This window comes from Novosphingobium sp. RL4 (genome assembly GCF_035658495.1).
Taxonomy (GTDB): domain Bacteria; phylum Pseudomonadota; class Alphaproteobacteria; order Sphingomonadales; family Sphingomonadaceae; genus Novosphingobium.
The window spans coordinates 2,493,007-2,550,181 of the sequence record NZ_CP141944.1 but is presented as its reverse complement, the minus strand read 5'-3'; the positions used below and the strand labels follow the sequence as shown (position 1 = coordinate 2,550,181).

At 63.3% G+C, this 57,175-nt stretch carries 48 protein-coding genes and 4 tRNA genes (2 of these 52 running past the window's edge); 31 read left to right on the top strand and 21 right to left on the bottom strand.

The annotated features are described in order from the left end of the window. On the bottom strand, positions 1-2,116 hold the 5' portion of the coding sequence (locus U9J33_RS12480) for a ribonuclease E/G (RefSeq protein ID WP_324695685.1). It extends 782 nt beyond the left edge of the window; only the first 2,116 of its 2,898 coding nucleotides appear in the window; its start codon is at positions 2,114-2,116; the stop codon falls past the left edge of the window. A gap of 656 nt (positions 2,117-2,772) precedes the next feature. Between U9J33_RS12480 and U9J33_RS12475 the strand changes: the two genes are divergently transcribed. The 3 genes from U9J33_RS12475 (at position 2,773) to U9J33_RS12465 (ending at position 7,441) form a co-directional block, all read left to right on the top strand. Next, positions 2,773-3,642 (top strand): N-acetylmuramoyl-L-alanine amidase family protein, encoded by an 870-nt coding sequence (locus U9J33_RS12475; protein WP_132468996.1) that lies wholly within the window; start codon positions 2,773-2,775, stop codon positions 3,640-3,642. Between the two features lie 90 nt (positions 3,643-3,732). Continuing rightward, on the top strand, positions 3,733-6,279 hold the full coding sequence (locus U9J33_RS12470; RefSeq protein ID WP_324695683.1) for a penicillin-binding protein 1A: 2,547 nt from the start codon (positions 3,733-3,735) through the stop codon (positions 6,277-6,279). Further along, entirely contained in the window at positions 6,251-7,441 is a 1,191-nt protein-coding gene (locus tag U9J33_RS12465; RefSeq protein ID WP_324695681.1) for an alpha/beta hydrolase, read from the top strand. Before U9J33_RS12470 ends, U9J33_RS12465 begins: the two co-directional genes overlap by 29 nt. Positions 7,442-7,488: 47 nt before the next feature. Here the strand turns inward: U9J33_RS12465 and U9J33_RS12460 are convergent, their stop codons facing one another. Further along, complete coding sequence (locus U9J33_RS12460) at positions 7,489-8,544, bottom strand: AraC family transcriptional regulator (RefSeq protein WP_324695679.1); 1,056 nt, start codon at positions 8,542-8,544, stop codon at positions 7,489-7,491. A gap of 178 nt (positions 8,545-8,722) precedes the next feature. Between U9J33_RS12460 and U9J33_RS12455 the strand changes: the two genes are divergently transcribed. The 3 genes from U9J33_RS12455 to U9J33_RS12445 all read left to right on the top strand — a co-directional run bounded on the left by U9J33_RS12455 (position 8,723) and on the right by U9J33_RS12445 (position 11,387). Continuing rightward, positions 8,723-9,694, top strand: coding sequence for an enoyl-CoA hydratase/isomerase family protein (locus U9J33_RS12455; protein WP_324695677.1), 972 nt, complete (start codon positions 8,723-8,725; stop codon positions 9,692-9,694). 177 nt (positions 9,695-9,871) lie between these two features. Continuing rightward, positions 9,872-10,924 (top strand): helix-turn-helix domain-containing protein, encoded by a 1,053-nt coding sequence (locus U9J33_RS12450; RefSeq protein WP_324695675.1) that lies wholly within the window; start codon positions 9,872-9,874, stop codon positions 10,922-10,924. Between the two features lie 124 nt (positions 10,925-11,048). Then, complete coding sequence (locus U9J33_RS12445; RefSeq protein ID WP_054438751.1) at positions 11,049-11,387, top strand: DUF4286 family protein; 339 nt, start codon at positions 11,049-11,051, stop codon at positions 11,385-11,387. 86 nt (positions 11,388-11,473) lie between these two features. Here U9J33_RS12445 and U9J33_RS12440 read toward each other — a convergent pair whose 3' ends face one another. Further along, entirely contained in the window at positions 11,474-12,280 is an 807-nt protein-coding gene (locus tag U9J33_RS12440; protein WP_324695670.1) for an enoyl-CoA hydratase/isomerase family protein, read from the bottom strand. A gap of 219 nt (positions 12,281-12,499) precedes the next feature. Between U9J33_RS12440 and U9J33_RS12435 the strand changes: the two genes are divergently transcribed. From U9J33_RS12435 to U9J33_RS12410, 6 genes are all read left to right on the top strand, one after another. Next, positions 12,500-14,188 carry an FAD-binding protein gene (locus tag U9J33_RS12435; RefSeq protein WP_185997183.1) on the top strand — a complete coding sequence of 563 codons (1,689 nt, stop codon included), beginning with the start codon at positions 12,500-12,502 and terminating at the stop codon, positions 14,186-14,188. Between the two features lie 280 nt (positions 14,189-14,468). Next, positions 14,469-16,199: a class I adenylate-forming enzyme family protein gene (locus U9J33_RS12430; RefSeq protein ID WP_324695665.1), complete on the top strand. Its 1,731-nt coding sequence runs from the start codon at positions 14,469-14,471 to the stop codon at positions 16,197-16,199. A gap of 85 nt (positions 16,200-16,284) precedes the next feature. Further along, positions 16,285-17,283 (top strand): thiamine pyrophosphate-dependent dehydrogenase E1 component subunit alpha, encoded by a 999-nt coding sequence (locus tag U9J33_RS12425; protein WP_132468999.1) that lies wholly within the window; start codon positions 16,285-16,287, stop codon positions 17,281-17,283. Beyond that, positions 17,280-18,302 (top strand): alpha-ketoacid dehydrogenase subunit beta, encoded by a 1,023-nt coding sequence (locus tag U9J33_RS12420; RefSeq protein WP_054438747.1) that lies wholly within the window; start codon positions 17,280-17,282, stop codon positions 18,300-18,302. The genes U9J33_RS12425 and U9J33_RS12420 overlap by 4 nt, the downstream gene beginning before the upstream one ends. A gap of 259 nt (positions 18,303-18,561) precedes the next feature. After that, positions 18,562-20,820, top strand: coding sequence for a catalase/peroxidase HPI (gene katG / locus U9J33_RS12415; RefSeq protein WP_420719842.1), 2,259 nt, complete (start codon positions 18,562-18,564; stop codon positions 20,818-20,820). Between the two features lie 109 nt (positions 20,821-20,929). Continuing rightward, positions 20,930-21,301: a c-type cytochrome gene (locus U9J33_RS12410; RefSeq protein WP_324695659.1), complete on the top strand. Its 372-nt coding sequence runs from the start codon at positions 20,930-20,932 to the stop codon at positions 21,299-21,301. Positions 21,302-21,431: 130 nt separating this feature from the next. Here U9J33_RS12410 and U9J33_RS12405 read toward each other — a convergent pair whose 3' ends face one another. The 4 genes from U9J33_RS12405 to U9J33_RS12390 all read right to left on the bottom strand — a co-directional run bounded on the left by U9J33_RS12405 (position 21,432) and on the right by U9J33_RS12390 (position 25,044). After that, entirely contained in the window at positions 21,432-22,376 is a 945-nt protein-coding gene (locus tag U9J33_RS12405; RefSeq protein ID WP_185997188.1) for a cation diffusion facilitator family transporter, read from the bottom strand. Between the two features lie 77 nt (positions 22,377-22,453). Continuing rightward, on the bottom strand, positions 22,454-23,470 hold the full coding sequence (locus U9J33_RS12400; RefSeq protein WP_324695656.1) for an acyl-CoA dehydrogenase family protein: 1,017 nt from the start codon (positions 23,468-23,470) through the stop codon (positions 22,454-22,456). A gap of 1 nt (position 23,471) precedes the next feature. After that, entirely contained in the window at positions 23,472-24,668 is a 1,197-nt protein-coding gene (locus U9J33_RS12395; protein ID WP_054438739.1) for an acyl-CoA dehydrogenase family protein, read from the bottom strand. A 61-nt stretch (positions 24,669-24,729) separates the two neighbouring features. Continuing rightward, positions 24,730-25,044, bottom strand: coding sequence for a Rieske (2Fe-2S) protein (locus tag U9J33_RS12390; protein WP_054438736.1), 315 nt, complete (start codon positions 25,042-25,044; stop codon positions 24,730-24,732). Between the two features lie 209 nt (positions 25,045-25,253). Here U9J33_RS12390 and U9J33_RS12385 point away from each other — a divergent pair, with 209 nt between their 5' ends. Both U9J33_RS12385 and U9J33_RS12380 read left to right on the top strand, forming a co-directional pair. Further along, positions 25,254-27,017: an FAD-dependent oxidoreductase gene (locus U9J33_RS12385; protein ID WP_324695651.1), complete on the top strand. Its 1,764-nt coding sequence runs from the start codon at positions 25,254-25,256 to the stop codon at positions 27,015-27,017. Further along, positions 27,002-27,775: an SDR family oxidoreductase gene (locus U9J33_RS12380; protein WP_324695649.1), complete on the top strand. Its 774-nt coding sequence runs from the start codon at positions 27,002-27,004 to the stop codon at positions 27,773-27,775. The genes U9J33_RS12385 and U9J33_RS12380 overlap by 16 nt, the downstream gene beginning before the upstream one ends. Positions 27,776-27,779: 4 nt before the next feature. Here the strand turns inward: U9J33_RS12380 and U9J33_RS12375 are convergent, their stop codons facing one another. Then, entirely contained in the window at positions 27,780-28,307 is a 528-nt protein-coding gene (locus U9J33_RS12375; RefSeq protein WP_324695647.1) for a hypothetical protein, read from the bottom strand. A gap of 178 nt (positions 28,308-28,485) precedes the next feature. On the opposite strand from U9J33_RS12375, the gene U9J33_RS12370 reads away from it, so the two are divergent. From U9J33_RS12370 to U9J33_RS12360, 3 genes are all read left to right on the top strand, one after another. Then, positions 28,486-29,631 (top strand): acyl-CoA dehydrogenase family protein, encoded by a 1,146-nt coding sequence (locus U9J33_RS12370; protein ID WP_324695645.1) that lies wholly within the window; start codon positions 28,486-28,488, stop codon positions 29,629-29,631. Beyond that, positions 29,631-30,551, top strand: coding sequence for an acyl-CoA dehydrogenase family protein (locus U9J33_RS12365; protein ID WP_185997195.1), 921 nt, complete (start codon positions 29,631-29,633; stop codon positions 30,549-30,551). Before U9J33_RS12370 ends, U9J33_RS12365 begins: the two co-directional genes overlap by 1 nt. Before the next feature lie 109 nt (positions 30,552-30,660). Then, the gene (locus tag U9J33_RS12360; RefSeq protein WP_054438725.1) at positions 30,661-31,464 is read left to right on the top strand and encodes an SDR family NAD(P)-dependent oxidoreductase; all 804 of its coding nucleotides are present in this window, start codon (positions 30,661-30,663) and stop codon (positions 31,462-31,464) included. Between the two features lie 57 nt (positions 31,465-31,521). Here the strand turns inward: U9J33_RS12360 and U9J33_RS12355 are convergent, their stop codons facing one another. The 3 genes from U9J33_RS12355 to U9J33_RS12345 all read right to left on the bottom strand — a co-directional run bounded on the left by U9J33_RS12355 (position 31,522) and on the right by U9J33_RS12345 (position 33,398). Further along, positions 31,522-32,049 carry a nuclear transport factor 2 family protein gene (locus U9J33_RS12355; protein ID WP_324695642.1) on the bottom strand — a complete coding sequence of 176 codons (528 nt, stop codon included), beginning with the start codon at positions 32,047-32,049 and terminating at the stop codon, positions 31,522-31,524. Positions 32,050-32,074: 25 nt separating this feature from the next. Continuing rightward, positions 32,075-32,887, bottom strand: coding sequence for an SDR family NAD(P)-dependent oxidoreductase (locus U9J33_RS12350; protein ID WP_185997197.1), 813 nt, complete (start codon positions 32,885-32,887; stop codon positions 32,075-32,077). A 73-nt stretch (positions 32,888-32,960) separates the two neighbouring features. Beyond that, a complete protein-coding gene (locus U9J33_RS12345; protein ID WP_185997198.1) occupies positions 32,961-33,398 on the bottom strand; it encodes a hypothetical protein in 438 nt (145 codons plus the stop codon). Between the two features lie 105 nt (positions 33,399-33,503). Here U9J33_RS12345 and efp point away from each other — a divergent pair, with 105 nt between their 5' ends. From efp to prsR, 9 genes are all read left to right on the top strand, one after another. Continuing rightward, positions 33,504-34,067: an elongation factor P gene (gene efp / locus U9J33_RS12340; protein ID WP_054438718.1), complete on the top strand. Its 564-nt coding sequence runs from the start codon at positions 33,504-33,506 to the stop codon at positions 34,065-34,067. Continuing rightward, positions 34,067-34,471 carry a hypothetical protein gene (locus U9J33_RS12335; RefSeq protein WP_324695638.1) on the top strand — a complete coding sequence of 135 codons (405 nt, stop codon included), beginning with the start codon at positions 34,067-34,069 and terminating at the stop codon, positions 34,469-34,471. Before efp ends, U9J33_RS12335 begins: the two co-directional genes overlap by 1 nt. 45 nt (positions 34,472-34,516) lie before the next feature. Further along, positions 34,517-35,332, top strand: a complete 816-nt coding sequence (locus U9J33_RS12330; RefSeq protein ID WP_054438714.1) for an inositol monophosphatase family protein — start codon at positions 34,517-34,519, stop codon at positions 35,330-35,332. A gap of 76 nt (positions 35,333-35,408) precedes the next feature. Continuing rightward, positions 35,409-35,492: transfer RNA gene (locus U9J33_RS12325), tRNA-Leu, on the top strand. Between the two features lie 398 nt (positions 35,493-35,890). After that, positions 35,891-37,798 carry a tetratricopeptide repeat protein gene (locus U9J33_RS12320; RefSeq protein ID WP_324695635.1) on the top strand — a complete coding sequence of 636 codons (1,908 nt, stop codon included), beginning with the start codon at positions 35,891-35,893 and terminating at the stop codon, positions 37,796-37,798. Between the two features lie 44 nt (positions 37,799-37,842). Further along, positions 37,843-39,162 carry an amidohydrolase gene (locus tag U9J33_RS12315; protein ID WP_185997200.1) on the top strand — a complete coding sequence of 440 codons (1,320 nt, stop codon included), beginning with the start codon at positions 37,843-37,845 and terminating at the stop codon, positions 39,160-39,162. A gap of 193 nt (positions 39,163-39,355) precedes the next feature. Beyond that, positions 39,356-40,741, top strand: coding sequence for a TIGR03013 family XrtA/PEP-CTERM system glycosyltransferase (locus tag U9J33_RS12310; RefSeq protein ID WP_185997201.1), 1,386 nt, complete (start codon positions 39,356-39,358; stop codon positions 40,739-40,741). Then, positions 40,738-42,867, top strand: coding sequence for an XrtA/PEP-CTERM system histidine kinase PrsK (prsK, locus tag U9J33_RS12305; RefSeq protein ID WP_324695630.1), 2,130 nt, complete (start codon positions 40,738-40,740; stop codon positions 42,865-42,867). The genes U9J33_RS12310 and prsK overlap by 4 nt, the downstream gene beginning before the upstream one ends. A gap of 1 nt (position 42,868) precedes the next feature. After that, positions 42,869-44,245 carry a PEP-CTERM-box response regulator transcription factor gene (gene prsR / locus U9J33_RS12300; RefSeq protein WP_185997203.1) on the top strand — a complete coding sequence of 459 codons (1,377 nt, stop codon included), beginning with the start codon at positions 42,869-42,871 and terminating at the stop codon, positions 44,243-44,245. Between the two features lie 60 nt (positions 44,246-44,305). Here the strand turns inward: prsR and panB are convergent, their stop codons facing one another. Then, complete coding sequence (gene panB, locus U9J33_RS12295) at positions 44,306-45,175, bottom strand: 3-methyl-2-oxobutanoate hydroxymethyltransferase (RefSeq protein WP_324695626.1); 870 nt, start codon at positions 45,173-45,175, stop codon at positions 44,306-44,308. Positions 45,176-45,377: 202 nt separating this feature from the next. On the opposite strand from panB, the gene U9J33_RS12290 reads away from it, so the two are divergent. The 4 genes from U9J33_RS12290 (at position 45,378) to U9J33_RS12275 (ending at position 49,100) form a co-directional block, all read left to right on the top strand. Beyond that, entirely contained in the window at positions 45,378-46,940 is a 1,563-nt protein-coding gene (locus U9J33_RS12290) for an amino acid permease (RefSeq protein ID WP_054438703.1), read from the top strand. 199 nt (positions 46,941-47,139) lie between these two features. Further along, on the top strand, positions 47,140-47,337 hold the full coding sequence (locus tag U9J33_RS12285) for a hypothetical protein (RefSeq protein ID WP_054438701.1): 198 nt from the start codon (positions 47,140-47,142) through the stop codon (positions 47,335-47,337). A gap of 40 nt (positions 47,338-47,377) precedes the next feature. Continuing rightward, complete coding sequence (locus U9J33_RS12280) at positions 47,378-48,097, top strand: extensin family protein (RefSeq protein WP_324695621.1); 720 nt, start codon at positions 47,378-47,380, stop codon at positions 48,095-48,097. Positions 48,098-48,188: 91 nt separating this feature from the next. Continuing rightward, positions 48,189-49,100, top strand: coding sequence for a LysR family transcriptional regulator (locus U9J33_RS12275; RefSeq protein ID WP_324695620.1), 912 nt, complete (start codon positions 48,189-48,191; stop codon positions 49,098-49,100). A gap of 62 nt (positions 49,101-49,162) precedes the next feature. Here U9J33_RS12275 and U9J33_RS12270 read toward each other — a convergent pair whose 3' ends face one another. From U9J33_RS12270 to U9J33_RS12250, 5 genes are all read right to left on the bottom strand, one after another. Next, the gene (locus U9J33_RS12270) at positions 49,163-49,996 is read right to left on the bottom strand and encodes an SDR family oxidoreductase (protein ID WP_324695618.1); all 834 of its coding nucleotides are present in this window, start codon (positions 49,994-49,996) and stop codon (positions 49,163-49,165) included. A gap of 202 nt (positions 49,997-50,198) precedes the next feature. After that, complete coding sequence (locus tag U9J33_RS12265) at positions 50,199-51,029, bottom strand: SDR family oxidoreductase (RefSeq protein ID WP_324695616.1); 831 nt, start codon at positions 51,027-51,029, stop codon at positions 50,199-50,201. 179 nt (positions 51,030-51,208) lie between these two features. Beyond that, positions 51,209-52,435, bottom strand: coding sequence for a multidrug effflux MFS transporter (locus U9J33_RS12260; protein WP_324695613.1), 1,227 nt, complete (start codon positions 52,433-52,435; stop codon positions 51,209-51,211). A 9-nt stretch (positions 52,436-52,444) separates the two neighbouring features. Further along, the gene (locus U9J33_RS12255; RefSeq protein WP_054438696.1) at positions 52,445-52,855 is read right to left on the bottom strand and encodes a cupin domain-containing protein; all 411 of its coding nucleotides are present in this window, start codon (positions 52,853-52,855) and stop codon (positions 52,445-52,447) included. 22 nt (positions 52,856-52,877) lie between these two features. Continuing rightward, positions 52,878-53,861, bottom strand: a complete 984-nt coding sequence (locus U9J33_RS12250; RefSeq protein ID WP_054438815.1) for an aldo/keto reductase — start codon at positions 53,859-53,861, stop codon at positions 52,878-52,880. Between the two features lie 136 nt (positions 53,862-53,997). Here U9J33_RS12250 and U9J33_RS12245 point away from each other — a divergent pair, with 136 nt between their 5' ends. After that, complete coding sequence (locus U9J33_RS12245; protein WP_324695609.1) at positions 53,998-54,891, top strand: LysR family transcriptional regulator; 894 nt, start codon at positions 53,998-54,000, stop codon at positions 54,889-54,891. Between the two features lie 283 nt (positions 54,892-55,174). On the opposite strand, the gene U9J33_RS12240 is transcribed toward U9J33_RS12245, so the two are convergent. From U9J33_RS12240 to recJ, 4 genes are all read right to left on the bottom strand, one after another. Beyond that, positions 55,175-55,249 (bottom strand) — tRNA-Glu (locus tag U9J33_RS12240). 37 nt (positions 55,250-55,286) lie between these two features. Continuing rightward, positions 55,287-55,361: transfer RNA gene (locus U9J33_RS12235), tRNA-Glu, on the bottom strand. 37 nt (positions 55,362-55,398) lie between these two features. Continuing rightward, a tRNA-Glu gene (locus U9J33_RS12230) sits at positions 55,399-55,473 on the bottom strand. A 128-nt stretch (positions 55,474-55,601) separates the two neighbouring features. Next, on the bottom strand, positions 55,602-57,175 hold the 3' portion of the coding sequence (recJ, locus tag U9J33_RS12225) for a single-stranded-DNA-specific exonuclease RecJ (RefSeq protein WP_324695606.1). The gene runs 229 nt beyond the window's last position; only the last 1,574 of its 1,803 coding nucleotides appear in the window; its start codon lies beyond the right edge, outside the window; its stop codon occupies positions 55,602-55,604.

Here is a 57,175-nt window from a genome sequence, read left to right as displayed (position 1 = left end):
CTGCCGGCGCAGCGCCTTCCTCGGTTGCGTCGGCATCGGCGTCGCTCTCGGCTTCGCCTTCTTCGGTCTCTGCCTCGGCATCGTCCTCGGAGGTTTCGTCCGAACCCTGCTCGTCGCGGCGATCGCGGCCACGGCCACGGCGGCGCTTGCGGCGCTTGCGGCGCGAACCGCCTTCACCGTCGTCACCACGCTCGCGCGCTTCCTCGCGCTCGTTCTCTTCCTCGAGCTCTTCCTCTTCCTCGTCGATGAAATCATCCTCGACGTCTTCGGCGATCGGATCGAAGCGGGGCACGAACTCGTTGCGCGGACCCGACGAGATGACGCGCATCTTCGCACCTTCGTTCTCGCCCTCGGGGATCACTTCGACGTTGACGCCGTAGCGGTCCTCGATGTCGGCCAGGTCGGTGCGCTTGGCGTTGAGCAGGTAGATGGCCGCTTCGGTCGACGCGAAGAGCGAAACCACGATGCCCTTGCCCTTGGCGGCTTCGTCCTCGATGAGGCGCAGCGCCGAGAGGCCTGCCGAGCTGGCGGTGCGGACGAGACCGGTGCCGTCGCAGTGGGGGCAGGAGCGGGTGGTCGCTTCCAGAACGCCGGTACGCAGGCGCTGGCGGCTCATTTCCATCAGGCCGAAGCTGGAAATGCGGCCGACCTGGATGCGAGCGCGATCGTTCTTGAGCGCTTCCTTGACCGCCTTCTCGACCTTGCGGACGTTGGAGCCGTACTCCATGTCGATGAAGTCGATGACGACGAGGCCGGCCATGTCGCGCAGGCGAAGCTGGCGCGCGATTTCCTGCGCGGCTTCGAGGTTGGTGGCGACCGCCGTCTGCTCGATGCCGTGCTCCTTGGTGGCGCGGCCCGAGTTGATGTCGATCGAAACCAGAGCTTCGGTCGGGTTGATGACGATGTAGCCGCCCGAGCGAAGCTGCACGACCGGATCGTACATCGCGGTCAGCTGGTCCTCGGCGCCGAAGCGCTGGAACAGCGGCACCGGATCGGCATAGGGCTTAACCTTGCGGCCATGGCTCGGCATCAGGAGCTTCATGAAGTCCTTCGCCGCGCGATAGCCTTCCTCGCCCTCGACGATCACTTCCTCGATGTCGCGGTTGTAGATGTCGCGGATCGCGCGCTTGATGAGATCGCTGTCCGAGTGGATCAGCGCCGGCGCGGCGGAGCGCATCGTCATTTCGCGCAGCTCGTCCCAGAGGCGGGCGAGATAGTCGAAGTCACGCTTGATTTCGGTCTTGGTGCGCTGGAGCCCGGCGGTGCGGACGATGCAGCCCATCGAGCGCGGCAGGTCGAGCTCGGCGATGATCGACTTCAGGCGCTTGCGGTCCGAGGCCGAGCTGATCTTGCGGCTGATGCCGCCGCCATGGCTCGAATTCGGCATGAGCACGCAGTAGCGGCCCGCGAGGCTGAGGTAAGTGGTGAGGGCCGCGCCCTTGTTGCCGCGCTCCTCCTTGACGACCTGCACCAGCAGCACCTGGCGGCGGTGGATGACGTCCTGGATCTTGTAGCGGCGACGCAGCGCCATGCGGCGGGCACGCAGGTCATCGGCTTCCTTCGAACGGCCCGAGTTGCGGCCGCCCTGGCGGCGACCACGGCCGCGGCGACCACGGCCCGATGCCTCACCGTTGCTTTCGTCGGCGGATTCTTCCTCGCCGTCCTCGGCATTGTCGAAGCCGTTCTCGACGTTGCCGTCCTCGATCGTGGCGACATGGTCCTTCTCGGACGTGTCTACCTCGGTCAGGCCGCCGTCGTCGTAGCCTTCGCCGCCTTCCTCGTCCTCGTCATCGCCTTCGGAAGCGCGCAGGGCGGCTTCTTCCTCGGCATGGGCGGCTTCTTCCGCCAGCAGGGCCTCGCGGTCCTCCTTGGGGATCTGGTAATAGTCGGGATGAATTTCGCTGAAGGCGAGGAATCCGTGACGATTGCCGCCGAAATCGACGAAGGCCGCCTGAAGCGAAGGTTCCACGCGGGTGACCTTCGCCAGGTAGATGTTGCCCTTTATCTGCTTCTTGTCGGCTGATTCGAAATCGAACTCTTCAATGCGATTTCCCTTGAGTACCGCCACCCGCGTTTCTTCCGGGTGGCGCGCATCGATGAGCATGCGCGTTGCCATTGTGTATTCTCCAGACGCGCTCTGCTCCGGCCGGATCAGCCGAAGTGGCGCGAGTTTGTTCGATGATGCCCGCTGCGAAAGCCTTGGGTCTGCCGGATGCGGCAGGACGCGTCTCGACGCGGGCGGGGGTAAGTGTGGAAACGGAGCAATCCAGCGCTCCGAGTGCGACTGTTTTCGTGTCTGCCGCCGTCAGGGCGGCGGAGGGGCCGGCAACCTTGCGGATGGCCGGCGTGTCTGCGAGCGGAAGTGCGCGTGGCGAATTCGGACACGCGGAAAATTGCTGCGATACCGCCCACGCCCTTTCGGGGACTGGCTGGCATAGCGGCAATTGGCTTCTCATCTCTCGCGTCAACCTGTTGGTTCCGGAACGGATTTTCCGGCTTTGACGGCCGGGTTCTGGCTTGACCGATCCTGTCCGGCACCATCCAGTGTGGTGTCTGTCCGGCATGTGAGGACCGAAAGCTTCCGAGCCCCGGGTCGAATTGGCCTAGCATCCATGGCCCGGCACGGCAAGTTCCCATGGTCCCGCAGGGCAAGTTCATTGCCGAACGCCATGCAGGATCACTGCCGGGATTGCGGTGCGAGGCGTAAAAATGGGGGAAAAGGGCAGATCGGCAGTATTGCGGGGGCGATCATGCGATCCTAGTCAAAACTCCATGTCGCGCAGCATCCAGCTGGTCATGATCCTTTCCGCGCCCCTGGCGCTGGCGATCGCTTTGGCGGTTGTGGGACCGCGTTTCTTCGTTTCTCCGCGCGATCTCGATTACGTCGTTCGTTTCGACATGCCCGCGGCAGGCACGCCGGTCGACCTGCCGCGCGTCGACGGTCCTGCGGATTCGAGCCGGCCGCTGGTCGTTATCGATGCAGGGCACGGCGGCTTCGATCCCGGAGCCGGGCAGGGCGAGGTCAAGGAAAAGGCGGTTGCGCTGCGGATCGCGCTGATGCTGCGCAATCGTTTGGTCGAGGGCGGCGGGGTGAGGGTAGCGCTGACGCGCGATACCGACCGCTTCATTTCCCTGCCGGACCGGCCCGATATGGCGCGCCGACTTGGAGCGGATCTTTTCGTTTCGATCCATGCGGATAGCGCGGACAGCGATTCGGCGCGCGGCGCGAGCATCTATGTATTGTCGGAAAAAGGGTCGAGCGAGGCGGCCGAGCGTTTTGCCGCGCGGGAGAACGAGGCCGGACGAGTGAACGGCGTCGCTCTTTCGCAGACCAGCCAGAGCGTCGGCGCGATCCTGCTCGACCTGTCGCAGCGCGGAACCCAGGCGGGGTCCACGCAGGCGGGCGAACTGGTGCTGCGCGAACTGCGCGCGGCAGGTCTCGGGCTCCACCGGGAACAGGTGGAGACGGCGGCTCTGGCCGTGCTCAAGGCGCCGGACATCCCCTCGATCCTGTTCGAAACGGGATACATCAACAATCAGGGGGATGCTCAGGTTCTGACTTCGCGGGCCGGTCAACAGGCGCTCGCCGATGCCGCTGCCCGCGCGATCCGCGCGTACTTCGCAAGGAACGGTGGTGGCTGAGCCGCGGGCGCAGGCAGGACGGGCACTGCGACGAAAAGAGCGCGGCGCGTCTGGCCTTGCGCGAAAGGGGCGTGCTAGAGGGCACTCGCAATGACCGACGAGATCATCGAGAACGGCTCCGAACAGCCGCCCGAGGACGCCCATTACCGCATCCGTCGTGGAGCTGGCGGGCGATTTGCAGGCCGTTTTTCAGGCTTGGGCAGGGCTTGGCGCGAACGCAAGGGGCTGCGGCGCCTAAGCTACGTCGCAGGTGCCGGTCTGGTCGTTCTAGGTGGCCTTTGGGTAAGTTTCACGCACGACCTTCCCGACGCCAACAAGCTGCTCGAATACCAGCCGCCGCTGCCGACCATGGTTCGCGGGATCGATGGCGAGATCGTCTACAGTTATGCCCGTGAGCGGCGCGTTCAGCTGCGATATGTCGATTTTCCCAGGCCGCTGGTGGATGCTTTCCTCTCGGCCGAGGACAAGACCTTCTGGACGCACGGCGGTGTCGATGTGACCGGTCTGGCTGGGGCGGTGGTGGACTATGCCTCCAAGCTCGGCACCGGCGGACGGGCCCGGGGCGGTTCGACGATCACCCAGCAGGTCGCCAAGAACATCCTGATCGGTGACGAATATTCGGTCACCCGCAAGCTCAAGGAAATGGTCGTCGCCCGCCGCATCGAAGGCGTGTTGACCAAGCAGCAGATCCTCGAACTCTACCTTAACGAGATTCCCCTCGGGCGGCAGAGCTTCGGCGTTCAGGCTGCGGCACGCGCCTACTTCGGCAAGGACGTAGATCAGCTCCAGCTTCACGAAGTGGCATTCCTGGCGATCCTGCCCAAGGCGCCGGAGCGCTACGGTCGCAAGCAATATGAAGGCATGGCGATCGAGCGCCGCAACTGGGTGCTCGGCCAGATGGTCGAGAATGGCTGGGCCAGCCGCGCCGATGCCGAAGCCGCCAAGTCTCAGCCGCTCGGCCTCATTCCTCGGCGCGCGGAAACCTATCCGACCGGCAATGGCTACTTCATCGAGGAAGTCCGCCGCCGTCTGATCGACCAGTATGGCGAAAAGGCCGAGGATGGGCCGAACAGCGTCTATGCGGGCGGGCTCTGGGTTCGCACCTCCCTTGATACGCAGATGCAGGACGCGGTGCGGGACGGCCTTCGTGCCGGTCTCCTGCGCTATCAGGGCAACCGCGCCTGGGCGCACCCGATTGCCCATATCAACGACCTGGACTCGTGGCAGACCCAGCTGATCGTCTCCAACAAGACGATCGACTACAAGGATTGGCGCATCGGCGTGATCCTCGATCGCAGCGGTTCGACCGGGCGCATCGGGTTCTCGGACGGTAACATCGCCGCGCTCACCAATGTGCCGGACCTTGCCAAGACAGGGGATCTCGTGGCGGCTGCACCTGTTTCTGCAGGCACTTATGCGGTTCGCACTATTCCTGAAGTGTCCGGCGGGATGGTTATCGAACAGCCGGCGACCGGCCGCGTGATGGCGATGCAGGGCGGTTTCGATTCGGGGCTCGATGCCTTCAACCGCGCCATCCAGGCCGAGCGCCAGCCGGGTTCGACGATCAAGCCTTTCGTCTATGCGACCGGTCTCCAATACGGGATGACGCCCGCCACGCAGGTCCTTGATGGAACATTCTGTGTCTATCAGGGTGCGGGACTGGGTGACAAATGCTTCCGCAACTTTGGCGGAGCAGGCGGAAGCGGCAGCCACACGATGCGCTGGGGCCTTGAGCAGTCGCGAAACCTGATGACGGTACGCATTGCCAACGACACCGGGATGTCGCGCGTGGTCAAGACTTTCAAGACGGTGGGTATCGGCGAATACAAGCCGTACCTTTCGTTCGCGCTGGGCGCTGGCGAGACAACTGTGTCACGCATGGTCAACGCTTATTCGGCGCTCGCCAACAACGGTGTCCAGTTCGGTTCCTCGGTGGTCGACTATGTGCAGGATCGCAACGGCAAGGTGATCTGGAAGGCCGACAACCGGCGCTGCGATACCTGCAATATGGCCGAGTGGGACGGCAAACCGATGCCGCGCATAGACCGCAAGGGCAAGCAGGTGATCGATGCGGGCACTGCCTATCAGGTGGTCCACATGCTCGAAGGTGTCGTTACCCGCGGCACGGCCGTTACCCTGCGCGATCTCAACATGCCGATGTTCGGCAAGACCGGTACGACCAACGGCCCGACGGACGTGTGGTTCGTGGGCGGGACGCAGGACTATGTCGGCGGCGTCTATCTCGGCTACGATTCCCCGCGTTCGCTTGGCGGATACGCGCAAGGCGGACGGATTGCGGCGCCGATCTTCAAGCAGGTCGTCCAGGCCACGAGGGCAAGGTGGGGCGTGCAGCCTTTCGTCGCTCCGGCGGGGATCAGGATGGTGCGCATCGATCGGGTGACCGGCAAGCAGGTCATGGGTGTCGAGCCTGGCAACGATCCCAAGGCCGCGGTCATCTGGGAAGCTTTCAAGCCCGATACGGAGCCGCGGCAGTACACGCCGGAAGACGAGTTCGCCCGTCGCCGCGATGCGCTGGTTTCCGAAATTCGCGGTGCCCAGGAAGCACGGCAGGCCTCGGCCGCCGCCGCCGCCGGCGAGGCGCAGGACTTTGCCGAGCAACAGGGCGGCGTTTATTGATGCAGGAGCGGGGGATGCAGTAGTCTCCCGCTCGCCAAGCGTGAAATGCATACGTAAAACAGCCCTCCCTACAGGGGAGGAGAGGATGCATTTCATGACCGATTCGAAGAATCGTGCCTGCCGATCGGGGCTGTTGCTTTCTGTTTTCATGACACTGGCCGCACCGGCCCACCTCGCGGCGAAGGATGCTGCAGTCGGCGTGACGCAGGCGGCGCCTTATGTCCGACCCGATGTGGAGGCTTATCTCAGGGCTTCCAGTGCACAGCCGCTGCCTCCTTTGACCGCCGAAACAATCGCCCAAATTCGCAAGTTGCCGCCCTCGGCAATGCCGTCTCGCGATCTTCCGGTCGGCAATCTTGCGGTTGATCGAAAATTCGAGATGCCGGGGCCGGGCGGTGCGATGGCGCTACGGGTGTTTGACGTTCGCGCCGATCGCGGGCCCGGACCGGTCGTGGTGTTCTATCACGGCGGCGGCTTCGTATTGGGCAGCGTGGAGACTCATGCGGCTCTGGCAGCCGAAATCTCGCGCCAACTGGATCTGCCCGTTGTTTCGGTGGAGTACAGGCTCGCTCCCGAACATCCCTGGCCCGCGGCACCGGACGATGGCGAGGCGGCTGCGCGCTGGATCGCGGGTAACGGCAAGGCGCTTGGTCTCGGTGTCACCGGCCTGGTCCTGAGCGGAGACAGCGCCGGCGGGAACCTGACCCTGATCGTTGCGGCGGCGCTGCGCGACAAGCCGGCGGCAGTTCCGGTCATCATGCAGTTGCCGATCTACCCTGCTGCGGATTTCGTGAACGAGTATCCGTCACTTCGCCAGTTCGGCACGGGCTATGGTCTTGATGACAGCGTTACGGTCTATTTCCGCCAGCACTATGCCGCCGATCCGAAAAGCTTGCGGACGTCGCCATTGCTTGGCGATCTGGCCGGATTGCCGCCGACCGTGCTGGTGACGGCCGGTCTCGATCCGTTGCGGGATCAGGGGCGCGCCTATGCGGCGAAGCTTATCGCGGCAGGCGTTCCAACGACTTACTACGAAGGAAAGGGCCTCGTCCACGGCTTCGCCACTTTCCGTAAGGACATTCCTTCGGCGCAGGTCGATACCCTGAAGTTCCTGAAACTCGCCAGGACGACGCTTGACGAGATCGAGGCCGAACGGAAGTAGTTTCACCGGGCGCCCTGTCCGTCGGGCAGGGCGCTGCAGGCAGTCTTTCAGCAGCCGGCGCGGAACTGCTGCGGTGTCATCCCCGTCCACCGCTTGAAGGCGCGGCCGAAGCTCGTCTGTTCGCCGTAGCCGAGCCGGTCGGCGATTTCGTCAAGCGAGAGCCGGCGGTCGGACAAATGCACGCGCGCAAGGCTTTCGCGCTGTTTCTCCACCAGTTCGGAGAATCGGACGCTCTCGGCGGATAGCCGCGATTGCAGGGTGCGGACGGACATTCCCGTCTTTTCGGCGCAGCGTTCGATCGAACAGGCACCGGATGCCAGCGATCCGCGGATATAGCTGTTCACCTTGTCGACGATGGAAGGGCTGTGGGCCGATTTCACGCGCTGCAGATAGGAGCCGAGCAGTTTGTAGAGCAGCCGGTTGGCGCTCGGCACGGGTTGCTCCAGTGCCCTTACCGGGAAGGCCACGGAATTGCGGCTCGATTGTCCCATGACCTTGCAGCCGAGCAGTTTCTCGATTTCAGGAAGGTCGCTCTGGCGCGGATCGGCGGAGAGGCTGACCCAACTGGGTTTGAATGCGGGACCGCCGATCGCCTGGAGCAGTTTCAGGTTCAGCATCGCCGCCTGATAATTGGCCTGATCGTTCACGCCGATGTCGGCATTGACCAGCCATGTCAGTTCGGCGGTCTCGCGCCCTTCGATCAAGACCACCTCACAGTCGGGCGCGTGAACCACGGGAAGGAAATCGATGAGGCAGCGGATACCGGCACGAACGGTGGGGGCTGAACGGCACAGGGCGGTCACGCAACCGAAGACTTCGGGATCCTGCATGGAGGCGAAATGAAGGCCGAACAGCGGATCGTCGAAGATCGCGCTGCAATATTCGAAAGTGTCGGCCACCTGTTGCGGCGCCACCAGGCTCTCCGGGTCGATCAGGACGCGCGCTTCCATGCCGTGCCGTTCGACGATGCCGCGCGCGTCGCGGCCGTGGCTGCGGGCGAGATTGGCCAGTCCCGCGAAGTTGGCCGCGCGAACCTGGCCTCCACCCGGCGCCACGTCCAGCGGGCCGTCCAGGCTGAAGAAGCTGTTATGTTCCGGTTCCATCCTTTGGTCGCTTCCTCTCGCACCGGGCGTGTTCGCCGCTGATGGGCCGCTGGGCGGCGGCACCCAATATCGAGAAACCCGCGCCTATTGCCAATACCCCCCGGCTTGCCTGTGGCAGCACTCGGGAAAGCCGTGGATCGCAGACAAGGCGGCGCGGGAAGAGGCGCGGGAGAGAGGCATGAAAACGATAGTCGACCACAAGAAGGTCGCGGAGCAGCACGTTCGTTACCAGAAGGACAAGGCTACCAAGATCGCGACGATCACTTTCAACCGGATCGACAAGCACAACACGGCAACGATCGGTATGCGCGCGCGGTTCGGTGAACTGGTCTTTCAGGCCAACATCGACGATGACGTCAAGGTGCTGGTTATCCGGGGGGCGGGCGATAACCTGGGCAGCGGCGGCGACCTTGACGAACACGGCGATCTCTATCTGAACCCCAGGCCGGGCGACGGTTTCCTGACCGATCTCGAGATCGAGGCCCCAGACGTGAAGTACCCACCGCCCGGGTCCTTCCGTTATCTCCATGGACTCACGGATTATTATGCCAAGGCGCGATCGGGGAACCGCCCGCTCCAGGAGTTCAAGAAGATCTCGATCATCGAGGCGAAGGGCTACTGCTATGGCTGGCATTTCTACCAGTGCGCAGATGCCGATATCATCGTTTCCGCGGATGACGCGCTGTTTGGCCATCCTTCGTTCCGTTACGCAGGCTGGGGCCCCCGCATGTGGCAATGGCTGGAGATGGTGGGTTTGCGGCGGTTCTCGGAGATGCTCTTCACCGGCCGGCCCTTCACGGCTGACGAAATGCACCACTGCAACTTCGTGAATTCCGTGGTTACCCGCGACAAGCTGGAAGCGGAGACCGCCAAGTACGCCCATGCCTGCTCGATCACCCGACCTACCGACGTGGTCGTTGCGCAAAAGACCTTCATCGAAGCCTACAAGCAGTACCGCGGCGAATACATGGGAAGCCTGCTCACGGGATGGCTCGAGGGCATGTTGCCGCTGATGAAGGACGATGGCGAGAACGACGTCAATCTCGGCAAGGGCAGCACGTTCAAGCAGGGCATCGGCAAGGTCGTGAAGGGCCACGACACCAATTATCCCCCTGAGTGGCGGCTATCGAAGAAGGGCCGGGAGGGCTGATCTGGCGGTTCGATCCGCATGCAAGGTCAATGGATGCATGCAATGCAGATGCTTCCGCATCGAATGTAGAGTTATGCCGCGTGGTCGTGATACTTTCGACTCGTGCCGCGAGACCGACGGGAATCGGCCGGGGCGCAAGCCGGGAACCACGCGGTTTCCGTACCCAGGGAGAGGGTCATGGCAGAAACCTTGTTCGCGCTAGACAAACGCAATTACCGCGATGGCCAGCGCATGTTCCGTGGCAGCCGGGATCAGGAATATTATCGCGGAGACTTCTGGGTCGAGGATGCGCCAAATGTGGAGGTGCGTTCGGAACGTAAGGCGGTGGGGGCGATGTCGATCATCCGCCAGCGTTCTGCCAGCAACCTCTCGTTCCGCCGGTCCCGGCAACATATCCGGGAGGACGCCACCGACCTGTCGATCCTCTGGTTCGTTCGCAAAGGAGAACTCGGATTTTCGGACCAGTGCGGAAGCAAACTGGCACGCCCGGGCGACCTGATGATAACGCGTTCGATGTCGCCGTTCCTCATCGAATGCCGCACTGACAGTGACGGCGCGCACGAAGTCCTGCATGTCACCGTGCCGACCCATCTGCTGCGTTCCCATATCGCGCAGGATCTCGGCGCAGGCCTGGTTCTGGTGGCCGGTGCACCCGAACTGGCAATGGCCGAGCGCATGCTAGGCGAGGTCTTTGCCGATGATGGGAAACTGGGCGAATCCTCGGCGAGGCTTCTTGTAGAGACCGCGATAGCACTCGTGGCCAATGCCGTGCGGCTGCTCGATCAACTCCAGCCCGCGCGTCAGTCGATAGCCGATCGCAGGCTGGAGGAAGTGCTGCGTTTTATCGAGGTGCATCTCTCCGATCCCCAGCTTTCGACGGCCATGGTTGCGAAAGGTTGCGGTATCTCGCCGCGCTATCTCTCGTTTCTGCTGCGCCTGCGCGATACCTCGTTTTCTGAGCTGGTCTGGGAGCAGCGCCTGACTAAGGCGAGGGACTGGCTCGGCAGGTCCGATCCGCGAGACATCTCGATCAGCGAGATTGCTTATGGCGTGGGCTTCAAGAGCCCGGCTCATTTCAGCCGTATGTTCAAGCGCGTATTCGGCGCCAATCCGCGCGAATATCGCGGGGAATGCGGAGCCGAACTCGCGGTCTGCCAGCATCGTGTCGCGGCCGTGGCGGACAAGGAACCTTTCGTCGAACTCGTGAGCGGAAGCCAGCTCCTCCAGTAGATCGTAGCCGTTCGGGGCGTGGTTCACGCCGAGGCGATGCCTGTACTGTGCTGTGTGGAGAACCTTGCGCCGTCAGTGCGCCGTGAAGGAAGCTCGCGGCCGAGAAAACTCCTGGAGGATGCCCGTGCCCAAGTACAAACTGATCGCACTCACCACGCCGCAGGCTGGCCGAGACGCCGAATACCATGATTGGTACAATAACAATCACTTGCCTGAGCTGGTCAACAAGTTCGGCATGCACGGAGCCCAGCGCTACGAACTGGTCGCCAGGCTGATCGGAAATGACAGCAATCCCTATCTCGCGATCTACGATATCGAGACTGACGATCCGATGGCACTGCTCGGGGCGATCGGGAAGGCAACCGCGGCCGGCGAACTCACTCAGAGCGACGCGCAGGATTTCGGAACATGCTACACGGCACTGTTCACGGAAATGGGGGACCGGGTGGTGCCGGCCGAGTGACCGTCAGATCCGCTATCCCTTAGCGCGTTCCCCAAGGCTGCGATGGGACCGGCTGTACCGTCTCACATCGCAGCCTTGGGGGAACGCTAACGTCCAATGAAACGAGGCGCGCGTTTTTCCTTCAGCGCCTGTATGCCTTCGAGGTGGTCCGCACTTCGGACGGACACGGATTCGTAGGCGATACCGGCATCCATGAGTGCGGTGGCAAGCCGCTTCAATTCCAGATTGGTAAGAACCTTGGTTGCACGGATCGCGACCATCGCGCCGCCGAGCAGTTTTGCGCAGAACGCATCGACACGTGCATCCAGTTCGTCGGCCGGAACGCAGTAATTCACCAGGCCGATCTCCGCCGCGCGGCTTGCGGTCAGCAGGTCGCCGGTCAGCAGGTATTCCTTGGCGCGCGTCAGCCCGATGCGTTGAGCCCAGATCACCGCGCCGCCGTCTCCCGCCACCAGCCCGAGCCCGACATGAGGATCGCCGATCTTCGCGCCTTCCGCGGCGAAGATCACGTCGCAGAGGAGCGCCAGCGTCGCGCCGAGACCGACCGCATGGCCGTTCATCCGGCACACCACCGGCTTGTCGATATCGAGCAGCGTCGAAACGATGCGCTTGGCGACGCGGGCTTCGTGATCGAACAGATGGGGGTTGCGGGCATTGTGCTCGATATGGTCGAGATCGCCCCCGGCGGAGAAGGCGCGGCCGGCTCCTGTGAGCAGGATCACGTCGGAACCCGTATCGGCCTGGGCGAACCACATGGCTTCGGCCAGATCGTCATGGAGCTGAAGGTTCACTGCGTTCATCGCCTCGGGGCGGTTAAGCGTGATGCGCAGCAGGCGGCCTTCGCGTGCCAAGGCGATAGTGCCCAGATGGGGCAGCGGCGGCTTTTCGCTCATATTCGGTCAGTCTCCCTCTCTCTGTTCCGCTCATAGGACTTTGCGGCAGGCAAGGCAGCTTCGAACTTCGCGGAAGGGGCAGCCTTCGCCGGGGCGAAACCTTTGGTCACGAACTGCCTGGCCGGCCTGCGCGCCTTGCCAAGGCGCTACAAGTCCGGTCTACCTCGCTGAACGCTTGCGCAGCATGACTGCGGGCCGGGGAAGAGGAAAAGAACGAAGATGGCGCAGTTCGACGAGAGCTTCGACTGGGTGGTCGTGGGCAGCGGTGCGGGTTCCATGGCTTCGGCGCTGCTGATGAAGCAGGCGGGAAAGTCGGTTCTGATCCTCGAAAAGGCGCCTTGGGTCGGCGGGACCACCGCCAAGTCCGGCGGCGTGATGTGGATTCCCAACAACCGCTTCATGGACCCGGGCGAGGACAGCTTCGAGCAGGCCTGCACCTACCTCGACGCGGTCGTGCCCGATGGTGAAGACAGCCCCGGCACAAGCTCCGAGCGGCGCCGCACCTATGCCCGCGAGGCGACCCGGATGCTCGATTTCATCGTCGGGCAAGGCGTCGCCATGGAGCGGGGTTCGCGGTTCTGGCCTGATTATTACGACGAACTTCCCGGTGGCATGAAGACGAGCCGTACCGTCACGGCTTTGCCCTTCGACAAGAACGTGCTGGGCAAGGAGTGGGCAGGAAAACTTCGGCAGGGCTTTGCGGAAGTGCCTGTGAAGCTCGATGACGGCATGAAGCTGCCTTTCGCGAAGCACTCGTGGGCGATCAAGAAAATCCTCCTCAAGATCGCGGTGAAGGTCGTGATCGGGAAACTGACCGGGAAGCATTGGGTGACTGCCGGTGCGGCGCTGCAGGGCCGTATGCTCAAGGCAGTGCTGGACAGGAATGCGGCTGAAATCCGCACGGACAGCCCTGTAGATGAAACGATCGTGGAGGGCGGGCGCGCCGTTGGCGTGCTTACGCGGAAGGACGGCAAGCCCTGGCGCGTGGGCGCGCGGCTCGGCGTGCTCATGAACGCGGGAGGTTTCTCTCAGAACCAGGCCATGCGCGACAAGTACATGCCCGGGACCCGCAAGGAATGGTCGAACGGCATCGAGAGCGATACCGGCGACATGCACGCCGAACTGGAACGCCATGGGGCCGTTCTTGCGCAAATGGACCAGATGGTCGGCTTCCAGATGTCGGAAGCCCCGGGTTGGGATACGGATTATGTGAAACCCGGCACCCAGAGCACGACCGGCAAGCCCCATGCCATCCAGGTCGACCAGACCGGCGTGCGCTACATGAACGAAGGCGGTTCCTACGAGGAGTTCTGCGAGAACATGTTGGTTCGCAACCGCTCCGTTCCGGCAATTCCGAGCTGGGCGATCATGGACCAGCAATACATGGATGAATATGCCGTCGCCGGTAAGGGGACCGCGAAAAAGAACATGGCGAACTGGCTCTCATCCGGCTGGATGCGCAGAGCGGACAGTGTGGAAGCGCTCGCCTCCGAGATCGGCGTACCGCAGGACGCTCTCAAGGCCACGGTCGAGCGCTGGAACGGCTTCGTGCGCGGCGGGCGGGACGAGGACTTCCACCGCGGCGTTCGCGCCTATGACAACTGGCTCGGTGATCCATTCTTCAAGGATGGCCCTAACGCCTGCATGGGCACCATCGAGAAGGGCCCATTCTATGCAATCCCGGTCGTTCCGGGCGATGTCGGCACTTATGGCGGCGTCGTGTGCGATAGCGATTCCAGGGTTCTCAAGGCGGATGGCACTCCGATCGAGGGGCTTTATGCCTGCGGGGTCGCCACGGCCTCGCCTATGGGCCGGGTATATCCGGGTGCCGGTGCCAGTGTCGGTCCGTCGATGACGTTCGGCTGGATCGCGGCGAAGCACGCCGCTGGATTGGGGAATCAGGTTTAAGCTGGGCCCCGGAAAGGCCGGTTCATAGCAGGCGCTGCCTTTTTGTGTTCCCATCGCGCGGCGTTCCAATGGGAGCGCTGCGTGCCTGGTCTTTCCGTCAGGATTTCCTGCCGGTGACTTCGCACTTGCGGTTCACCTGGGCGATGGCATTGCCTCCAGCGGCGAAAGGGCGTGACTGCCGCACCAAACCGGCTAGCCGCACGTTCCAGCCTCCCGGAGGGCCTGCTAGGCATGGCGAAAGTCAGGCACGCAATGTGCTGTCCGGGGAGAAACCTTACCTATGAGCAGCCCTTCAGTCGTCGCCGGACCGCCGCTTGCCGAAGAACCGGGGCAGGGGGCTCACACGATCGCCGGCTACTTGCGAGAGGTCGCCGCGCGCTATGGCCCTCGAGAGGCCGTGGTGCTGCGCAAGGGCGATCACCGTACTGCATGGACCTACGACGACCTGCTGACGCGCGCGGTGGAAGTGGCCCGTGCATTGGTGGGTTGCGGGATCGGCAAGGGTGAGCGTGTCGGCATCCTGATGACCAACCGGCCCGAGTTTCTTTCCAGCCTGTTCGGCACCGCGCTGGCGGGCGGAGTGCCGGTGGCGCTGAGCACCTTTTCGACGGCGCAGGAACTGGACCATCTCGTCCGCGCATCGCAGGTCTCGTTGCTGCTTTTCGAGCAACAGGTCATCAGGAAGCACTTCGGGACCATGTTGCACGAGCTTGACCCTGAGATTGCGAAATCGCGTCCAGGGGTGCTGGCTTCGGTTCACTTTCCCTATCTGAGGCGCCTCGTTTCGCTCGGCGGGGTTCAGGGCGAAGCCGAGCCGATGGCGGTTGCTGCCGGGGGCGCGGTCGAGACATGGGACGAGTTTCTTTCCCATGGAGCGCGGATCGAAAAGGCGCTCGTGCTGGAGCGGGCGGACAGTGTTCACCCTACCGATCCCGGCGGCATCTTCTTTTCCTCCGGTACCACCAGCCTGCCCAAGGGCGTTGTCCATTCGCAGCGCGCCTTCGCCGTGCAGTGGTGGCGCTGGCCGCGGCTCTTCGCGATGCATGAGCCCGTGCGCAGTTGGACGGGGAACGGCTTCTTCTGGTCGGGCAATGTTTCCATGGTGGTGGGGACGGCGTTCTCGACCGGAGGGACGATAGTTCTCCAGCGGATGTTCGATGCGGACGAGGCGCTGGATCTGGCGGAGCGGGAGCGGGTGACGTTTCTCAATGGCCGCCCGCACCAGTGGGCACGGCTTAAGGCATCTCCGAAGTGGGCCAGGGCAGACCTTTCCAGCGTGAAGTATGTGCCGCGCGGAGAGCTGATCTGGCAGCACCCGACCGTTTCGACCCAATGGGAAGTGCCGATGTCGTTCGGCTGTACCGAGACTATGACGATCTGCACCTCGTTCGTTGCCGACGCTCCTGAAGGCCGGGTGGAGGGATCGTTCGGGACGCCTTTGCCGGGCAATTTCCTAAAAATCGTAGAGCCGATATCGGGCCGTTCAGTCCCCGTGGGAACGGTCGGGGAGATGTGCATCAAGGGGCCGACGCTGATGTCCGGCTACCTCGGCAAGGCGCCTGAAGAGTGCTTCGATGCCGAGGGTTTCTTCTGCACGGGAGACGCAGGTCGGGTCGACGAGGCAGGCCGCTTCTTCTGGGAGGGGCGCATGACCGAGATGATAAAGACGGGAGGCGCAAATGTCGCCCCGATCGAGGTGGACGAGGTGATCGCCCGGATTCCGGGGGTGAAACGCACCCAGACGGTTGGGGTGCCTGACGACCTGCTGGGCGAAATGGTGGTCGCCTGCATCGTCCCGCTAGACGGGGCGCTGCTGGATGAGCAGACCGTTATCGCCTCGTGCAAGGAAGAGATCGCCAGCTTCAAGGTGCCGCGCCGGGTGTTGTTCTTTCGGGACGAGGATTACGCCATCACCGGCAGTGAAAAAGTGAAGTCAAGCGAAGTTCGCGCGATGGCGGTTGCCCGGCTGGACGCGGATAACGCCGAGGCGGTCCGGCCTACTCTTGCGTGATGCCGTCCGTGGCGTACTGAACTCTGGTTCAGCCCGCCCAGCGGGGCGCACCCTCAAGGAAGAGGGGCTGACCTAGAGAGGACCCATGAGCCAGACACTGGAGAACCGGGCCAAGCCCGACGCCAAGACCCAGCTCGACATCTATCGCCGGATGATCCGGATCGAGCGTAACGACGACGCCACCCGCACCCAGATCCGTCGCGGCCGCATCACTGCGCCGTACTATTCGGCGCGCGGGCAGGAATGCATTCCTTCGGCCATCTCGGTGCTGCTGAACGACGACGACAAGATCTGCACGATCTATCGCGGCATCCACGACATGGTCGCCAAGGACATGCCGCTCCGCCCGCTCTGGGCCGAGATCTGCGGCCGTGTCGACGGTACCTGCAAGGGCAAGGGCGGCCCGATGCATCTCACTCACCCGGAAACAGGTGTGATGGTCACTACCGGCATCGTCGGTTCGTCCATGCCGATCGCCAATGGCTTTGGCTGGGCGGCACTGCTGGATGGGACCAAGCAAGTCACGGTCGCCTACTTCGGTGACGGCGCCAGCAACATCGGCGCGTTCCACGAAGCGTTGAACCTGGCATCCGTTTGGAAGCTGCCGGTTATCTTCGTCTGCCAGAACAACGGCTTTGCCGAGCATACTCGCTATGAGAACGGCACTTCCGTCGATCTGATCTCGAAGCGCGCGATCGGTTACGGCATGCCGGGCTACACCGTGGACGGCAACGACCCGGTCGACGTCTACGCTCACGCCCATGCCGCGATCGAGCGTGCCCGCGCGGGCGAGGGGCCGACGCTTCTTGAATGCAAGACCTTCCGCTTCATGGGCCACGTCTTCGGCGATGCCGACGGCTACATGACCAAGGAAGAGAAGGCCGAGGCGATTGCCAGGGACCCGCTGCCGATCTACCGCCAGAAGCTGATCGACGACGGCGTGGCGACGGCCGAGGAACTCGACGCGCTCACCGCGAAGATCGAGGCCGAAGTGAACGACGCCATCGAATTCGCGATGGCCTGCGAATACCCGTCCGACGATGAACTGCGCCGCGACGTCTTTGCCGAGGAGATTCCGGCATGAGCACTGAAACTCTCGAAGCCCCTGCCGTGGAAACGGTGAAGATGAACGGCCTTCAGGCGATCAATGCCGCGCTGATGGAAGCGATGGAGGCCGATCCCAAGGTTCTCGTGCTGGGCGAGGACATTGCGGACAACGAAGGCGGCGGCGTTGTCGGCGTCACGCGCGGTCTTTCGACGAAGTTCGGCACGATGCGCGTGCGCTCCACGCCGATCTCGGAACAGGCGATCATCGGTGCGGCCATCGGTGCGGCCATGGGCGGCTACAAGCCCGTTGCCGAAATCATGCTGATGAATTTCACGACCGTGGCCATGGACATGATCGTGAACCATGCGGCCAAGCTGCGTTTCATGTCGGGCGGGCAGAGCCAGGTGCCGATGGTGATCCGCACGCTGACCGGCGCGGGCAACCAGACCGCGGGCCAGCACGCCGACTTCTACGAGGCTTGGTTCTGCCACACTGCCGGCATCAAGGTGGTGATCCCCTGGACCCCGGCAGACTTCAAGGGCCTCTACCTTTCGGCCATCCAGGATCCGGACCCGGTCATCATCGTCGAAAGCGGCAAGACGCTGTTCGTGCCGATGGACGTGCCGGTCAATCAGGGCCCGATCCCGCTGGGCAAGGCTAACGTCGTTGCGCCGGGCAGTGATATCACCATCGTGTCCTATGGCCAGATGATGTTCACCGTCATGCAGGCCTATGAGGAGCTGACCAAGGCGGGCGTGTCTGTCGAAGTGATCGACTTGCGCACGATTTCGCCGTGGGACAAGGAAACCGTGCTGGCCTCAGCCGAGAAGACCGGCCGCCTGCTCGTGGTTCACGAAGCTGGCCGCAACTTCGGTCCCGGTGCGGAAATTGCCGCGACCGTGCAGGAAACCCTGTTCGGCAAACTGAAGGCTCCAGTCGGCCGACTTGGTGCGCCCTATTGTTCGGTGCCTTTCGCCAAGAAGCTGGAAGACGCCTTCCTCGTACAGCCGCCGGAAATCGTTGCCGAGGCTCAGCGCCTCATTGCGATGAGCTGAGCGCGCAAATAGAATTGACTGAAACGGAAGGGCCTCTGCAGAAATGCGGGGGCCTTTTTTTGCTGCGCTGCGGCTCGAGATCTGCCGCATTGTGAAAAATGCGGCATAAAACGGTCGCTGCTTTGTTTCGCGTTTGCGTTTAACTATTTTTTCATCGTCAATAGCGATCACAATAATTGAATTGTCCGGTTTTTTCGAAATCGGCCACGCCACTATCCGGGGTCTCCAACAGCGTTCGATCAAGCAGGTGGAGAAACCCATGACCAGAATACCGACTAGGCTAAGCGCATTGCTCGCCATGGCTGCATTTCCTCTGACTTGTGGAACGGTGCATGCAGAGGAAACAGCCAAGGCATCTTCTTCCCCCACCGTGACCGCTGAGGGAGCGAGGCCAATGTCCAACAAGGACTGGTGGCCGGATCGGCTCGATCTTTCACCGCTCCGCCAGCATGACCCGGCTTCGAACCCTTATGGTTCCGATTTCGACTATGCCCGGGAATTCGCATCGTTGGACCTTGATGCCGTCAAGGCAGACATCCGCAAGACGCTGACGACCTCGCAGGCCTGGTGGCCGGCCGATTATGGCCATTACGGCCCCTTCTTCATCCGCATGGCTTGGCACAGTGCGGGCACTTATCGTGTTGGCGACGGTCGCGGAGGTGGTGCAGGCGGCGAGCAGCGTTTCGATCCGCTCAATGCCTGGCCCGACAATGTCAGCCTCGACAAGGCCCGGCGCCTCATCTGGCCCATCAAGCAGAAGTACGGGCGCAAGATTTCCTGGGGCGATCTCATGGTCCTGACAGGTAACGTTGCTCTTGAAGACATGGGCTTCAAGACCCTGGGTTTCGCCGGCGGCCGGGTGGACAGTTGGGAGCCCGACATCGTGTTCTGGGGCCCCGAGCGCAAATGGCTCGGCGATGAGCGCAGGGACGGCAAGGGAGGGCTGAAGGGGCCACTCGCCGCGACGCAGATGGGGCTCATCTATGTCAATCCCGAAGGGCCTAACGGCAATCCCGATCCGCTTGCGGCGGCGGCTGACATTCGGCTCGCCTTTGGCCGCATGGCCATGGATGACGAGGAAACCGCAGCGCTGATTGCAGGCGGGCATACCTTCGGCAAGGCACATGGCGCACACAATCCGCAGGAATGCGTGGGCGCCGATCCGTCAGGCGCCCCGGTCGAGCAGCAAGGACTTGGCTGGGCCAACAAATGCGGCAAGGGCAATGCCGAAGATACCGTCACCAGCGGGCTTGAAGGTGCCTGGTCCGTCGATCCCGTGAAGTTCACGACCCAGTATCTCGACAATCTCTACGGATTCGATTGGGTGAAGACCAAGAGCCCGGCAGGCGCCACGCAATGGATACCGAGCGATGCAAGCGCCGGTCAGCTCGTACCTGATGCGCACCGGCCGGACGTTCGCCATGCGCCGATCATGTTCACGACCGACATTGCGATGAAGGAAGATCCGGGTTTTCGCGCAATCACCACGCGTTGGCGCGAAAATCCTGAACTGTTCGCACAGGCTTTCGCCCGCGCATGGTTCAAGCTGACACACCGCGATATGGGGCCGTCGGCACGTTATCTGGGGGCTGAAGCTCCGCAGGAAAGCTTTGCATGGCAGGACCCGCTGCCAAAGGCTGGCTATACCGCGATCGATTCAACGGATGTTGCTGCTCTCAAGGCCAAGATCCTTGCTTCCGGTATCGCTCCGCGTGAACTGGTCAAGGCGGCCTGGGCTTCGGCGGCGACGTTCCGCGCTACCGACATGCGCGGAGGGCCTAACGGAGGGCGCTTGCGCCTCGATCCCGCGAAGGGATGGGCGGTCAACGATCCGGCCGAGTTGGCGAAAGTGCTGGCCAGGCTTGAACGCGTCCGAAACGAATTCAACGCCTCGGCCAAGGAGGGCAGGCAGGTCTCGATGGCAGACCTGATCGTGCTGGGCGGTAATGCCGCAGTCGAACAGGCTGCAGCGAAGGCGGGATACACCGTGGCGGTGCCGTTCACGCCGGGGCGTGTCGATGCGTCACAGACGCAGACCGACGTGAAGTCCTATGGTTACCTGCGTCCTCGCGCCGACGGTTTCCGCAACTACTATGGAGTGGACAGCGAACATTCACCGGCAGAGATGCTTGTCGACAAGGCCAACCAGCTTGAGTTGACGGTGCCGCAGATGGCCGTTCTGGTAGGAGGCATGCGCGCGCTGGATGCGAACGCCGGCCATTCGCCGAATGGTGTATTGACGGCGAAGCCGGGTACGCTGTCCAACGATTTCTTCGTCAACCTGCTCGACATGGGCACGAAGTGGCAGAAGTCCGCCAAGGCTTCGGGCGTCTACGAGGGCTATGACAGGACCAGCGGCAAGCTGCGGTGGACGGCCAGCCCCGTCGATCTTGTGTTCGGATCGAATTCCGAACTGCGCGCCGTGTCCGAGGCTTACGCTTCCGACGACGCACAGCAGATGTTCGTGAACGACTTCGTGACGGCTTGGGGCAAGGTAATGAACCTGGACAGGTTCTGATGCCTTGAGGCGGCGCCGGTGATACGGCGCCGCCTTTGTCCTGGCTTGCCGCCTTATCCGCAGATAAGGGGCGCCAGTCCTATGAATTGGATTGATTTTTTTCGTGAAGATGTTGTCCCTGTCCGCGGTGGGGATCGCGGTTCTGGCCGCTGCCGTGATGGCCGTTCCCGGCTCTGCCGAAAACGCCGCGCCGCGCCCGGCGGCCTTTGCCAATTGCGCGGTCTGCCACGCGACCGAAGCGGGCAAGACCTCCTATGGCCCGAACCTGCACGGCGTGGCGGGTCGCAAGGCGGCGAGCCAGTCCGATTACGCCTTCAGTGCCTCACTAAGGGGCTCGCGTCTGACCTGGGATCGCACCACTCTCGACAGCTGGCTTGCCTCGCCGCAGAAGATGGTTCCCGGCACGAAAATGTCGTTCGCACGCATTCCTGACCCCGCCAAGCGCAAACAGGTGATCGAGTATCTGGTCACGCTGAAGTAGCGGGAACGGATGCCATTTGGCGCGCCGCAGGGAATGGAGCCTGCTGCTCGGCAGCGCGGATCAGCGTGCTTTAAGCCGCTGCAGAAGGGCGCCGACATCATCCCTATTCGGAATCCCGCGCCGATCCGGTTTACCAGACCATGGCATCCGCACGCTTTTCGGGGCGGATGTAGATCGAAGTGATCCAGGGGGAGAGGGCCTTCATCTGGCACTCCAGTTCCTCGATCAGGGTTTCCGCTTCGCCCATTCGCAGATCGTCGGCGAAGTCTGCGCTGATGGCGACGAAGATTGCCTGAGGGCTCGTGTGGATGGTGCGGATGTGGTTCACGGCGTCGATCCGGTCGTGCCCGTCCAGCACTGCCCGTAGTCTGCCGATCAGATGCGGGTCCGCTGCTTCGCCGATCAGCAGGCCCTTGGATTCGCGGGCAAGCAGCACGGCGACCCCGGCCAGAACCAAACCGATCATGACCGAGGCAATGCCGTCGATCCGCGCATCCTGGAAATGGACGCTGGCCCAGACGCCCAGCGCTGCGATGATGAGGCCTATCAGTGCGGCGCTGTCCTCGAACAATACGATGAATCCCGGAGGATCCTTGCTGCGGTGGATCGCCTGCCACCATGTCTGCTCACCGCGGCTGCGGTTGAATTCGCGAACGGCAATCGCCCATGACGCCCCTTCCATTGCGAACGCTATGCCGAGAACGAGGTAATTGAGGCTGGGGTCTTCGATAGGGTTCGGGGTCTGAATATGCAGCAGGCCCTCGTAGATCGAGACACCTGCGCCGACCGCGAAGATCAGGATGGCGACCACGAACGCCCAGAAATAGAGCTCTCGCCCGTAACCGAAGGGGTGCGATGCATCGGCTTTGCGGCTGGCGCGCTTCTGGCCATAGAGAAGCAGGACCTGGTTGCCGCTGTCCACCAACGAATGGACGCCCTCGGTAAGCATCGAAGACGAGCCACTGATCGCCGCCGCCGCGAACTTGGCGACAGCGATCCCGAGATTTGCGGCCAATGCGCCGTAAAGCACCACGTTCTGCTTGATGTGGGCGGCGACGCCATGCGGCTCGGTCATCGTGGGGCTGGGTCCTTCGGGAATTCCAGAAGGACCAACGGTTCACGCCTGCGAACGTTTCCCCCGGCTGGGCGTTTTCAGGACAGCTGGGCGAAAGCAGTCCTGCCGCGCCGCTCGTTCCACAAGTCCGTGGAACCGCAAAGCTGCGCGTTGAGCATAGCGCGCTTCATGAAGAGATGGCACTGATGCTCCTCTGTGAGGCCAATTCCGCCGTGGAGCTGGATCGATTCCTCGGTCACGAAACGATAGGCCTCGACCGCCAGAGATTTCGCCGAAGCAAGGTCGGTTACGCTGGCATGTTCATCGCGCACCCGGCTGCGAAGCAGTGCTTCGGCAAGGACGATCCTGGTCTTCATGTCGGCGGCACGGTGCTTGAGGGCCTGGAACATGGCGATCGGTCGGTCGAACTGGCGCCGCATCTTCATGTACTCGACAGTCATGTCGAGCACGGCATTGGCGCCTCCGAGGCAATCCGCCGCGAGTGCGATCTGCGCTTCGGCGGAAAGCAGGTCATGCAGCGAACTGGCCGTATCGGCATCGGTGAGCATGAGCGAGGATGCTGGCGAATAGCTTTCCAGTACCACATCGAAAATCCGCCTGCCGGGATCCCAGATCGGGCGTTCGACCCGGCTGACCCCCTGCGCGTCGAGCGGGACCAGCGCATAGCCATTTGGCAGTCGTACCACCACGGCCACTGCCATGTCGGCCTCGAAGACCCCGCTGATCGTGCCGGATACGGTGCCGTCGGGGTTTTGCACGAGGCGTGCGGGAAGCATGTTCAGGGGGGCATAATCCCCGGAGGACAACCGCTCTAGCCATTCGGTACGATCTTCGAAGCTCTCACTCGCAGCCACGGCCTGAAGGCCCAGTTGAGCGGGAATGAGCGGCATGGCAGCCAGAATGCGGCCCATTTCGAGGTGGAGCGCCGTCGAAGCTTCACGGCCGAGACCAAGCCCGCCGTCATCCTCGGGCAGGCGCACCATGAGCCAGCCCATTTCGGCTGCCAGATTCCAGCTCTCGTCACGTTCGGGAGAGAGCTTGTCCGCCGGGAACGCCTTCTGGGCGGCGTCGGTCAGTTCGTTCAGTTCGATCATGTCAGGCCACCCATCCTTTGGGTTCACGCGGCATGTCGAGCATGCGTTCGGCGATGATGTTGCGCTGCACTTCCTCGCTGCCGCCGGCGATGGTCCAGGCGAACGAGTTCATGTAATCCGCCATCCAGTTGCCGGTGTTGAGATCTCCGAAGGTGATCGGCGCGATGTACTGTTCCTCGATACCGCCAAGGCGCAGGCCCAGCAGCGAATAGGCCCTCAGAGCCCGCGAGTAGGCGTTTTTGACGATGGATGCGTCGCCCATGCGCTCGATCCCGTTGATGCGGTTGTCGAGAAACTGGTCCGCTAAGGCGCAGACGGCATCCACTTGCGTCACCAGCGCGCCGAAATCGCGCAGGATGCCGCGATCGTCTTCGTGGCTGTGATCGCGGATGAGGCGGGCAACGCGCGAAAGCGCACCGCGCATCCGGTAGGACAGTTCCATCAGCGTAAGGCCCCGTTCGGAAGCCAGCGTGGCCTGCGCCACGGCCCAACCCTTGCCTTCTTCACCCACGCGTTCCGATACGGGAATTTCCACGTTGTCGAGGAAGATCTCGGCAAATTCCTCGTCGCCTTGGATCTGGTGGATCGGCCGAACCGAGACGCCGGGCATTTTCATGTCCATCAGCAGGTATGTGATGCCAGCCTGCTTGGGACCATCCGACGAGGTACGGACAAGCAGCAGGCACTTGTCAGCGAACTGGGCCATCGTCGACCAGACTTTCTGGCCATTGACCACGTAGACGTCGCCCTTGCGTTCGGCGCGTGTCTTGATCGCGGCGAGATCCGATCCGGCTCCGGGCTCGGAGAAGCCCTGACACCATGTCTCGCCTTCCAGGATTCGTGGAAGATACCTGGCCTGCTGCTCGGCGCTGCCGCATTCGTGCAGAGTGGCGAAAGCGTGGTACGTCGATACGAAGGAAAGCAGCAGGCGCGGACAATCCGCGCGAGCCAGTTCCTCGTAAATGACCTTCTGTTCCGAAAGCGAGCGCCCGCCGCCCGGAAACGCGGCGGGCCAATGCGGGATCGCATAGCCGGCCTTTACCAGTTTCCCGAACCAGTCACGCTGGGTGCGGACGAAATCTTCCTGCGTGGCGCTGGCCTCTCGCCAACCGGATGGCGCGTCGGCAGCGAGGAAGGCGCGGACTTCGGCCCGGAGTCCTTCGAGGTCGAGTTGGTCGAGATCGGGTGTTTCGCTCATGTCCGTTCCTTGCCCAGCGTGCCGCCGGGCGTCCAGACGGGGGCATCCCGCTCGTGCGATATCAGGCAAGCACTTCTATCGTATCGCCCACGATGCGGACCTCGTAAGTCTGGATCGGCATCGTCGCGGGTGGATTGATCGGGTCGCCGGTTTCGAGATCGAAGCGCGCACCGTGAACCGGGCAGGAGATCCAGCCATTGCGCAGTCGGCCGCATTCGAGCGTCTCGTAGGCATGGCTGCACAGGTTCCGGACCGCGAACACCCGATCGAGCGTGTTGCACAGGATCACACTGACGCCGTTCACTTCGACCACCAGCTTTCCGCCGGGAGGTACGTCTTCGACTTTCGCCACGGCGACAAAGCTCTTTTCGGTCATCGTTTTCCCAGTGTCTGGTATCGTTTTTCAGTTCGCCACCTGCTTGTCCTGCCGATGCGAGGCAAGGGCACGGGCAGGCACAGCAGGGCCAAGCAACTCGCTGTACCTTGGCGGTCATTTCTCGGGCAAGCCGCCGACGCGATAAGGCGGGGGGCAGGGCCTTGATCGCGTTCGGGCGATAGGAACAGAAAGCGGCGGGAGAAATGCAGGTGTCGTGGGGTGAAAGCTTCGATGTCGTAGTGGTCGGATCGGGAGCGGCGGGAGCTATGGCTGCGCTGCGCAGTGCCGACAACGGCATGAAGGTGCTGATCGTCGAAAAGGCGCACAAGTTCGGCGGCACGTCGGCCGCATCCGGCGGTGTCATGTGGATACCCAATCATGGGCTTGACGGTGCGCATGGCGACAGCCGCGAGGCAGCCCTGGAATATCTGGGGGCGACGATCGGGGTGCCGGTCAATCGCGAACGGCTGGAAGCCTACGTGGAAGAGGCGCCGGAGATGCTCCGATATCTCAGGAGTACAGGCGTCGACCTGATGGCCGCGGCCTGGCCGGATTATTTTCCGGACAGGCCCGGCGCACGCGCGGATCGTTCCGTGATCGTGCCGACTTTCGATGGACGGCGGCTCGGCGACGGTCGCTACGCATTGATGAGGGAGCAGTACAACCGCTTCAAGCTGTTCGGTCGATATGCGATGGACCTTACCGAGACTTTCGCACTCATGATGCAGTCGAAGGGCTGGCGCCGGGTCGCTGGCAAGATGATCGGGCGCTATTGGCTGGACCGGGGCACCCGCAAGGTTTCGCACAGGGACCGCCGGTTCACTCAGGGTGCGGCGCTGATGGGGGCGACTTACGAGCAGGTCTTCGCGCGCGGTGTGGAATTGCGCCTCGAAACGAGCCTTGAAAGCCTCATCATCGATAAAAGCGGCGGGGTGACGGGCGTTGAGCTTTCCTGTTTCGGGCGGCGCTATCCGGTCCAGGCACGATACGGAGTGGTGCTGGCGGCCGGCGGATTCGAATGGAACCAGACTCTGCGAGACCGTTTCTATCCGGTCCCCGGGCTGACGCGTCATTCGTCCACCCCGGAAGACGGCAATCGCGGCGAAGCACTGATCGCCGCCGAAGCTGTCGGCGCTTCGACGGAGCATACCGAACAGGGCTGGTGGATACCGACCATGACCCTGCCGATGAAGGGGGCTTCCAACTTCCACGAAATCCATCAGGCGGCCTTCGACGTGGGACGACCGTGGAGTGTGGTCGTCAACCGTAACGGCGTCCGTTTCGTTGACGAAGCTTGCGGATACGACCAGTTCGGGCAGGCCATGGTGCGCGATCAGCGTGAAAGCGGGGCGAATTGCCCGTGCTGGCTGATTTTCGACTCCAAGTTTCGGCGCAAGTTCAGCGCGGGCGGTCTGATGCCCACGGTCCACACGGCCGAGCACAAGGTTCCGGCGGATTGGTGGGACCACTACGTCTTCCGTGCCGATACCATCGAGCAGCTCTGTCACAAGATCGGCCTCCCGGTAACCGCGGTGCAGGACACGATTGCCCGGATGAACGTTTATGCGAAGACCGGTGTCGATCCTGAATTCGGACGCGGGATGAACGCCTACGACCGGATGTTCGGCGACCCTGTGTCCCAGCCCAATCCCAACATCGGCCCTATCGACAAGGCACCTTTCTACGCAGTGCCTATCAACAATGGTGATCTCGGCACCAAGGGTGGGCTGCGATGCGATGCGCGGGCCCGCGTTCTGGATGGTGCGGGGCTGCCGATCGCAGGGCTCTACGCCGCCGGCAACAATTCGGGGACGCCGTTTGGCGATACCTATCCGGGGGCAGGAGCGACCATCGGGCCGGCGATGACCTTCGGCTACGTCGCCGCGAACGACATTGCGGAGCGTGCGGACAATCTGCGCAAGGCATCCGGTTCATCTTGCGAAGGGGAGCGATCGGAATGCAAGGCAGGGTAGCAATCGTCACCGGGGCGGCAGGCGGCATTGGGGAGGCCATCGTGCGCGCGCTCGGAGAACAGGGCATGAGCGTTCTTGGCACGGGGCGTAACGCAGGCAAGCTTCAGGCGCTTAAGGATGCGCTCTCAGGCACGGTAGAGTTCGATTTCGTCGCCATCGATGCCACTTCGAGAGAGGCCCCGCGCCTCATCGTCGATGCAGCGGTGGAGAAGTTCGGCCGGCTGGATGTGCTGGTGAACAATGCCGGATCGTTCAACTTCGGGCCGGTCGACAAGACGACGGACGAGATGCTCGATGAAGTTCTGGGGATCTCGCTTCGCGCGCCTTTCCGGCTTTGCCGCGAGGCTCTGGCCATCATGGGGGAGGGAAGCTCCATCCTCTTCATCGGGTCCACCTGGGGGCTGTATGGCACGCCGGGCGGGGGAGCCTATTCCACGGTAAAGGCAGGGCAGATCGGCCTTATGCAAACCATGGCGGCCGAATATGGGCCACGCGGAATTCGTTCAAACTACGTGGCGCCAACAGTGGTGCGGACGGAGATGACCGATGCCTTCTGGAATCTCGATTTCTTCCGGCGCACCAATCATGAACTGACCCCGCTCCAGCGAGACTGTACTGCTGCCGACATCGGCAACATGGTCGCCTTCCTTGCCTCCGACGCGGCGGGTTTCGTCAATGGCCAGACTATTGCCGTGGATGGAGGCATCTCGACTACGCGCTATCTTTCGCCGGCAGCGATCGGCGCAGTACGGCAATAGGGGGTCAGCCAGGAGGTTTGCAGGCCTTGCCTTCGTAAGCAAACCGTACCACGCGATATTCGGTGCCGATCCAGCGCGTGACCGGGAAGCAGAAGCCGGGACCGCCGATCTCAAGGTCGGGATAGCCGTCCGCTCCGCGGGTGTTCAGGAAAGTGGCGACGCCGGTCTGGTCGGTCATGATTTTCCAGCCTCCGGGTACCGGGCGCAGAAGCTGGAAGCCGGTGCCTGCCGCTCCGAAACATTCCGTGCCATCGGCAACGACGATCGCCTCGGGGCGGCCGTCGCCATTGAGGTCGCGCAGTTCGACCGCTTCGCGGGTGACGCTCGTTGAACCGCCGCACCCGCGCCAGGCGTTGCCGGACTTCGAATAACCTGCCGCGCGCATCAGAGGGTCGATCTGGGCGCTGGTGAGAGCGGTAGCTTTCACGTCCTTCGGCCACCCGTCCGTCGGATAGCTCCCGGGCTGCGCGCTTGCTGGAGGGACGAGTGCAAGCGCTGCTGTGAGCAAGGCGAAGGCATGTAATCTGGGCATGGCGATTTCCCTTGTTCGGCCCTGCTGGCCCAACTGCCCCGTGGCTCCATGTTGCTCCCGGTATGCCGCCGCGGTCAACCGGAACCGACGGATTGCGGTTTTCGCCGGGGCGTTGGGCCCAGCCTTGTGGGCGGGAAGTACGCTGGGTAACGCCGGGAGGAGAACAGGGAAGGATGCCATGCAGTTCGAATGGACCGAGGAACAGGACGCCTTCCGGCACAAGATCCGGGACTTCCTCCACGCCAATCTCCCTGAAGACTGGGAGAAGTTCTCCGAGCATGGCCCCGCATCGCCGGCGCTGACGGCGTTCGCGCGCGAATTCTGCGTGAAGCTGGCCGAGGCTGGCATTCTGTTCCCGCACTGGCCCCGCGAAATGGGCGGAGAAGGGCTTGGTCCGTGGGAGCAGCAGATCCTCGCCGAGGAAATGTGGATCGCGGGAGAGCCGCGCGGCGGACAGTACATGAACGTGAACTGGATCGGCCCTACGCTCGAAAAGTATGGCACTGCCGAGCAGAAAGCCCGTTATCTCGAGCCCATCACGCGCGGGGAATCGCTGTGGTGCCAGGGATTTTCGGAGCCTGACGCCGGTTCCGATCTCGCCGCCTTGCGGACGCGTGCAGTTCGCACCGAGGGGCGGTACGTTATCAATGGCCAGAAGATCTGGACATCCTATGCCGGCCTTGCCGACACCTGCTTCCTGCTGACGCGCACCAGTGACGACAGGAAGAAGGGCATCACGATCATCCTCGTGCCCATGGACACACCAGGTATCACGGTACGCCAGATTCCATCGCTGATTGGTGAGGGCGATATCCACGAGGTCTTCTTCGACGATGTCACGGTCCCTGAAACCGCGCGTTTCGGAGATGAAGGGCAGGCCTGGGAAATCATCGCCTATTCCTTGCGCAATGAACGGCTCGGCATTCCTCGCTTCACGCTGGCCCGTGCCGCGCTCGACCGTGCTGTTGCGATGCTGAAAGAACGGGGCGAGTTTGCGCGTGAATACGTCCGCATCGAAGCCGCCCGCTGCGCCGCCCTTTGCGAGGCTGCGGGAACCGCGAACTACGCCGTCGTCCAGAAGCGGGTCGATGGCCTCGCGATCGGCGCCGAATCCAGTTCCGCGCGCTATGGCACGGTCATGGCCGAAAGGGCGGTTTGCGAATTCGTGATTGAGTTCCTGCCAGAAGGGCTGGCGGGAGCCTCGTCTTATCTCAAGATGCACCACCAGCGCGGAATCGTTGCGGGCATTGCCGCCGGATCGGCTGAAATCCAGCTTAACATCATTGCCAGCGAAGTGCTGGATCTGCCCCGGGAACCGCGCTGATGCAGCTTGCCCTCAATGAGGACCAGACCCAGGTACTCGACTTTGTCGACAGTCTCGCCCGGCCGTTTCAGGCGGTGCCGATGCATGACGTGTCCCTGGCACTCGAAAGCGATGAACTGGACGAAGCCCTCGCGGAGAACGGCTTCCTGGACGTCATGGCGGTGGACGAACTCGGCCCCGTGACCGCGGCGCTCGTGGTGGAGAAGCTGGCGCGCCTGCCCTTCGCGGTGGAAGCGGCAGTATCCGCGTTGGTGCGGCCCTTGATCGATCCCGAATTGCCGCGTCCGATTTGCATGGTCGAGGAAGGTCGAACCCATGGGCCGGTGCGTTTCCTGCGACCGGGCGCTACCGTCGTGATGGTCGGGCCTTCAGGCGTGCGCAGTTTTACCGCGGAGGAGGCGATGATCGGCGCGGCGCAGGAGGATACGCTCTATGCTTACCCGGTAGCATTCCTTAAAGCGCTGCCGGATACGATGGTCCATCACGATGCAGATGTCTCGGATGTGATGCGTGCCTGGCGCGTGGCCATTGCGGCAGAGGCGGCAGGGCTGTTGGCCGGAGCGCTGGCGATTACCGTCACTTACGTGTCCGAACGCAAGCAATTCGGCAGGGCGCTGGCGACATTCCAGGGGATGCGGCACCGCCTTGCCGAGGATCAGGTGCTGACCAACAGCGCCTACTGGATGGCGATGCGCGCGGCAGCGAGCGGTGATGCGGCCGATGCGGCGATGGCGCTTCATCACGCGCAGGAAGCGGCCAAACGGGTCTGTTACGATTACCACCAGTTCCTTGGCGGCATGGGCATGACGCTGGAGCATCCGCTGCACTTGTGGACCTATCGCCTCAAGCTCCTGACCGCGGAACTGGGCGGACGGGGCGCGCAGGGGATGGCTGCCGCCCAGGCGCTCTGGGGCTCATAGCCTGCCAGCGATGGCGTAACCGTCGATGCGATATCGATGTTGCGGCCGTCGCTTCCGCAAGGCTGCCATGTACTAATCTGCTCCGACACAGAAACTTGGGGAAGATACCATGGAAGCACGCGATCTGATCGATCTGGGCGGGCAAGTCGCGATCGTCACGGGGGCCGGGCAGAATGCCGGACGCGCGACGGCGCTCGAACTGGCACGGCACAATGCCGGCGGCATTGCAGTGAACGACTTCGTGCCGGAACGTGCGGAAGCGGTTGCGGAGGAAATTCGCGCACTTGGCGTTCCGGCTCTGGCAGTGCCGTTCGACGTCGGCGACCTTGACGCGGTGCGCGCAGCCAATGACGCGATCACGGCGAAGCTTGGCCCGGCCACGATCCTTGTGAACAATGCGGGCATGGCCGGCCCGACGGCTTCGATCCGTCCCTCGCAGAACTTCTGGGAGGAGGACCCGGCGAACTGGGAGCGTTACCTGCGCACCAATCTCTACGGAGTATACAACTGCTGCTTTGCATTCGTTCCCAACATGGTCGAGGCAAAGCGGGGACGGATCGTCACCATAGTCTCGGATTCCGGGCGCATCGGTGAACCCAAGCTCGCCGTCTACGCCTCGGCGAAAGCAGGCGCGCAGGGGTTCGTTCGGTCGATCGCAAAGGAGCTGGGGCGCTACGGGGTCACTTGCAATGCCGTATCCCTGTCAGCCCTGATGCCCGACATGCCGGAGGAACAGCTGGCCGAAGTCATGCAGTCCGATCACGCCAAGGCTATGCTGTCGCGTTACACGATACGTCGATATGGCAAGTCCAGCGATGTAGCCGGGCTGGTCACTTTCCTTTGCTCGAATGCATCGGAGTGGATCACGGGGCAGACATACCCGCTCAACGGCGGTTACGCGCCTTCGATGTAACGAGGTACGGCGTTCCGGGCCTGCCTGCCGTCAAGGGCAGGCAGGCCTTGGGGCGTCTCAGGTTCGGGCGCCGCGTGCGAACAGCGGCTGAAGGCAGGTCCGGTAGCTCGGATCGTCAGGTCCCTGACCGAGCAGACCGCCGCCGTCGAAAGGCCGGCGCAGCTTGAAATCGTAAGTCACGACACGCTTGGAAAATCGCCATTTTCCATCCGGGCACCGGTGATAATTGTCGATATAGCGGACGGCCATGAAGTCCTCTTCCCGAGTGCCGTCGCGTGCCTGGATAAGGTGCCAGGCAAGCGCGTAAACCTCCCCGCTCGCTTCGTCGCCATAGATCGCGATAAGATGGTTGCAGACGTGGTGTCCGGAATAGGGCATGTGCGGAAAGGCATGTGCGATGAACTGGCAATAGTCCTCTGCCGTGCCGTCGAAGCTGTCTCCGTGCGTGTCCGTTGCGTCCTCGGTGTAGAGATCGCGGAGCAGCTCGATGTCCTGCCGGTCGATCGCGCGCGAGTAGAGCAGCACCAGCTCACGGATGGCTTCCTTGTCGATCACGACCTGAAGTGCGGCCTCGTCGATGGCCATCGTTGTTTCTCCCCCTGGAAATGGTTCAGAGCAGGGCGCCCCCGTCGATGGGATAGACCTGCCCGGTAATGAAGCTGGCGCGATTTCCCGCGAGGAAGGCAACCATTCCGGCCATTTCCTCCGGCATCGCGAATGGACGGCCCACAAAAGTGCGGCGCTGCCGCAGCGCCTTGTCTTCCTCGCGGATGGACGCGCCGCCGCCGCTGAACAGGCCGGAATCGGGATGGAACCGGCTGCCCTTGCTGAAAGCAGCGGGATCGCGTGAAATCGTCGCGTATGGCGCTATGGCATTTACGCGGATGCCGTGTTGTCCCACTTCCTTGGCAAGCACCACGGTGAAGCTGTGAACCGCGCCCTTGGCTGCCGAATAGACCGGCAGCATGTAATCGCCGACCAGCGCAGCGGTGGAGCCGACATTGACCACCGCACCTGATTTGCGTTCGATCATGCCGGGCAGGACGGCGTGGGTCATGCGCAGGACGGTGCCGAAATTGAGGTCGATGTCCGCCATCCACTTTCCAGGGTCGGAATCGACGAAGAAGCCCTGATCGACGTTGCCGCCGACATTGTTCACAAGCACTTCGACGTTGCCGAGATTTGCGGCGGATTCCAGAATTTTTGCCGGAGCCTCGGGATCGAGCAGGTTCGCGCTGACGAAGATCGCGCGGCCCGCGCCTCTGGAGAGGCAGTCTTCCACCAGCCTGGCGCCCGCATCCCCGTCTCTGCCGACAAGGACGAGATCAGCCCTTTCGCTTGCGAGTTCGAGAGCTATGGCGCGGCCGATATTGGCGGTTGCGCCTGTTACAATGGCCAGTTTTCCGGCAAGCCCGAGATCCATTGCAGCGCTCCGTCATCCATCTCCATATCGGGAGCTAGGTCGGATCCGTGGAACGGGCAAACCGCAGGGGCGATCAGGTGTCGGGCTGGCCCGAGTTCTTGAGATTGCCTCTGCCGCCGCGCGTCAGGATACAGCGCATGTCGCTGTCCTGGCCATCCGGCCCTGTAAGGCGAAGGAAGCCTTTGGACATGCGGTGCATCCTCATGCCTTTGAGTTCGCCGCCCGTCATCACGACACGGTCACCGGTCATGAGGTAGCTGCCTCGAACGCCGTCCGGTGTCTTGTAGTTCGAGGCGCTCACCACGCGGAAGTCGTACTGCGGAAGGCGGATGCCGACCGGTCCGCCCGCAGTTCCGTCCTTCTCGCAGCTGTATTGGCCAAGTTCCATGGTGCCGATGAGTCCCCCCGGAACCGGCGGGGGCGGCGATTTTGCCTGCAAGGGCGCGATGGCAGGAGCGCCAGATACCAGGGCGAGGGCGAGAAAAGGCGTGTTGCGGAGGGCGCGGGTCATGACCAACCGCTAGCATCGGCGCGAACCAATTGCCACAGGCAGTCTCCTCGGCTAAGGGCCCATGCTTTCCGTACACCGGCTCTTTCCCATCTTAAGGTTCATCCCATGAAGATCAGCGGCGTCGACATTCGTCCCGGCAATATCCTCGAATACGAAAAGGGCATCTGGAAAGTTGCCAAGACGCAGCACACCCAGCCGGGCAAGGGCGGCGCGTTCATGCAGGTCGAGATGAAAAACCTGATCGACGGCCGCAAGACCAACGTCCGCTTCCGCAGCGCCGACACGGTCGAGAAGGTCCGTCTCGACACCAAGGACTTCCAGTTCCTTTACGTCGAGGGCGACCAACTGGTGTTCATGGACATCGAAACCTATGAGCAGATCCAGCTCCCCGCAGATCTTCTCGGCGATGCCGCAGCCTTCCTTCAGGACGGCATGCAGGTGCTTCTCGAGCTTTGGGAAGAGCGTCCGATCTCGGTCCAGCTTCCCGAACAGGTCGAAGCCGTCATCGTCGAGGCAGATGCCGTGGTGAAGGGGCAGACCGCTTCTTCCAGCTACAAGCCTGCCGTGCTCGACAACGGTGTGCGCGTGATGGTGCCGCCGCACATCGAAAGCGGCACGCGCATCGTTGTGGACGTTTACGAGAAGTCCTACGTCAGGAAGGCTGACTGATGCGCCGGCTGGCGTCTTTCGTGGCCGTGGCGGCCCTGTTTTCAGGGCTCGCCGCGCCGACTTACGCCGCGCCGAAGAAGGCCGCCGCCAAGGCTCCGGCCAAGGCGGCGTCTGCTGCAGGGACCGAGCATCCCGGCACTTCTCCCGAAGTGGAAAACGCGATGCTCTATCTCAAGGTGCTGATCAGCGGATTGCAGTCCGAGAAGGTAGAGGCGCCTGCCAAGGGCGCTCTGGTGGGCTGCATCTACAACAATTCGCTTCAGAAGATCAGCGAATCGATGGACAAGATTATCGCCGAGCACCCCGGCAAGGTCCATCGCGACAATCCCACCGAACTGCTCAGCGCCATGGTGGCACTGTGCGGTTACAAGCCCGCTACGCAGCCCGCGCCGCAGGGCCGATAAAATCAGGCCGGCTTCGGCCGGTACTCGAAGGACAAGGTAAGTTTTATGGCCATCTCCGGTCTCATTCGCGTCATGGAAAAAGCGGCCCGCAAGGCGGGCAGCCGCCTGCGCCGCGACTTTGGCGAAATCGAGCACCTTCAGGTCTCGCGCAAGGGACCGGCGGACTTCGTTTCGAAGGCTGACCAGGCTTCGGAGCGCACGATCTGGGACGAACTGCGTGCCGCACGGCCTGAATGGGGCTTCCTGTTCGAGGAGGCCGGCGAGATCGAGGGCGATCCCGACAAGCCGCGCTTCATCGTCGACCCGCTCGACGGCACGACCAATTTCCTTCACGGTATTCCGCACTTCGCGATTTCGATTGCCGTGCAGGAGCCGCGTCTCGACGGAAAGGGCTGGGGCGAGGTAACCGCTGGCCTGATCTACAACCCGGTGACCGACGAAAGCTACTGGGCGGAGAAGAGCCGGGGCGCCTGGCTTCAGGACAAGCGCCTGCGCGTTTCGTCGCGCCGCCACCTTGACGAAAGCGTGATCGCGACCGGCATTCCCTTCGCCGGTCATGGCGATGCGGGCGAATGGACCCGAATCTATCACGCGCTCGCACCGCAGGTTGCCGGCATCCGTCGCTTTGGTTCTGCCGCGCTGGACCTCGCGTGGGTTGCTGCGGGCCGTTACGAAGGCTTCTGGGAAGCCGACCTCAAGCCGTGGGATACCGCGGCCGGGTGCCTGCTCGTGCGTGAGGCCGGTGGCTTCGTTTCCGACTGGAAGGGCCGTTCGCAGCCTTATTGCGACAAGGAAATCCTGGCCGGCAACGACGCGCTGCACTCGCGTCTCCACAAGATCCTTGCAAACGCGCTCAAGTGACTTGAGCCGAAGCCAAGGCGCGGCTAAAGCCTGCCGCGTCGGTGCGTCGCGCGAAGCGGCTGCACCATGCGAAAGTGCCCCTGTGGCGGAATGGTAGACGCGAACGACTCAAAATCGTTTGTCGCAAGGCGTGCCCGTTCGAGTCGGGCCAGGGGCACCACACCGCAAGTTTCGAGCCGCAAACCCTCAGGGGTTTCGCGGCTCTTTTCTTTTCTCCGGGGTGCTCAAAGCGGGCAGGTCGGACGTCGGCTGTGTTCAATAGTGAACGTGCTTACCGCGATGTCGGCGTCCTGGAGGCTTATCTCTTGGAAATTGACGGAATTTAACGGTTAAACACGGATGATTCGGGGCATCTTCCATCTACATTGGTAACAACCTTGAAATTCCACCGCCTGATCGCGGTGGCATTGTCTTTCGAATCCAACTGGGGTCCGATCGACGTCGAGGTCTGCTGGAAGCTCGTTCCGAGCCGAGGAAACGAGGTTCACGGGACACCGGTGGTCCCCTACGCCGCCGGCTTGCTTCCAGCAGTTCTCCGTTTCTCGCCCTTACCGGCACGTGGTGGGGCGGATCGGCTTGACGGACAAGGTTTTGGAGAGCCGCTTCGGGTCGCAACTAAGAAGCGTGTTTGCCAAATCTCCCCCTCCGGACTACTTTGTTCCGGAGGGGGACGATATGGAACCCACTGCCGACCAATATCGTAGCGCTGTATCCAGCGTCATCGCCTCTTCTACTTTCAAGACATCGCCTAGGTTGGCGGAACTTCTGTCCTATCTTGTGGAACAGAAGGTTGCGGGAAATGGAGATCGGCTGAAAGGCTATCCCATCGCGCTCGATGTCTTTGGGCGTGACGAGGATTTCGACGCTTCATCGGATTCGCTCGTCAGGGTGCAGATGACCCGTCTTCGCAAGGCGCTGTCCGAGTACTATGCGAAGGACGGGATCGAGGACCGCTACAGGATCGTCGTGCCGCGCGGCTCCTATGTTCCGGGTCTGGAGCTTCCCAAGGAGCAGCAACTCGGTGCGGGCGGTGAGGAGGCCTCAGGGAATCCTTCCGAGACCGAACCATCGTCCGTCGCCCCGCAACCTTCCGAGATCGTTGCCGATTCGGAGGAGGATATCGTGCGCTCTTCCAGCGCGTTGACCTTGCGGAGGCGCGCGTGGGGCCTTCTGGCGGCCCTTGCACTCATTGCTGCAGTGCTGATCGTTTATTGGCCGGGCGAGGACCGGGATGCGGTGTTCGTCCGGGCCGGCGAGATGCCGACCGGGCCGGTCGTCTATGTCGCGCCTTATGCGTTGAGCGGGGAAACGGGATCGATCGCCCCAATTCGCGAAGGGTTGCGGAACGACCTCATCAATTATCTGTCGCAGCTTCCGAATCTTGCCGTGATCGCTTTCGATGATGACAAGTTGAACGCACCGCACGACTTGCAGGAGAAATCGAAGGCAAGGCGCGGTCTGCCGCCGGCATTCGTGCTTCAAGGCTCGATTGCCGTGGAGGGTGGGAGTTTCCGCGTCAGTTCGCGTCTGGCAAGGATGCCGGGAGGGGTTATCGTGTGGTCCGAGCGCAGCGATCCGATCGACTTCGTTCCCACCAAGATTCTCTCGGTCCAATCCGATATCGCGCTGGGCGTGGCTTCGCGGCTCGGCCAGCCATACGGTGTTATCCATGAGACGATGCGGCAGGATCTGGAAAATCACCGCGATGTCAGCATGGATCATTACTACTGCGAATTGCAGGCCTACCAGTTCATGCGCGCAAGGGAGGAGGGCGGTCTGGATCGCGTGAAGGAATGCCTCGAACGCGCGGTTTACGACAAGCCGAACTACTCCAGTGCCTGGGCGCTGCTTTCCTGGGTGCGTCTTTTCGAGGCGCAGGCTGGGGGGGAGGGCGATTCCCCCGAGGCACTGGAGGCCGCAAAGCGTGCGGTCGCGGCGAATGCCACGAATGCCATTGCGTATACCTACCTGGCCCTGGCTTACTATCGGCACGGCGAGGACGATGCGGCACGGGATGCGATCGGCAAGGCTCTAGAGATCAGTCCGAACAATTCCGAGGTTCTGGCAAACGGGGGACGTCTTCTGAGTGCGCTTGGTGAACGCGAGATCGCACCGGCACTCGCGCGCAAGGCGATCCGGCTCAATCCGGGGCATCCGCCCTGGTACTGGTCTGGCCTGACCATCGATGCGCTCCACCGCAAGGATGGGCCTGAAGCGGTGCACTTCGCCCGGCTCAATGCGGAAGATCGCGGATTGCTCTCCCGTTATCTTCTGGCTTCGGCCTATGCGCTCGACGGGCGCGGAAGGGAGGCTGCGGACGTGCTCGGCCATGCGGCTCGCGCCTTTCCCGATGTGTCGCAGGACCGCTCGGCCGTGGCGCGAGAACTGCGGTTGCCCGATTTCGTGACCGCTCCATTGGTCGATAAGGGTTTGATGCCCGGGCAGAAGCGCGCCGCAGCGCAGTGAGGATGGCTCTTGCCGACCCTGCGCGAGGGCCATACGTTGCCATTATGAAAACACTCGCCGTCATCGCATCCCTCGGTCTCGCCACGGGCTCCCACATCGCCGCTGCGGAGCCTGTCGCCGAAAGGATCTCGGCAGACATTCCCGGGTTGATGACGATCTACCGCGATCTCCATGCCAATCCCGAACTGAGCTATCAGGAGGTGCGCAGCGCCGGGATCATGGCCAAGGCCGCGCGGGATGCTGGTTTCACCGTTACCGAGAAGGTCGGCCAGACCGGTGTGGTTGCGGTTCTCAAGAACGGCGCCGGGCCCACGGTCCTGATCCGTGCGGACATGGACGGTCTGCCTGTCGTCGAGCAGACCGGCCTGGCTTTCGCCTCGAAAAAGCGCGGCGTTTCGACTGCGGGCGTGGAGAGCGGCGTGATGCATGCCTGCGGGCACGATACCCACATGACCGCCTGGATCGAGACCGCGCGGTTGATGGCGGCGCGCAAATCGGAATGGTCTGGCACGCTGGTCATGATCGGTCAGCCGGCGGAGGAAGTCGGCACGGGCGCCGTGGGAATGCTCAAGGACGGTCTCTACACGCGCTTTCCCAAGCCGGACTACACTCTGGCTTTCCACGATTCCGCCGATCTTCCCGCCGGGCAGGTCGGTGCGGCGGTGGGCTGGGCGCTCGCCAATGTCGATAGCGTCGACATCCTCGTGAAGGGCTTGGGCGGCCACGGGGCCTATCCGCAAACGACGAAGGACCCGATCGTGCTCGCCAGCGCGATCGTCATGAAGTTGCAAACGCTCGTGAGCCGGGAAACCAGTCCGCTCGATCCGGCGGTGGTCACGGTCGGATCGTTCCATGCGGGCGCCAAGCACAACATCATTCCCGATCAGGCCAAACTCGAGCTGACCGTGCGCAGCTATTCGGACCAGACGCGTGCGCACCTGTTGGACGGGATCAAGCGCATCGCTCGCGGCGAGGCTATTGCATCCGGTCTTTCCGATGATCTGATGCCCGAAGTTTCGGTGAAGGACATCTACACGCGAGCCACCTGGAACTCGCCGGAGTTCACGCAGGAGGCCGTGGCCGATCTCAAGGCCCGGATGGGCGATGCCAATGTCGTGGTCACGCCGTCGGTCATGGGCGGTGAGGATTTCGGTGAGTTTCGCCGGGCTGACGAGGACCATATCAAGTCGGTGATCTTCTGGGTCGGTGGTGCCGATCCGCAGAAGCTGGCCGCCGCCAAGGCCGGGGGGCCTTCCCTGCCTTCGCTGCACAGTCCGTTCTGGGCTCCGCAGGCCGACAAGGTCATCGCATCGGGCAGCGAGGCCCTGACGCTCACGGCTCTGCGGCTGATGGCGAAGAAGTAGCTCCCTGCTCGCGGGGAAGGCTTGTAAGGCAGTCCGACAGCTCCAGGTGAAAAGCGTTGCGCAACGCATGATTGGCGGCACCCCTGCGGACTGCGGACATTTCCCATGCTGTCAGATTCACCGACAGTTTACGCCTTTGGCCTAAAGAGGACCTCACCGCCGGTTTCGGCTTGGAGAATGGCGCTTCTCGACGATGATTCGTCTGTTCAAACATTATATCCCCCATGCCGTCGCCTTGCTCTGGCTGGTGGACATGATTTTGCTGGCGGGCGCCAATGAGCTTTCATGGCGGCTGCGGGCGGGGCAGATCGGGATCGAACTCGGCACTCTGGGCGAACGGATCGCGCTTCACACCGCCTTCGCCGCCGTCATTTCGTTGTCGATGATCGCAGTGGGCGTCTACGGGGCTGACGCCTTGCGGTCGATGCGCTTCGCGGCGGCGCGGCTGCTGGTGGCGGTTTCGCTCGGCGTCATCGCTCTCGCCTTCTTTGATTTCCTTTTCGCCGGGCAGCATTTCTGGCGCTCGACGCTGGCCTATTCGATGGCTTTCGCGATCGTGCTGTTGATCGCCAACAGGATCCTCCTGAGCGGCTTCCTCGGCACATCTGCGTTCCGTCGCCGCGTCCTCGTGCTGGGCGCCGGGCACCGGGCACAGCGGCTGCGCGATTTGGCCGAGCGTCAGGAAAGCGGCTTCGTCATTGTCGGCTACGTCGGGATGAGCGAAGCCGCGCCGGCCGTCGAGGAAGCGATTTCCCGCGCGGCCATCCACAACCTCACCCGCCATGTCGACAATCTCGGTGTCAGCGAGGTCGTTCTTGCGCTTGAGGAGCGGCGCAATGCGCTTCCGCTCAAGGACCTGTTGCGGATCAAGACTACGGGCGTTCACGTCAACGAGTTCTCCAGCTTTCTGGAACGAGAGACCGGCCGTGTCGATCTCGATACCGTCAATCCGAGCTGGCTGATCTTCTCCGACGGGTTCTCTTCCGGGCGAATGATTTCCAGCGCCGCCAAGCGCTTGTTCGACATTCTTGTCAGCGCCTTGCTGCTTTGCCTCACCGCCCCGATCATCGCGATCTTCGCGTTGCTGGTGAAGATCGACAGCCGGGGACCGGCGTTTTACCGCCAGTCGCGGGTGGGTCTGTTCGGGGAGAACTTCGACGTCATCAAGCTGCGCTCGATGCGGACCGATGCCGAAGCCGGCGGGGTGCAATGGGCCGAAAAGGACGATCCCCGCGTCACCCGGGTGGGACGCTTCATTCGCAAGGTACGCATCGACGAACTGCCGCAGGCATGGAGCGTGCTCAAAGGCGAAATGAGCTTCGTGGGGCCGCGTCCTGAACGCCCCGAGTTCGTTCTCGAGCTGGAAGAGCAGCTCCCCTATTATGCCGAGCGTCACATGGTGAAGCCCGGGATCACCGGTTGGGCGCAGATCAACTATCCCTACGGCGCCTCGATCGAGGATTCGCGCCACAAGCTCGAATACGATCTCTACTACGCGAAGAACTACACACCTTTCCTCGACCTTCTGATCATCTTGCAAACGCTGCGTGTGGTGCTCTGGAGCGAAGGAGCGCGATGAACGCAGGCCATTCCTTCGATATGTGGACCACGGTCGGGGTGATTTTCGACCTCACCGGCGCGATCGCGGTTGCAAGCCTGGCATTATGGCTTTGGCCGCGACGGGATCGTTTCGCCGGGGCGGGTACTGCGGTTTGCGTGGCCCTGTTCGTGACGGCCGGATGGTGCGTGGCGACGGCCGCTGCGGCGACGGCCGAGGCGCCGTTCTTCGCCTCTTTCGCCGAAAGTGCCCGTAACCTTGCATGGCTCGTGGTGATCTATCGCCTTTTCGCCAGCGACGGGCGGCATTCCAGTCTTGCTCCGATCCGGCCGGTGATCTTTGCTCTGGGTTTTGTCGAACTCCTTCATCTGGGCATGACCCTTGCTGTCGCGCGGTTGATGATCGCGGCGGGTCTTGCGAACGTAGGGTTCGAGATCGACGTCATGCTCCGCCTGCTGGTCACGATCGGCGGGCTGGTGCTGGTGCACAATCTCTACGCCGGAGCGCCGCGCGAAATGCGTCCCGCCTTGCGCTGGCCGGCGGTGGGCCTGGCGGTTCTCTGGTCCTTCGACCTCAATCTTTACACGATCGCCTATCTCGGTCGTACCTGGCCGGGCGAAATCGTTGCGCTGCGCGGGATCGCCGCGCTGGTGCTCGCTGCATGCCTGACGATCGCGGCTTCGCGAAACCGCGACGAATTGCGCCTGAAGCCCTCGCGGGCCGTGACTTTCCAGACGTTCTCGCTGCTCGTCATCGGGGCCTACCTTGTGGCGATGGTGGTCGTGGCGCAGTGGCTTTCCTATGCCGGGGGCGACTTTGCGCGCCTCATCGAGATGGCGTTCCTGACCCTTGCAAGCGCGATCGCGCTGGTCGTGCTGCCCTCGCGCCGGGTGCGGAACTGGCTCAAGGTCATACTGGCCAAACACTTCTTCCAGCATCGCTATGATTATCGCGAGGAATGGCTGCGCTTTACCCGAACCATCGGCAAGAACGACGACGAGACGCTCCCGCTGGGCGAGCGCGTTGTACAGTCCGTTGCCGATATCACCGACAGTCCGGGAGGGCTCCTGCTGACTCCCGATGATGGCGGCGACCTGACACTGGCATCGCGCTGGAACTGGGCCGATATCGCCGTTCCCGCGAGCGCCTATCCGCTGAGCGGGCTCCCGGTCTTCGAGCAGGTTTCCTACATTGCCGATCTCGATGACTTGCGTGAGGGCAGCGTTCCTGCGGGTTTCGACGTCGTCGCGCCTGAGTGGCTGCTTCAGGAAAAGCGCGCGTGGGCGCTTGTTCCGCTCGTCCACTACGAACGGCTCGTCGGCATGGTTGTGCTCGCGCGGCCGCCGGTTGCCCGCAAGTTCGACTGGGAGGACTTCGACCTTCTGCGCGTGATCGGCCAGCAGCTTGCCAGTTACCTCGCCGAGAATGCCAGTCAGGAGGCACTGGCGGAATCGAGCCATTTCGAGGATTTCCACCGCCGCATCGCCTTCGTGATGCACGACATCAAGAACCTCGCCAGCCAGTTCAGCCTGCTCGCTCGCAATGCCGAGCTTCATGCCGACAAGGCCGAGTTTCGTGCGGATATGCTCGTCACCCTGCGCAATTCGTCGGACAAGCTGAATGCCTTGCTCGCGCGCCTGTCGCGTTACGGGACCGGGGCGGTGGACCGGCTCGAGAGCGTGCGTGCGGCGGAAGTCGCGCAGGCGGCGATCGGCCGGTTCAACGGCAACCCGCAGATCGTCCTTGCCGAGACGCAGGACCTTGCCATTACCGCCAACCGCCATTCGCTCGAACAGGTGCTTGTCCATCTGATCCAGAACGGCATCGATGCAAGTCAGCCGGAAGCTCCTGTTTTCCTTGCACTTAGTGCTGACGGACTGAACGCGCGATTTGAAGTGATCGATTCCGGTACGGGCATGTCGGCAGAGTTCGTTCGAAACCGCCTGTTCAAGCCTTTCGTCTCCACCAAGAGCGGCGGGTTCGGCATCGGCGCCTTCGAGGCGCGGGAACTCGTGAAGGGCATGAAAGGGCGGCTCGACGTCGAATCGCGGGAAGGGCTGGGGTCGCGCTTCATCGTCCGTATTCCGCTGGCCGCGGCGACAGAGATGTACCTGAACAGCACCTACAAGGACCAGAAGGTAGCCTGAGATGATCGAAACCCGACCCAAGGTGCTTCCCAAGCTCCTCATCGTGGAGGATGACGCGGGTCTCCAGGCGCAGCTCAAATGGGCCTACGAGGATTTCGACGTCATCGTCGCCGGGGACCGTCCGACCGCGCTTGCCTTGCTCCGTTCGGAAACGCCGGATGTGGTGACGCTGGATCTCGGTCTGCCGCCCGATCCCGATGGTACGACCGAGGGCTTCGCGCTGCTTGATGAGATCATGGCGCTGAAGCCGGACACCAAGGTCATCGTCGCCTCCGGTCACGGCGCCCGGGAGTCGGCGCTGCAGGCCATCGCGCATGGGGCTTACGACTTCTACCAGAAGCCGGTCGACATCGACGCCCTCGGCCTCATCGTGCGCCGGGCCTTGCAGCTTCACCGGCTCGAGGATGAAAACCGGCGTCTCGCGTCCCGGGTGGAGAAGGACGAGAAGGTGCTCGGCCGGCTCATCACCGCCGCGCCGGAAATGGTGCGCGTCGCCCGGACCATCGAGCGCGTTGCCGGCACCAATGTCTCGGTCATGCTGCTGGGTGCCAGCGGTACCGGCAAGGAACTGCTGGCGCGGGGGCTTCATGAGGCGAGCGGGCGGGCCAAGGGCCAGTTCGTGGCGATCAACTGCGCGGCGATCCCGGAAAACCTGCTCGAAAGCGAACTGTTCGGCCACGAGAAGGGCGCTTTCACCGGCGCGGTGAAGACCACGCCCGGCAAGATCGAGATGGCCGGCGGCGGCACCCTGTTCCTTGACGAAGTGGGGGACATCCCCCTCCAGCTTCAGGTCAAGCTGCTGCGCTTCCTTCAGGAGCGGGTGATCGAGCGGGTCGGCTCGCGCGAATCCATTCCGGTGGACACCCGCATCGTCTGCGCCACGCACCAGGACCTCGAAGCCATGATCGCCGAGGGGCGCTTCCGCGAGGACCTGTTCTACCGACTCGCCGAAATCGTCGTGAAGATCCCCAGCCTTGCCGAGCGTCCGGGCGATGCGGCGCTGTTGGCGAAGGCGTTTCTTCATCGCTACGCCAAGGAAATGAACCCGCGGGTGCGGGGCTTCGGTTCCGACGCTCTCGCCGCGATCGACGCCTGGGGCTGGCCTGGCAACGTGCGCGAACTGGAAAACCGGGTGAAGCGCGCCGTCATCATGGCGGACGAAAAGCTGGTCAGTGCCGCCGATCTCGACCTTGCCGCGCCGGATGAGCAGGTCATCAACGCGCTCAATCTCAAGACCGCGCGTGAGCAGGCGGACCGCAAGGTGATCCGTCACGCCCTGGCCCGTAGCGAGGGCAATATCTCCAGCACCGCCAAGATGCTCGGGATCAGCCGCCCCACGCTATACGATCTGCTCAAGCAGTACGACCTGCAAAGCTGACCGCCCACCGGGCCGAGGGCGCGAATCGGGGGCGGGAATATCGCCCCCGATTCGGTGCTGCTACTTGGGCTGGTAGGTCTGCTCGGGGCCGGGGAAGCTGCGGTGGCGCACTTCCGCTGCATATTTTGCGGCCGCTTCGGAAACGAGCCCGGCCATGTCGGCATAGCGCTTCACGAAACGCGGAACGCGGTCGAACATGCCGAGCATGTCCTCGGCAACGAGCACCTGCCCATCGCACTGCGCCGATGCGCCGATGCCGATCACGGGAATGTCGAGGCTGTGTGTCAGCGAGATCGCGATCGGTTCGATCACGCCTTCAACCACGACCGAGAACGCCCCGGCGCCGGCAACCGCCCTGCCGTCGGAGATGATCTTGGCGTGTTCTTCCTGGCTGCGTCCGCGCGCGCCGTAGCCGCCCAGCGCGTTCACCGCCTGCGGAGTGAGGCCGATATGCGCCATGACGGGGATGCCCCGCCCGGTGAGGAAGGCGATGGTTTCCGCCATGGCGACGCCGCCTTCGAGCTTGACCGCGGCGCAGCCGGTCTCGGCCATAATGCGCGCGGCGGAAGCAAAGGCCTGCTGCGGGCTTTCCTCATAGGATCCGAACGGCATGTCGACGACGACGAGCGCGTGATAGCTGCCGCGCACGACGGCCGCGCCATGCGCGATCATCATGTCGAGCGTGACAGGCAGGGTGGAGGGGAGGCCGTAGATCACCTGGGCCAGCGAATCTCCCACCAGCAGGATATCGCAATGCTCATCGAGAAGCTGGGCCTGACGGGCCGTATAGGCGGTCAGCATGACGAGCGGTTCTGCGGTCTTGCCCTCCACCTTGCGGCGCTGGATCGAGGGCACCGTCAGCCGTTTCATCGGCGCCGGCGTTGGATTTGCGCGACTTGTCGCGGTGTCTAGCTGGAAGGTCGTGGACATGAAAATGCTTCTAGCGCGGGGTTGGAAGATGCGCAAAAGCGCATTTTCGTTACGGAAGGCCGGAACAAGGTAACCGCAGGGGCGTATTGGGCCCCTCGACTGGGCCAATTACCGTAAAGCTGGGGAACCAATGGCGTTAAGGCTTGCCATGTCATCGCAGCCCGCTAGCGTCGCGCCATACTAAAATTCGGGGGTCCACCGCATGTTCGGACGCGTAAAGCCGCTCGACGCCATTCTGGCGACGGCGGAAAAGAAATCACTTCACAGGTCGCTCGGGCCTGTCCAGCTCACGCTGCTGGGCGTCGGCGCCATCATTGGTACGGGTATTTTCGTTCTCACTGCCGCCGCGGCCCAGAAAGCCGGGCCGGGCATGATGTGGAGCTTCATGATCGCGGGCTTCGTCTGCGCGGTCGCGGCGCTCTGCTACTCGGAACTGGCCTCGATGGTGCCGGTTTCGGGCTCCGCCTATACATATAGCTATGCCGTCGTCGGCGAACTGCTGGCCTGGATGGTCGGTTGGGCGCTGATCCTGGAATATGCCGTTGCCGCCTCTGCCGTTTCAGTGGGTTGGTCCGGCTACTTCATGGGGCTTCTCAAGAGTCTCACCGGGTTCGAGCTACCGGCCCTGTTATCCGCCGGGCCAAGCTGGTCGCTTAGCGGCATCGATTTCAGCCACGGCATCATCAACGTTCCCGCCATCTTCGTGGCGCTGGCCGTTACCGCGCTGCTGGTCATCGGCACCAAGGAAAGCGCCACCGTCAACGCAATCCTGGTCGCCATCAAGGTTGCCGCGCTGACCATGTTCATCGCGCTGACCCTGCCGGCCATGAATTCGGAGCATTTCGCGCCGTTCACGCCCAATGGCTGGTTCGGCCCGGCCGGAACCAGCGGGCTCGGGGTCGTGGGTGCAGCGGCATCGATCTTCTTCGCCTATGTCGGCTTTGACGCGGTTTCCACCGCGGCCGAAGAAACCAAGAACCCGCAGCGCAATGTCCCGATCGGCCTGATCGGCAGCCTTGCGATCTGCACCGTGTTCTACCTGCTCGTCGCCGCCGGTGCGGTTGGCGCCGTCGGTGCCCAGCCGACAGCGCTCGGCGTGCAGCCGGGTTCGCCCGAATTCGCCGCCCAGTGCGCCGCGCTCTCCAAGCAGGGCTCGCTGCCGCTGGTCTGCTCGAACGAGGCGCTGGCCCACGTTCTGCGTTCGATCAACTACACGAGGGCGGGCGATCTCATCGGCCTGGCCGCCAACCTTGCGCTGCCCTCGGTCATCCTGATGATGCTTTACGGCCAGACCCGCATCTTCTTCGTGATGGCGCGCGATGGCCTGCTTCCCGAGAAGCTGGCGACCGTTCATCCCAAGTGGAAGACGCCGCATATCGTCACCATGATTACCGGCGTCTTCGTGGCGATTGCCGCCGCGCTGCTGCCGGTCGGCCAGCTTGCCGACATCTCGAACTCGGGCACGCTCTTCGCGTTCCTGATGGTGTCGATCGCCGTGCTGATCCTGCGCGTGCGCGATCCCAAGCGCCACCGTCCGTTCCGCACCCCGCTGGTGTGGATCGTGTCGCCGGTGGCGATCATCGGCTGCGTCCTGCTGTTCTTCAACCTGCCGGTCGAAGCCATGCTGGTCCTGCCGATCTGGGGCGGGATCGGTCTCGTCGTCTATTTCGCCTATGGCTACCGCAAGAGCCATGTCGGTCGTGGTCTCATCGAGACCCACGAAGCGGACTTCGACGCGCCGCCGCAGCCCTTGCCGCCGATCTGACGATTGGGCGACATGCTGACAACGGGAAAGGGGAGCCATCGGCTCCCCTTTTTCATTTGCGCGGCGGGAATCTCGTCCCCAGGATTTCCCCGCTCTATCCACCGATTTTCCACAGCCTTGCCCAGGCAGGCTTGGTAGGAGCAAATTTACGAATGGGGGCTAGAATTGCCACAGTCTTATCCAAAAACCGGGCAATGCTATGTCGGCCATCAAAGCGCTCATCCCAGGGTTCCTGCTGACCTGGGTGGTATCACTGGTCATCGGCTCCCAGGGATCGAGCGGAGGGATGCTCGCGATCACCCATACCTTCTACCAGGGGCACGAGCTCTACTGGTCCTGGCCGCTGTTCTGCGGGGCTACCGCATTGGCCTGGGCGCTGTTCTCGCTCATGGAGTGATGGCGCGGAGCCGGGCGCTGGCCCGCGCGTTGCAGCAGCGATGACATTTCCAATCGGCCGCATAGCCGTATCCCTGGTCCTGCTGGGCGGCGTAGTGCTGGCGGGGAGAAGCTGGCTGTATGCGCATCCCGGCTACGACCCTTGGGCGCCGCTGACGCTGAACGAGCAGCCGGGCTGGGCGACCCCGCACAAGTTCGCGAGCCTGCGCGGCGACCGCGACACCTGCCGCGCCTTCCTGGATCGCAGCGGAATCGCCAAGGAGGCGCTGGCGCCTGTGGGCAAGGACCAGTGCCGCCGGGACGATCGAAAGCGCCTTGCGGCGCCTCAGGCGGCCGGAGTGAGCCTCTCTCCCGGCCGTGTGGAGGCGACATGCGCCGTGGATGCCGGACTGGCCTGGTGGCTGCGCCACGGCGTCCAGCCACAGGCTGAGGCGCTGCTGGGCAGCCCGGTGGTGCGCATCGAACAACTCGGCACGTACAACTGCCGCCGGATCGGCAATGGCGACAAGGGGACATGGAGCGAGCACGCCACCGGCAATGCCATCGACGTGTCGGCTTTCGTGCTGGAGGACGGCCGGCGCATCACGGTGCGAGGAGACTGGAAAGGCCAGGCGGAGGCAGCGGCATTTCTTCACGCCGTTCGGGATTCGGCCTGCGAAAGTTTCTCGACCGTGCTCTCGCCGGACTACAACGCAGCCCATGCCGACCATCTGCATCTCGATCAGGCGCGAAGGACCGCAGGTTGGCGCGCATGCCGCTGATGCGGGGAGCTCGTCGCGGTAGCATCGTGGCCGCAGGCGAAGCGGCCGCGGGACTGGGCAGGGCGGTGTTCTTTGCGCTATCCCGTTGCCTATGCTCACTGACGAACTTGCCGACCTTGCCGTGTTTCTTGCCGTTGCTGAAGCGCGCAGCTTCACGCGTGCGGCGGCGCGCCTTGGCCGCTCGCAATCCGCGCTCAGCCAGACGGTGCGCCGACTTGAGGAGCGGTTGCAATTGCCGCTTCTTACCCGGACGACACGAAGCGTCGCGCCGACATCGATAGGTGAACAACTGCTCGAAGCGCTGAGGCCTGCGTTTTGCGGTATAGAAGAGCGGTTGGCCGCTCTCGGGGAAATGCGCGAACGGCCGGCCGGCGGGCTGCGGCTGACCGCCGGCCGGCATGCGGCGGAAACTGTGCTGTGGCCAGCCGTGCTGAGGCTTACCGAGCGCTATCCGGACATTCAGGTCGAAGTTTCGCTGAGCAGCGCGCTTGTCGATATCGTTTCGGAGCAGTTCGACGCTGGCGTCCGGCTTGGCGAGCAGATCGCCAAGGATATGATCGCTGCCCGCATCGGCCCGGATCTGCGGATGGCCGTGGTTGCCGCGCCTGCCTATTTCGAGCGGTACGGCAAGCCCGAGGCACCCCACGATCTCACCGGCTTTCGTTGCGGCAATATCCGCCTGCCAACTGCAGGGGGCGTCTATATCTGGGAGTTCGAAAAGGCGGGACGGCCGCTCAACGTTCACGTCAACGGTCCGGTTACCGTCGATGACATGGACCTCCTTGTCACGGCAGCGCTTCATGGAGAGGTCATGATCATGGTCATGGAGGACATGGTCACCCCGTTCATGGCGCAAGGCAGGCTGGAACGGGTGCTGGACGACTGGTGCGCCCCGTTCGCGGGCTACCACCTCTACTATTCCAGCCGCCGCCACGCCTCATCGGCCTTCGTGGCACTTCTTGAGGAATTGCGACGCGGATACCGGGGCATCAATGTTCGCTGATTGATGCCCCGGTCGGCCACTGCTCCTCGTTTCTATGACCGGGGTGCCCGAACGCCGTACCTTCAGCCCGGCGTTGGAAGCTTTCCGGCCCTCATCGCGGCGATGACGCCGCCATCGATGAGAAGGTCACTGCCCGTAATAAAACCTGCGGTGGGACCGAGCAGGAAGGCGGCCGCTTCCGCGATCTCTTCGGGCGGAGCCATGCGCTTCGAGGGCGATGCCTCGACCATTGCGCGAAATATGTCGCCGATTTCCGATTCCAGTTCGTGGCGGCCAAGCGGGGTCACGATGACACCCGGGCTGATCGCGTTGACCCGCGCGCCGCGTTCGCCCCAGTTTATCGCCTCTGCCTGGACCCGAAGGAAGTTCGCACGCTTGGCGAACATGTAGGCGACCAGTGTGTTGGGGATCGCATCGTCCTGAAGGCATGGCAGCGCCAGCAGTTCGTCGGCGGGCGTATAGGCCAGTGCCTTTTCATCCTCTTCGGGGAGCTGGCGCATCATGTGCCCGGCCATGCTCGAGATGAGAACGGTGGCGCCGCCCTGCGCGATGACTTTTCCGAACTCTTCCAGCACAACCGCCGAACCGTAAAGGTCGACCTTCAGGATCTGGGCTACGGGGGCCATGTTGGGGGAGAGGCCGGCGGTGTTGATCACCTGCATGACCGGCCCGAGCGAGGCGGCCTTTTCGGCCAGAGCGCGAACCGAATCGCGCGACCCGACGTCGACTGGCTGGGTTTCGACCACGTAACCGCCATCGCGCATGGCCTTGGCCGCCGCATCCAGGACTCCTTGGTCGAAATCCGCCAGCAGGACGACTTTGCCAAAACCCTGCCGCTTGGCGATCGCAAGGCCGATCCCGCCCGAACCGATCACCACCACTATGTCCTTCGTCATCTTCATACCTTTCCCGGCTCACGCCGTGTCGTTGGATCGGCTGAAGGATACGGGCTGTCGTGACCCTCGATTAGACGCTTAAATGTAGATAGGTTCATTATCTGGGATTATAAATCGTGGGCAATCGGGGATACCGTCTAGGCATCCCCTTGCTGTCCGCGCGCGGCAGGAACGATAGTCACGGGAGCCACGGGCCGATGGGTCACTCCGGCTGAAGCGCCCCGTAGAACCACGAGGCGGTAACACCGCCATCGATGAGGAAATCCGCGCCGTTGATGAAGGCGCCCTCCGGCCCCATCATCAGGGCGGCGAGCGCGGCGATTTCGTCCGGCGTTCCGGCACGCCCGGCGGGTGAGCCGTCGATCATGCGCTGGTAACCGCCTGCGCGCGGGCCGGACAGTTCATCGCGGGCGAGCGGGGTCATGACGATGCCGGGGCTGATCGAATTGACCCGTGCACCGCGTGCAGCCCAGCGCGTGGCCGCTTCGGCCCTGACGCGCAGGGCGTTGCAGCGCTTCGAATACTGGTAGGCGAGCAGCGGATCGGTGATACGGTCGCTCTGCAGCATAGGTAGCGCCAGCAGGTCTTCGACCGGGGTGGTCGCCAGCAGGCGGTCTTCCTCGGGCGTGAGTGCAGGCAGGCGATGGCCGGACTGCGAGGCGACGACGATGCCGCTGCCACCCCTGGCCATCACATCGCCGAACAGTTCGAGTACCAGCGCCGATCCATAGAGATCGACCGCAAGGATCTTTTCGGCAGGCGCCTGCGAGGGGGACAGACCTGCTGCGATGATGACGCCGCTGACATCGCCAAGCGCCGTAGCCTGACCGACCAGTGCCTCTACCGAGGTGCGGGAGGAAATGTCCACAGCGGCCGTGCTCGTCTCGAATCCGGCATCGGCCATGACCTTGGCTGCGGCCGCGACCGGTTCCTCGTGCAAGTCCGCCAGCAGCACACGCTTGCCCGTGCTGATGCGCCGGGCGATGGCGATGCCGATCGAACCGGCACCGATGACAACTACGACTTCGGTCATTGGCATATCCTTTCCAGCAGTGTGCAGAAGCTTTCGCGCACGAGGCTTCCGGCCTTTTTCGCAAATCCTGGTGCGACCCCGGCGGTGTCGAACATTGTCATGCCCGGTTCGTGGGCACCGCGAATGACGCGGACCGGTTCGGCTTCTTCGGGCGATGATCCGCTCTATCCGTCATGCTTTCATAACCCGGAGTGATGAGTGCGCAGACCTGCCAGACAGGCAAGGCTGGCAAGCGCGGTGACCAGAATGACGGTCCCCATCGGCTCTGGCGTGCCGTTGGCGAAGGCGCCGATCAGCGCGGAACTGAAGATGCCGCTGCCATACTGAACCGCGCCGACCAGCGCCGAGGCGGCACCGGCTCCCTGCGGCGCTTCCTCAAGCACGCCGGCGATGGAATTGGCGACGATCAGCCCGGTGGCCGAGATATAGAGGAACAGCGCCAGGACCAGGCCGGGAAGGCCGCCCATGTCCGTCCACGTCGTTACCGCGATCAGCAGGGCGCTCACCGTAGCCCAGACGATCCCGGCCTTGAGCATCGTATCGACGCCGAAGCGATGAACCAGCCGGGCATTGATCATGTTCGAACCCATGATACCGACGATGCCCAGCCCGAACAGCAGCCCGTAATACTGCGGCGGCAGACCGTGATAGGTGATGTAAGCGAAGGGCGAACCCGCGACATAGGCGAACATCCCGCCGTAGAAGAAGGCACCCGCCCCGATATAGGCCAGGGCGCGGCGATTGCGCAGCAGGGCGACGTAGCGGGCGATAGCCTCGCCTGCGCCGATGCGGTGGCGGCGTTTGGGCGGCAGCGTTTCGGGCAGGGTGGTCAGCAGCGCCAGCGTGACCATGCCGACCCCCACCAGCACCCAGAAGATCGCGCGCCAACCCATGACGAGCAGCACTTGTCCGCCTACCAGTGGGCCGATCAGCGGCGCGATCGCCATGACCGTCATCAGGGTGGACATCATGCTCGCCGCGCGCGGGCCCTGATAGAGATCGCGCACCATGGCCCGGCCCAGCACGACACCGGCAGAGGCGCCCGCCGCCTGCACCACGCGTGCTGCGATCACCCACCAGATGCCGGTCGCCATCGCGCATCCGGCAGAGCCGAGCACGAACAGCGCGATGCCGGTGGCGACAGGAAGCCTGCGTCCGAAACGGTCGCCCACCGGCCCCCAGAACAATTGTCCCAGCGCGAAGCCGATGAGGTATCCGGAAACGGTCCACTCCGCAGTGCCCATGTCCGCGCCGAGTGCGTGCGACATCGTCGGCATGCCGGGCAGGTAGATGTCGGTGGAGATCGAGGCGAAACCCATCAGCAGGCAGAGAATGCCGAGGACGCGCCAACCGTGGCCGCCGTCCTCTCCCGCGGAAAGGACGGTCGGCGCCGTAGTACCGGTCATGTCCCGGGTCTATTCCTTTGCCGGGCCGGCGAGATATTGCTCGTCGGTGACATGTTCGAGCCAGTCGACCGCGCGGCCGTCCAGCATTTCGGCAATGGCTACGTGCGTCATCGCCGTTGTCGGCGTGGCGCCGTGCCAGTGCTTGTGACCCGGCGGGCACCAGACGACGTCTCCGGCGCGGATCAGGACGATGTCCTCGCCTTCGCACTGGGTCCAGCCGCAGCCCGAAGTGACGAGCAGCGTCTGGCCGAGCGGATGGGTGTGCCACGCGGTGCGCGCGCCCGGTTCGAAAGTCACGATAGCGCCCCCGGCGCGTGCGGGTGCTTCGCCCTGAAACGGGCTGTCGATGCGCACGTTGCCGGTGAACCAGTCGGCCGGGCCCTTGATCGAGGGCTGGGTGCCATTGCGGATGAGTTTCATGGGGATGTCCTTCGTATCGGAATTAGCGGCCGACCCGGCCCGCGATCGATGCCGGATAGCGCGCGCCCTGCGCCGGGAAGGCGGCAAGCGCTTCGCCAATCACGGTAAGGTCGGCTGCACTCAGCTCGATCTGCGCGGCCTCGAGGTTTTCGTTCAGGCGGTGCAGCTTGGTGGTGCCGGGAATAGGGACGATCCAGGGCTTCTGGGCGAGCAGCCAGGCAATCGCGATCTGCGCCGGAGTGGCGCCGCGATCTAGCGCGATGGTCTTCAGGCGAGCAACGAGCGCTTCGTTGGCCTTGCGGTTTTCCTCCTCGAAGCGCGGGACGACATTGCGGAAATCGCCCTCGCCAAAGGTGGTATCGGCAGTGATCGCGCCGGTCAGGAACCCCTTGCCGAGCGGGCTGAACGGTACGAAACCGATACCCAGTTCCTCGCAGAGCGGCAGTATTTCCGCCTCGGGTTCACGCCACCACATCGAATATTCGCTCTGGAGCGCGGCAACGGGCTGCACCGTATGGGCGCGGCGCAGCGAATCCACGCCCGCCTCGGACATGCCGAAATGGCGCACCTTACCCTCGGCGATCAGGTCGCGAACGGTGCCCGCCACATCCTCGACCGGGACGGCGGGATCGACGCGGTGCTGGTAGAGCAGGTCGATATGATCGGTTCCCAGACGCTTCAGCGAGGCCTCTGTTACTGCCCGGATCGTTTCGGGACGGCTGTCCAGCCCTTCCATCGGTTTGCCGCCCACAAAGCCGAACTTGGTGGCGATCACCACGGAATCGCGCACATCGGCCAGCGCCCGGCCGAGCAGTTCCTCGTTGGCGTAGGGGCCGTAGGCTTCCGCGGTATCGAAGAACGTCACGCCCTTGTCGAAAGCGGCGCGGATCAGCGCGATGCCGTCGGCTTCCGATACCGGCGGGCCATATCCGTAGCTGAGCCCCATGCAGCCGAGGCCGATAGCCGAGACTTCGAGGCCGCTCTTGCCGAGTTCGCGTTTCTGCATGGGTATCTCCTTGATGCTCCATCGCCGCCGGGCCTGCTTCGGCCGGGCCAGCTTGGTGGATGCCACGAAGATACGTTGCGAGTGGTCCCATGATTAGTGCATCGTTGCCGCATGCAGCTATCGATATGAGTCATCAATGAAGCGCGACGAACTCAACGACCTGAATGCCTTCATAGCCATAGCCGACGAGCGCAGCTTCACGCGGGCGGCGGCCAAGATGGGTATTTCGCAATCGGCGCTGAGCCACAAGATCAGGCGGCTGGAGGCACGGCTTGGCGTGCGCCTGCTCTCACGAACCACCCGCAGTGTTTCGCCGACGGATGTGGGGGAGCGGCTGCTCGCCGGGATCGCGCCGGCTTTCGCGCAGATCGAGGATCAACTCGACCTGCTGGGCGAACTGCGTGAGAAACCGGCGGGGCTGATCCGCATTACCGCACCCGGTCACGCCACGCGGACAGTGCTCTGGCCCGCAGTGACGAAACTGATGCGCGACTATCCCGAGGTCGAGATCGAACTGAGCGTGGATTCGGGGCTGCGCGATATTGTCGAGGACAAGTTCGATGCCGGGGTGCGTCTTGGCGAACAAGTGGCGCGCGACATGATCGCGGTGCGGATCGGCCCAGAACTGCGCATGGCCGCGGTTGCATCCCCGGACTATCTGCAGGCCCACGGCACACCGCGGGTGCCCCAGGACCTTGCCGCGCATCGGTGCGTCAATTTGCGCATGACGACGGCCGGTGGCCTCTATGCCTGGGAATTCGAGAAGGACGGCCGTGAACTCAACGTCCGCGTAGAGGGGCAGTTTACCTCCAACAATGTCGATGTGATCATCGATGCCGCGATCGGCGGGTTCGGACTGGCGTTCGTCCCTGACGATTATGTGCAGGATGCGGTCGACCGGGGCCAACTCGTGCGCGTGCTGGAAAACTGGTGCGAGCCGTTTGCCGGCTACCACCTCTACTATCCGAGCCGCCGGCAGCCCAAGCCCGCCTTTGCCCTGCTGATCGAGGCATTGCGCTATCGAGCCTGACAGGTCCGGCGTCTGGCTGTGTTCGATGCGGACCGATCAAGATGTCCCAAATCCCTAATTCCAGACTGGGACTTGCGCAGAGTTCCACGAACCGCCGAATTGTAGAACAGGGCTCTCGATCCCGGCCATGCCGGCGAGCAGAACCTTGCCGAGAAAAAATGAGCCATCGGAATCATCCGGCATGTCCGCCGGCGGCAGGCGTTATCCGCGCCGGGATATTGGCGCCATCCTGGATGCGGGCGTATTTTCGACGAGGGGAGGCAAGCCAGATGCCTGAAAATTCTGGTGACCCCTACGGGAATCGAACCCGTGTTTCAGCCGTGAGAGGGCCGCGTCCTAACCGCTAGACGAAGGGGCCGTTGAGCCAGAATGACCTGCCCGATGGCAGGTGTAAATGGTGACCCCTACGGGAATCGAACCCGTGTTTCAGCCGTGAAAGGGCCGCGTCCTAACCGCTAGACGAAGGGGCCGTTAAGCCATTTAATCTGCCAACACGCACCATCGGAATGGTGACCCCTACGGGAATCGAACCCGTGTTTCAGCCGTGAAAGGGCCGCGTCCTAACCGCTAGACGAAGGGGCCGTACCGGGTTGCGCCGGAGGCAGGACCGGCCCTCTAGCGGCGGTCCCAATGGGGGTCAACCCCCTCATTGCGAATAATTTGAACTCCTTGTGACACTTCCTGCCAGGGTCCTCGAAAACGGGCGGATTTCAGTCCGCGAAAGCGGCATCGTCGATGTGAAGTTCGGCCTGGGGACGGCTGCCCCAGTCGTCGATCTTGGCCCGTCCTGCGAGCCAGAGACGGCGTCCCTGCGACGCGTGAAGCAGCGCCTGTCCCATTTCGGTCTCGGCAGAGCGGAAGGCCATCGCCTTGAACCGCCCGCCGTCCTGTCCGCCAACGATCAGGCGAACGTGATCGGCGCCAACCGTGTCGGCCTTGATGATGTGTACAGGGCCCACGGCTACGCGCGGGCCGGGCCAGCCCATGCCGAACGGCCCGGCGCTCTCCAGCGTCTCCACCAGCGCCGGGGTGAGCCCTCCGGGAGCCAGCGCGAGGTCGAGCAGCATCGACTGGTTGGCGCTCGCCCGCGAAACATCGGCAGCCAGCAGCGAATCGAGCAATTCCGACAGCGCGTCCAGCTTGTCCGGTGCGATCGTGAGGCCTGCGGCCATGGCGTGGCCGCCACCTGCCACCAGAAGCCCGGCCTCGCGCGCGGCGATGATTGCCGCGCCAAGGTCCACGCCGGGGATCGAGCGGCCCGATCCCTTGCCGTTGCCCGCCTCATCGGCGTCCATGGCGATCACCAGGGTGGGCTTGCCGGTCTTCTCCTTGATCCGCCCGGCGACGATGCCGATCACGCCGGGATGCCAGCCGGCCCCGGAAACGATGATCACTGCCCGGTTGTGCTGGCGTTCGAGCTGCGCCTCGGCGGCTTCCTGCACGACTTGCTCGATCCCGCGCCGCTCGTCGTTCAGGCGGGAAAGCTGGGCCGCGATCTCGCGCGCCTCGTCGGGATTGGTGGTGGTCAGCAGGCGCACGCCGAGGGTCGATTCTCCCACCCGGCCGCCCGCATTGATCCGGGGGCCGAGCGCGAAGCCGAGGTCGGAGCATGTCGGTGCCCGGCTGAGGCGGCTCGCGTCGATCAGGGCCGACATCCCGATATTCTCGCGCTTGGCCATGATCTTGAGTCCCTGCGCCACCAGCGCGCGGTTGAGGCCGTGGAGCGCGGCGACGTCGGCCACGGTGCCCAGGGCCACGAGGTCGAGCAGGGCGAAGAGGTCGGGCTCGCGGCGCCCTTCGAAGAAGCCGCGCTGCCGCAGGGTGCGCACGATGGCGACGGCGAGGAGGAAGGCTACGCCCACGGCGGCGAGATGACCGTGGCCTGCCGCCAGTTCGCTCTCGTCGAGCCGGTTGGGATTGACCAGTGCGGCGGCGCGGGGAAGCAAGGGCGCACACTTGTGGTGGTCCACCACGATCACGTCGACGCCCGCACCGTGCGCCATTTCCAGCGCCTCGTAAGCCATGGCGCCGCAGTCCACGGTCACGATCAGGCTGGAGCCTTCCGCCGCGATCCGCACGAGTGCCTCTCCGCTGGGGCCATAGCCTTCGAGCAGCCGGTCGGGGATGTAATATTTCGCTTCGTGGCCGAGCTGGCGCAGGAGCAGGATCAGCAGTGCTGCGCTGGTGGCGCCGTCGACGTCGTAATCGCCGTAGACGGTCACCGTCTCGTTGCTCATCACCGCCTGCGCCACGCGCTCGGCGGCGGCATCCATGTCGCGGAATT

What these genes read in the sequence shown, in the direction of transcription:
- U9J33_RS12475 (WP_132468996.1), top strand. Translation starts at nt 2,773, where the DNA reads ATGTCGCGCAGCATCCAGCTGGTCATGATCCTTTCCGCGCCCCTGGCG.
- U9J33_RS12470 (WP_324695683.1), top strand. Translation starts at nt 3,733, where the DNA reads ATGACCGACGAGATCATCGAGAACGGCTCCGAACAGCCGCCCGAGGAC.
- U9J33_RS12460 (WP_324695679.1), bottom strand. Translation starts at nt 8,544, where the DNA reads ATGGAACCGGAACATAACAGCTTCTTCAGCCTGGACGGCCCGCTGGAC.
- U9J33_RS12455 (WP_324695677.1), top strand. Translation starts at nt 8,723, where the DNA reads ATGAAAACGATAGTCGACCACAAGAAGGTCGCGGAGCAGCACGTTCGT.
- U9J33_RS12450 (WP_324695675.1), top strand. Translation starts at nt 9,872, where the DNA reads ATGGCAGAAACCTTGTTCGCGCTAGACAAACGCAATTACCGCGATGGC.
- U9J33_RS12440 (WP_324695670.1), bottom strand. Translation starts at nt 12,280, where the DNA reads ATGAGCGAAAAGCCGCCGCTGCCCCATCTGGGCACTATCGCCTTGGCA.
- U9J33_RS12435 (WP_185997183.1), top strand. Translation starts at nt 12,500, where the DNA reads ATGGCGCAGTTCGACGAGAGCTTCGACTGGGTGGTCGTGGGCAGCGGT.
- U9J33_RS12430 (WP_324695665.1), top strand. Translation starts at nt 14,469, where the DNA reads ATGAGCAGCCCTTCAGTCGTCGCCGGACCGCCGCTTGCCGAAGAACCG.
- U9J33_RS12425 (WP_132468999.1), top strand. Translation starts at nt 16,285, where the DNA reads ATGAGCCAGACACTGGAGAACCGGGCCAAGCCCGACGCCAAGACCCAG.
- U9J33_RS12420 (WP_054438747.1), top strand. Translation starts at nt 17,280, where the DNA reads ATGAGCACTGAAACTCTCGAAGCCCCTGCCGTGGAAACGGTGAAGATG.
- katG (WP_420719842.1), top strand. Translation starts at nt 18,562, where the DNA reads ATGACCAGAATACCGACTAGGCTAAGCGCATTGCTCGCCATGGCTGCA.
- U9J33_RS12410 (WP_324695659.1), top strand. Translation starts at nt 20,930, where the DNA reads ATGTTGTCCCTGTCCGCGGTGGGGATCGCGGTTCTGGCCGCTGCCGTG.
- U9J33_RS12405 (WP_185997188.1), bottom strand. Translation starts at nt 22,376, where the DNA reads ATGACCGAGCCGCATGGCGTCGCCGCCCACATCAAGCAGAACGTGGTG.
- U9J33_RS12400 (WP_324695656.1), bottom strand. Translation starts at nt 23,470, where the DNA reads ATGATCGAACTGAACGAACTGACCGACGCCGCCCAGAAGGCGTTCCCG.
- U9J33_RS12395 (WP_054438739.1), bottom strand. Translation starts at nt 24,668, where the DNA reads ATGAGCGAAACACCCGATCTCGACCAACTCGACCTCGAAGGACTCCGG.
- U9J33_RS12390 (WP_054438736.1), bottom strand. Translation starts at nt 25,044, where the DNA reads ATGACCGAAAAGAGCTTTGTCGCCGTGGCGAAAGTCGAAGACGTACCT.
- U9J33_RS12380 (WP_324695649.1), top strand. Translation starts at nt 27,002, where the DNA reads ATGCAAGGCAGGGTAGCAATCGTCACCGGGGCGGCAGGCGGCATTGGG.
- U9J33_RS12375 (WP_324695647.1), bottom strand. Translation starts at nt 28,307, where the DNA reads ATGCCCAGATTACATGCCTTCGCCTTGCTCACAGCAGCGCTTGCACTC.
- U9J33_RS12370 (WP_324695645.1), top strand. Translation starts at nt 28,486, where the DNA reads ATGCAGTTCGAATGGACCGAGGAACAGGACGCCTTCCGGCACAAGATC.
- U9J33_RS12365 (WP_185997195.1), top strand. Translation starts at nt 29,631, where the DNA reads ATGCAGCTTGCCCTCAATGAGGACCAGACCCAGGTACTCGACTTTGTC.
- U9J33_RS12360 (WP_054438725.1), top strand. Translation starts at nt 30,661, where the DNA reads ATGGAAGCACGCGATCTGATCGATCTGGGCGGGCAAGTCGCGATCGTC.
- U9J33_RS12355 (WP_324695642.1), bottom strand. Translation starts at nt 32,049, where the DNA reads ATGGCCATCGACGAGGCCGCACTTCAGGTCGTGATCGACAAGGAAGCC.
- U9J33_RS12350 (WP_185997197.1), bottom strand. Translation starts at nt 32,887, where the DNA reads ATGGATCTCGGGCTTGCCGGAAAACTGGCCATTGTAACAGGCGCAACC.
- U9J33_RS12345 (WP_185997198.1), bottom strand. Translation starts at nt 33,398, where the DNA reads ATGACCCGCGCCCTCCGCAACACGCCTTTTCTCGCCCTCGCCCTGGTA.
- efp (WP_054438718.1), top strand. Translation starts at nt 33,504, where the DNA reads ATGAAGATCAGCGGCGTCGACATTCGTCCCGGCAATATCCTCGAATAC.
- U9J33_RS12335 (WP_324695638.1), top strand. Translation starts at nt 34,067, where the DNA reads ATGCGCCGGCTGGCGTCTTTCGTGGCCGTGGCGGCCCTGTTTTCAGGG.
- U9J33_RS12330 (WP_054438714.1), top strand. Translation starts at nt 34,517, where the DNA reads ATGGCCATCTCCGGTCTCATTCGCGTCATGGAAAAAGCGGCCCGCAAG.
- U9J33_RS12315 (WP_185997200.1), top strand. Translation starts at nt 37,843, where the DNA reads ATGAAAACACTCGCCGTCATCGCATCCCTCGGTCTCGCCACGGGCTCC.
- U9J33_RS12310 (WP_185997201.1), top strand. Translation starts at nt 39,356, where the DNA reads ATGATTCGTCTGTTCAAACATTATATCCCCCATGCCGTCGCCTTGCTC.
- prsK (WP_324695630.1), top strand. Translation starts at nt 40,738, where the DNA reads ATGAACGCAGGCCATTCCTTCGATATGTGGACCACGGTCGGGGTGATT.
- prsR (WP_185997203.1), top strand. Translation starts at nt 42,869, where the DNA reads ATGATCGAAACCCGACCCAAGGTGCTTCCCAAGCTCCTCATCGTGGAG.
- panB (WP_324695626.1), bottom strand. Translation starts at nt 45,175, where the DNA reads ATGTCCACGACCTTCCAGCTAGACACCGCGACAAGTCGCGCAAATCCA.
- U9J33_RS12290 (WP_054438703.1), top strand. Translation starts at nt 45,378, where the DNA reads ATGTTCGGACGCGTAAAGCCGCTCGACGCCATTCTGGCGACGGCGGAA.
- U9J33_RS12285 (WP_054438701.1), top strand. Translation starts at nt 47,140, where the DNA reads ATGTCGGCCATCAAAGCGCTCATCCCAGGGTTCCTGCTGACCTGGGTG.
- U9J33_RS12280 (WP_324695621.1), top strand. Translation starts at nt 47,378, where the DNA reads ATGACATTTCCAATCGGCCGCATAGCCGTATCCCTGGTCCTGCTGGGC.
- U9J33_RS12275 (WP_324695620.1), top strand. Translation starts at nt 48,189, where the DNA reads ATGCTCACTGACGAACTTGCCGACCTTGCCGTGTTTCTTGCCGTTGCT.
- U9J33_RS12270 (WP_324695618.1), bottom strand. Translation starts at nt 49,996, where the DNA reads ATGACGAAGGACATAGTGGTGGTGATCGGTTCGGGCGGGATCGGCCTT.
- U9J33_RS12265 (WP_324695616.1), bottom strand. Translation starts at nt 51,029, where the DNA reads ATGACCGAAGTCGTAGTTGTCATCGGTGCCGGTTCGATCGGCATCGCC.
- U9J33_RS12260 (WP_324695613.1), bottom strand. Translation starts at nt 52,435, where the DNA reads ATGACCGGTACTACGGCGCCGACCGTCCTTTCCGCGGGAGAGGACGGC.
- U9J33_RS12255 (WP_054438696.1), bottom strand. Translation starts at nt 52,855, where the DNA reads ATGAAACTCATCCGCAATGGCACCCAGCCCTCGATCAAGGGCCCGGCC.
- U9J33_RS12250 (WP_054438815.1), bottom strand. Translation starts at nt 53,861, where the DNA reads ATGCAGAAACGCGAACTCGGCAAGAGCGGCCTCGAAGTCTCGGCTATC.
- U9J33_RS12245 (WP_324695609.1), top strand. Translation starts at nt 53,998, where the DNA reads ATGAAGCGCGACGAACTCAACGACCTGAATGCCTTCATAGCCATAGCC.